54 protein-coding genes, 2 tRNA genes, 1 other RNA gene and 5 pseudogenes (2 of these 62 only partly in view) are annotated in these 56,140 nt (G+C 70.6%); 36 read left to right on the top strand and 26 right to left on the bottom strand.

Annotation, left to right across the window (positions count from 1 at the left end):
• The 5 genes from R4Z63_RS15140 to R4Z63_RS15120 all read left to right on the top strand — a co-directional run.
• Positions 1-169, top strand: the end of a protein-coding gene (locus R4Z63_RS15140; protein WP_037920160.1) for a response regulator transcription factor. Its footprint begins 599 nt before the window's first position; only the last 169 of its 768 coding nucleotides appear in the window; its start codon lies beyond the left edge, outside the window; the stop codon is at positions 167-169.
• On the top strand, positions 169-1,722 hold the full coding sequence (locus tag R4Z63_RS15135) for a sensor histidine kinase (protein ID WP_384445755.1): 1,554 nt from the start codon (positions 169-171) through the stop codon (positions 1,720-1,722). Before R4Z63_RS15140 ends, R4Z63_RS15135 begins: the two co-directional genes overlap by 1 nt.
• 25 nt (positions 1,723-1,747) lie before the next feature.
• Positions 1,748-3,028, top strand: coding sequence for a bifunctional glycosyltransferase family 2/GtrA family protein (locus R4Z63_RS15130; protein ID WP_384445753.1), 1,281 nt, complete (start codon positions 1,748-1,750; stop codon positions 3,026-3,028).
• Positions 3,025-5,223 (top strand): ArnT family glycosyltransferase, encoded by a 2,199-nt coding sequence (locus R4Z63_RS15125; RefSeq protein WP_384445751.1) that lies wholly within the window; start codon positions 3,025-3,027, stop codon positions 5,221-5,223. The genes R4Z63_RS15130 and R4Z63_RS15125 overlap by 4 nt, the downstream gene beginning before the upstream one ends.
• Before the next feature lie 201 nt (positions 5,224-5,424).
• Positions 5,425-6,060 (top strand): TetR/AcrR family transcriptional regulator, encoded by a 636-nt coding sequence (locus tag R4Z63_RS15120; protein ID WP_384445749.1) that lies wholly within the window; start codon positions 5,425-5,427, stop codon positions 6,058-6,060.
• 190 nt (positions 6,061-6,250) lie between these two features.
• Here the strand turns inward: R4Z63_RS15120 and R4Z63_RS15115 are convergent.
• Both R4Z63_RS15115 and R4Z63_RS15110 read right to left on the bottom strand, forming a co-directional pair.
• Positions 6,251-7,804 (bottom strand): annotated as a pseudogene (locus tag R4Z63_RS15115) (MDR family MFS transporter); the annotation flags it as partial.
• 61 nt (positions 7,805-7,865) lie between these two features.
• Positions 7,866-8,306 carry a MarR family winged helix-turn-helix transcriptional regulator gene (locus R4Z63_RS15110; RefSeq protein ID WP_052030341.1) on the bottom strand — a complete coding sequence of 147 codons (441 nt, stop codon included), beginning with the start codon at positions 8,304-8,306 and terminating at the stop codon, positions 7,866-7,868.
• Between the two features lie 117 nt (positions 8,307-8,423).
• Between R4Z63_RS15110 and R4Z63_RS15105 the strand changes: the two genes are divergently transcribed.
• Positions 8,424-8,663: a hypothetical protein gene (locus R4Z63_RS15105; RefSeq protein ID WP_384445745.1), complete on the top strand. Its 240-nt coding sequence runs from the start codon at positions 8,424-8,426 to the stop codon at positions 8,661-8,663.
• Positions 8,664-8,792: 129 nt separating this feature from the next.
• Here R4Z63_RS15105 and R4Z63_RS15100 read toward each other — a convergent pair whose 3' ends face one another.
• The 10 genes from R4Z63_RS15100 to R4Z63_RS15055 all read right to left on the bottom strand — a co-directional run bounded on the left by R4Z63_RS15100 (position 8,793) and on the right by R4Z63_RS15055 (position 15,650).
• Complete coding sequence (locus tag R4Z63_RS15100; RefSeq protein ID WP_384445743.1) at positions 8,793-9,599, bottom strand: hypothetical protein; 807 nt, start codon at positions 9,597-9,599, stop codon at positions 8,793-8,795.
• A gap of 119 nt (positions 9,600-9,718) precedes the next feature.
• Positions 9,719-10,561: an RNA polymerase sigma factor SigF gene (locus R4Z63_RS15095; RefSeq protein WP_037920144.1), complete on the bottom strand. Its 843-nt coding sequence runs from the start codon at positions 10,559-10,561 to the stop codon at positions 9,719-9,721.
• A gap of 230 nt (positions 10,562-10,791) precedes the next feature.
• The gene (locus tag R4Z63_RS15090; RefSeq protein ID WP_384445741.1) at positions 10,792-11,685 is read right to left on the bottom strand and encodes an RNA polymerase sigma factor SigF; all 894 of its coding nucleotides are present in this window, start codon (positions 11,683-11,685) and stop codon (positions 10,792-10,794) included.
• Positions 11,686-11,888: 203 nt separating this feature from the next.
• Positions 11,889-12,050: a hypothetical protein gene (locus R4Z63_RS15085; protein WP_172671302.1), complete on the bottom strand. Its 162-nt coding sequence runs from the start codon at positions 12,048-12,050 to the stop codon at positions 11,889-11,891.
• 370 nt (positions 12,051-12,420) lie between these two features.
• Complete coding sequence (locus tag R4Z63_RS15080; protein ID WP_037920143.1) at positions 12,421-12,750, bottom strand: hypothetical protein; 330 nt, start codon at positions 12,748-12,750, stop codon at positions 12,421-12,423.
• 168 nt (positions 12,751-12,918) lie between these two features.
• Positions 12,919-13,003 (bottom strand) — tRNA-Ser (locus tag R4Z63_RS15075).
• Between the two features lie 113 nt (positions 13,004-13,116).
• Positions 13,117-13,545, bottom strand: a complete 429-nt coding sequence (tadA, locus tag R4Z63_RS15070; protein WP_052030466.1) for a tRNA adenosine(34) deaminase TadA — start codon at positions 13,543-13,545, stop codon at positions 13,117-13,119.
• A gap of 59 nt (positions 13,546-13,604) precedes the next feature.
• On the bottom strand, positions 13,605-14,153 hold the full coding sequence (locus R4Z63_RS15065; protein WP_037920141.1) for a tRNA adenosine deaminase-associated protein: 549 nt from the start codon (positions 14,151-14,153) through the stop codon (positions 13,605-13,607).
• Positions 14,154-14,447: 294 nt separating this feature from the next.
• The gene (locus tag R4Z63_RS15060) at positions 14,448-14,627 is read right to left on the bottom strand and encodes a hypothetical protein (protein ID WP_030647083.1); all 180 of its coding nucleotides are present in this window, start codon (positions 14,625-14,627) and stop codon (positions 14,448-14,450) included.
• Positions 14,628-14,711: 84 nt separating this feature from the next.
• Positions 14,712-15,650, bottom strand: coding sequence for a universal stress protein (locus tag R4Z63_RS15055; RefSeq protein WP_384445738.1), 939 nt, complete (start codon positions 15,648-15,650; stop codon positions 14,712-14,714).
• A 163-nt stretch (positions 15,651-15,813) separates the two neighbouring features.
• Here R4Z63_RS15055 and upp point away from each other — a divergent pair, with 163 nt between their 5' ends.
• Positions 15,814-16,449 carry a uracil phosphoribosyltransferase gene (upp, locus tag R4Z63_RS15050; protein ID WP_030647077.1) on the top strand — a complete coding sequence of 212 codons (636 nt, stop codon included), beginning with the start codon at positions 15,814-15,816 and terminating at the stop codon, positions 16,447-16,449.
• A 55-nt stretch (positions 16,450-16,504) separates the two neighbouring features.
• Here the strand turns inward: upp and R4Z63_RS15045 are convergent, their stop codons facing one another.
• Positions 16,505-17,182: a LytR C-terminal domain-containing protein gene (locus R4Z63_RS15045; RefSeq protein ID WP_078556246.1), complete on the bottom strand. Its 678-nt coding sequence runs from the start codon at positions 17,180-17,182 to the stop codon at positions 16,505-16,507.
• A 92-nt stretch (positions 17,183-17,274) separates the two neighbouring features.
• On the bottom strand, positions 17,275-17,571 hold the full coding sequence (locus R4Z63_RS15040) for a type II toxin-antitoxin system VapB family antitoxin (protein ID WP_008740979.1): 297 nt from the start codon (positions 17,569-17,571) through the stop codon (positions 17,275-17,277).
• An 88-nt stretch (positions 17,572-17,659) separates the two neighbouring features.
• On the opposite strand from R4Z63_RS15040, the gene R4Z63_RS15035 reads away from it, so the two are divergent.
• Positions 17,660-19,273, top strand: coding sequence for a helicase HerA-like domain-containing protein (locus R4Z63_RS15035; protein WP_384445737.1), 1,614 nt, complete (start codon positions 17,660-17,662; stop codon positions 19,271-19,273).
• 20 nt (positions 19,274-19,293) lie between these two features.
• Positions 19,294-20,226: a glucose-6-phosphate dehydrogenase assembly protein OpcA gene (gene opcA, locus R4Z63_RS15030; RefSeq protein ID WP_037920134.1), complete on the top strand. Its 933-nt coding sequence runs from the start codon at positions 19,294-19,296 to the stop codon at positions 20,224-20,226.
• Here the strand turns inward: opcA and R4Z63_RS15025 are convergent.
• A complete protein-coding gene (locus tag R4Z63_RS15025) occupies positions 20,175-20,648 on the bottom strand; it encodes a cupin domain-containing protein (protein ID WP_037920132.1) in 474 nt (157 codons plus the stop codon). The two genes, opcA and R4Z63_RS15025, sit on opposite strands and share 52 nt — an antisense overlap.
• Before the next feature lie 139 nt (positions 20,649-20,787).
• Positions 20,788-21,399: an HhH-GPD-type base excision DNA repair protein gene (locus R4Z63_RS15020; RefSeq protein ID WP_384445734.1), complete on the bottom strand. Its 612-nt coding sequence runs from the start codon at positions 21,397-21,399 to the stop codon at positions 20,788-20,790.
• Between the two features lie 103 nt (positions 21,400-21,502).
• Here R4Z63_RS15020 and R4Z63_RS15015 point away from each other — a divergent pair, with 103 nt between their 5' ends.
• On the top strand, positions 21,503-22,315 hold the full coding sequence (locus tag R4Z63_RS15015; RefSeq protein WP_384445732.1) for a VOC family protein: 813 nt from the start codon (positions 21,503-21,505) through the stop codon (positions 22,313-22,315).
• A 94-nt stretch (positions 22,316-22,409) separates the two neighbouring features.
• Here the strand turns inward: R4Z63_RS15015 and R4Z63_RS15010 are convergent, their stop codons facing one another.
• The 6 genes and pseudogenes from R4Z63_RS15010 to R4Z63_RS14985 form a co-directional block, all read right to left on the bottom strand.
• Positions 22,410-23,663, bottom strand: a complete 1,254-nt coding sequence (locus R4Z63_RS15010) for a hypothetical protein (RefSeq protein WP_384445730.1) — start codon at positions 23,661-23,663, stop codon at positions 22,410-22,412.
• On the bottom strand, positions 23,660-24,739 hold the full coding sequence (locus R4Z63_RS15005; RefSeq protein WP_384445728.1) for a hypothetical protein: 1,080 nt from the start codon (positions 24,737-24,739) through the stop codon (positions 23,660-23,662). The genes R4Z63_RS15010 and R4Z63_RS15005 overlap by 4 nt, the downstream gene beginning before the upstream one ends.
• A gap of 166 nt (positions 24,740-24,905) precedes the next feature.
• The gene (locus R4Z63_RS15000; protein WP_384445726.1) at positions 24,906-25,766 is read right to left on the bottom strand and encodes a poly-gamma-glutamate hydrolase family protein; all 861 of its coding nucleotides are present in this window, start codon (positions 25,764-25,766) and stop codon (positions 24,906-24,908) included.
• 265 nt (positions 25,767-26,031) lie between these two features.
• Positions 26,032-26,775 (bottom strand): annotated as a pseudogene (locus R4Z63_RS14995) (phosphorothioated DNA-binding restriction endonuclease); the annotation flags it as partial.
• 285 nt (positions 26,776-27,060) lie between these two features.
• Positions 27,061-27,483, bottom strand: a complete 423-nt coding sequence (locus R4Z63_RS14990) for a PIN domain nuclease (protein WP_384445724.1) — start codon at positions 27,481-27,483, stop codon at positions 27,061-27,063.
• On the bottom strand, positions 27,480-27,695 hold the full coding sequence (locus tag R4Z63_RS14985; protein WP_037920122.1) for a type II toxin-antitoxin system VapB family antitoxin: 216 nt from the start codon (positions 27,693-27,695) through the stop codon (positions 27,480-27,482). The genes R4Z63_RS14990 and R4Z63_RS14985 overlap by 4 nt, the downstream gene beginning before the upstream one ends.
• A gap of 726 nt (positions 27,696-28,421) precedes the next feature.
• On the opposite strand from R4Z63_RS14985, the gene R4Z63_RS14980 reads away from it, so the two are divergent.
• Together R4Z63_RS14980 and R4Z63_RS14975 are read left to right on the top strand one after the other, a co-directional pair.
• Entirely contained in the window at positions 28,422-28,697 is a 276-nt protein-coding gene (locus R4Z63_RS14980) for a hypothetical protein (RefSeq protein WP_384445722.1), read from the top strand.
• Positions 28,694-29,122: a type II toxin-antitoxin system VapC family toxin gene (locus R4Z63_RS14975; RefSeq protein WP_384445720.1), complete on the top strand. Its 429-nt coding sequence runs from the start codon at positions 28,694-28,696 to the stop codon at positions 29,120-29,122. The genes R4Z63_RS14980 and R4Z63_RS14975 overlap by 4 nt, the downstream gene beginning before the upstream one ends.
• A gap of 1 nt (position 29,123) precedes the next feature.
• On the opposite strand, the pseudogene R4Z63_RS14970 reads toward R4Z63_RS14975, so the two are convergent.
• A pseudogene (locus R4Z63_RS14970) lies at positions 29,124-29,342 on the bottom strand (phosphorothioated DNA-binding restriction endonuclease); the annotation flags it as partial.
• A pseudogene (locus tag R4Z63_RS14965) lies at positions 29,342-29,482 on the bottom strand (phosphorothioated DNA-binding restriction endonuclease family protein); the annotation flags it as partial. The pseudogenes R4Z63_RS14965 and R4Z63_RS14970, both read right to left, overlap by 1 nt.
• Before the next feature lie 549 nt (positions 29,483-30,031).
• On the opposite strand from R4Z63_RS14965, the gene R4Z63_RS14960 reads away from it, so the two are divergent.
• The 5 genes from R4Z63_RS14960 (at position 30,032) to R4Z63_RS14940 (ending at position 35,883) form a co-directional block, all read left to right on the top strand.
• Positions 30,032-30,997, top strand: coding sequence for an ABC-three component system protein (locus tag R4Z63_RS14960; RefSeq protein WP_384445718.1), 966 nt, complete (start codon positions 30,032-30,034; stop codon positions 30,995-30,997).
• Positions 30,997-31,248 carry an ABC-three component system middle component 6 gene (locus R4Z63_RS14955; RefSeq protein ID WP_384445716.1) on the top strand — a complete coding sequence of 84 codons (252 nt, stop codon included), beginning with the start codon at positions 30,997-30,999 and terminating at the stop codon, positions 31,246-31,248. Before R4Z63_RS14960 ends, R4Z63_RS14955 begins: the two co-directional genes overlap by 1 nt.
• The gene (locus R4Z63_RS14950) at positions 31,238-32,983 is read left to right on the top strand and encodes an ABC-three component system protein (RefSeq protein ID WP_384445714.1); all 1,746 of its coding nucleotides are present in this window, start codon (positions 31,238-31,240) and stop codon (positions 32,981-32,983) included. Before R4Z63_RS14955 ends, R4Z63_RS14950 begins: the two co-directional genes overlap by 11 nt.
• A 543-nt stretch (positions 32,984-33,526) precedes the next feature.
• The gene (locus tag R4Z63_RS14945) at positions 33,527-34,930 is read left to right on the top strand and encodes a helix-turn-helix domain-containing protein (RefSeq protein ID WP_384445712.1); all 1,404 of its coding nucleotides are present in this window, start codon (positions 33,527-33,529) and stop codon (positions 34,928-34,930) included.
• Between the two features lie 11 nt (positions 34,931-34,941).
• Complete coding sequence (locus tag R4Z63_RS14940) at positions 34,942-35,883, top strand: NAD-dependent epimerase/dehydratase family protein (protein ID WP_384445710.1); 942 nt, start codon at positions 34,942-34,944, stop codon at positions 35,881-35,883.
• Here the strand turns inward: R4Z63_RS14940 and R4Z63_RS14935 are convergent.
• Complete coding sequence (locus R4Z63_RS14935; RefSeq protein ID WP_384445708.1) at positions 35,880-36,308, bottom strand: winged helix-turn-helix domain-containing protein; 429 nt, start codon at positions 36,306-36,308, stop codon at positions 35,880-35,882. The two genes, R4Z63_RS14940 and R4Z63_RS14935, sit on opposite strands and share 4 nt — an antisense overlap.
• Before the next feature lie 673 nt (positions 36,309-36,981).
• On the opposite strand from R4Z63_RS14935, the gene R4Z63_RS14930 reads away from it, so the two are divergent.
• From R4Z63_RS14930 to R4Z63_RS14870, 13 genes are all read left to right on the top strand, one after another.
• Positions 36,982-37,275 (top strand): hypothetical protein, encoded by a 294-nt coding sequence (locus tag R4Z63_RS14930; RefSeq protein WP_384445706.1) that lies wholly within the window; start codon positions 36,982-36,984, stop codon positions 37,273-37,275.
• Positions 37,272-38,306, top strand: a complete 1,035-nt coding sequence (locus tag R4Z63_RS14925) for a DUF2637 domain-containing protein (protein ID WP_384445704.1) — start codon at positions 37,272-37,274, stop codon at positions 38,304-38,306. The genes R4Z63_RS14930 and R4Z63_RS14925 overlap by 4 nt, the downstream gene beginning before the upstream one ends.
• On the top strand, positions 38,303-38,953 hold the full coding sequence (locus tag R4Z63_RS14920) for a GGDEF domain-containing protein (RefSeq protein WP_384445702.1): 651 nt from the start codon (positions 38,303-38,305) through the stop codon (positions 38,951-38,953). Before R4Z63_RS14925 ends, R4Z63_RS14920 begins: the two co-directional genes overlap by 4 nt.
• Positions 38,953-39,339, top strand: a complete 387-nt coding sequence (locus R4Z63_RS14915; RefSeq protein ID WP_384445700.1) for an RRQRL motif-containing zinc-binding protein — start codon at positions 38,953-38,955, stop codon at positions 39,337-39,339. The genes R4Z63_RS14920 and R4Z63_RS14915 overlap by 1 nt, the downstream gene beginning before the upstream one ends.
• A gap of 158 nt (positions 39,340-39,497) precedes the next feature.
• Complete coding sequence (locus R4Z63_RS14910) at positions 39,498-41,771, top strand: cell division protein FtsK (protein WP_384445698.1); 2,274 nt, start codon at positions 39,498-39,500, stop codon at positions 41,769-41,771.
• 141 nt (positions 41,772-41,912) lie between these two features.
• Positions 41,913-42,164, top strand: a complete 252-nt coding sequence (locus R4Z63_RS14905; RefSeq protein WP_384445696.1) for a hypothetical protein — start codon at positions 41,913-41,915, stop codon at positions 42,162-42,164.
• A 27-nt stretch (positions 42,165-42,191) separates the two neighbouring features.
• The gene (locus R4Z63_RS14900; RefSeq protein ID WP_384445694.1) at positions 42,192-42,383 is read left to right on the top strand and encodes a hypothetical protein; all 192 of its coding nucleotides are present in this window, start codon (positions 42,192-42,194) and stop codon (positions 42,381-42,383) included.
• A gap of 17 nt (positions 42,384-42,400) precedes the next feature.
• Positions 42,401-43,009: a hypothetical protein gene (locus R4Z63_RS14895; RefSeq protein WP_384445692.1), complete on the top strand. Its 609-nt coding sequence runs from the start codon at positions 42,401-42,403 to the stop codon at positions 43,007-43,009.
• Between the two features lie 3 nt (positions 43,010-43,012).
• Complete coding sequence (locus R4Z63_RS14890; RefSeq protein ID WP_384445690.1) at positions 43,013-43,522, top strand: hypothetical protein; 510 nt, start codon at positions 43,013-43,015, stop codon at positions 43,520-43,522.
• 85 nt (positions 43,523-43,607) lie between these two features.
• Complete coding sequence (locus tag R4Z63_RS14885; protein WP_384445688.1) at positions 43,608-44,462, top strand: bifunctional DNA primase/polymerase; 855 nt, start codon at positions 43,608-43,610, stop codon at positions 44,460-44,462.
• A 2-nt stretch (positions 44,463-44,464) separates the two neighbouring features.
• On the top strand, positions 44,465-45,940 hold the full coding sequence (locus tag R4Z63_RS14880; RefSeq protein WP_384445686.1) for an AICE element replication initiation protein: 1,476 nt from the start codon (positions 44,465-44,467) through the stop codon (positions 45,938-45,940).
• Positions 45,941-46,381: 441 nt separating this feature from the next.
• Complete coding sequence (locus R4Z63_RS14875) at positions 46,382-46,603, top strand: helix-turn-helix domain-containing protein (protein WP_356779450.1); 222 nt, start codon at positions 46,382-46,384, stop codon at positions 46,601-46,603.
• Between the two features lie 9 nt (positions 46,604-46,612).
• Entirely contained in the window at positions 46,613-47,890 is a 1,278-nt protein-coding gene (locus tag R4Z63_RS14870) for a tyrosine-type recombinase/integrase (protein ID WP_384445684.1), read from the top strand.
• A gap of 62 nt (positions 47,891-47,952) precedes the next feature.
• Here R4Z63_RS14870 and R4Z63_RS14865 read toward each other — a convergent pair.
• Positions 47,953-48,040, bottom strand: a tRNA-Ser gene (locus R4Z63_RS14865).
• Between the two features lie 131 nt (positions 48,041-48,171).
• Here R4Z63_RS14865 and ffs point away from each other — a divergent pair.
• From ffs to R4Z63_RS14835, 6 genes and pseudogenes are all read left to right on the top strand, one after another.
• Positions 48,172-48,270: signal recognition particle sRNA small type (gene ffs, locus R4Z63_RS14860), an RNA gene on the top strand.
• 63 nt (positions 48,271-48,333) lie between these two features.
• Positions 48,334-50,545: pseudogene (locus R4Z63_RS14855) on the top strand (DNA polymerase III subunit gamma and tau).
• A gap of 60 nt (positions 50,546-50,605) precedes the next feature.
• Positions 50,606-51,859: a phosphoribosylamine--glycine ligase gene (purD, locus tag R4Z63_RS14850; RefSeq protein WP_384445680.1), complete on the top strand. Its 1,254-nt coding sequence runs from the start codon at positions 50,606-50,608 to the stop codon at positions 51,857-51,859.
• Positions 51,860-52,145: 286 nt separating this feature from the next.
• Positions 52,146-53,978, top strand: a complete 1,833-nt coding sequence (locus tag R4Z63_RS14845) for a M48 family metalloprotease (protein WP_384445678.1) — start codon at positions 52,146-52,148, stop codon at positions 53,976-53,978.
• Between the two features lie 238 nt (positions 53,979-54,216).
• Positions 54,217-55,704, top strand: coding sequence for a N,N-dimethylformamidase beta subunit family domain-containing protein (locus tag R4Z63_RS14840; protein WP_037920118.1), 1,488 nt, complete (start codon positions 54,217-54,219; stop codon positions 55,702-55,704).
• A gap of 97 nt (positions 55,705-55,801) precedes the next feature.
• Positions 55,802-56,140, top strand: partial view of a phosphoribosylaminoimidazolesuccinocarboxamide synthase gene (locus R4Z63_RS14835; protein WP_384445675.1) — the 5' portion only. It continues 567 nt past the right edge of the window; 339 of the gene's 906 nt are visible here — the first part of the coding sequence; its start codon is at positions 55,802-55,804; the stop codon falls past the right edge of the window.

The following is a 56,140-nucleotide window of genomic DNA, read 5'->3' as shown; positions in this document are numbered from 1 at the left end:
CAAGGCGCAGATCCTGGACCGGGTCTGGTCCTACGACTTCGGCGGCCAGGCCAACGTGGTCGAGCTCTACATCTCCTACCTGCGCCGCAAGCTGGAGAGCGGCCTCGGCCTGCCTCCGATGATCCACACCCGGCGCGGCGCCGGCTACCTGATCAAGCCGGCCGAGTAGTGGCACCGCGCAGGATCCGGCGACCGGGCGGGCGCCGGCCCTGGTCACTGCGGACCCGGCTCGTCGTCGCGGCGGTGGCCCTGATCGCCGTCGTGGGAGCGGCCATCGGAACCGTCACCACCCTCGCTCTCCGCTCGTACCTGGTCACCCAGCTCGACGAGCAGCTGGAGACGTCCATGCGGATGGCCGCCCGGGCACCCGGCGGCAAGGCGGCCCGGGAGAACGGCGCGGGCATCGTCATGGCCCCCGGCAGCCCGCTGGACGCCGTGGGGGTTCGCCTGGATCACCATGGCGCGGTCCTCGGGAGCGCCCGCAACACTCGCGGCGAGGGCTGGTCTCCCGACCAGGTGCCGCCGTCCCTCACCGAGGCCCAGAGCACCACCCTCGCCGCGGCCGCCCAGAAGACCGTGCAGGGGTCGCCCGAGCGGGCGGTGGGCGCCGAGTTGCCGGGCCTGGGCGCCTACCGGGTGCTGGCCTCCCCCGACCGGACCGTCGTCCTGGCCTTCCCGCTCAGCGAGGTCAACGCCACTGTCGGAGCTCTGGTCGGGGTCGAGGTCTGCGTCACCCTGGCTGGACTGATCGCCGCTTCGCTCGCCGGGCAGGCCCTGGTGGGCGTCGCCCTGCGCCCGCTGCGCCGGGTCGCGGCCACCGCCACCCGGGTCTCCGAACTGCCCCTGCACAAGGGCGAGCCCGCACTCCACGAACGGGTCCCGGACGCCGAGGCCGACCCCCGCACCGAGGTGGGCCAGGTAGGTGCCGCCATCAACCGGATGCTCGGGCACGTCGCGTCCGCCCTCACGGCCCGTCAGCAGAGTGAGACGCAGGTGCGGCAGTTCGTCGCCGATGCCAGCCACGAGCTGCGCACGCCGCTGGCCTCCATCCGCGGCTACGCCGAACTCACCCGGCGGGGCCGCGAGGAGCCCGGGCCCGACACACGGCACGCCCTGGGCCGGATCGAGTCCGAGGCCACCCGGATGACCGGCTTGGTCGAGGACCTGCTCCTGCTGGCCCGGCTTGACGCCGGGCGTCCGCTGTCCACCGCCGACGCCGAAACCGACCTCGCTCCGCTCGTCATCGACGCCGTCAGCGATGCCCGGGCCGCCGGGCCCGATCACCACTGGCGGCTGAACCTGCCCGAGGAGCCCGCGTCCGTACGCGCCGACGCGGCCCGCATCCAGCAGGTGCTGGTCAATCTGCTCGCCAACGCCCGTACGCACACGCCGCCCGGCACCACCGTCACCGCCCATGTTTCACGTGAAACATCCGCCGTCCGACTGCGCATCGAGGACGACGGGCCCGGCATCGCACCCGAGCTGCTCCCCCGCGTCTTCGAACGCTTCGCCCGTGGTGACGCCTCCCGCTCCCGTGCCGCCGGTTCCACGGGCCTCGGACTGGCCATCGTCCAGGCCGTCGTCACGGCCCACGGCGGCAGCGTCGACGTGCAGAGCGAACCGGGTCGGACCTGCTTCGACGTCGTCCTACCGCTCGACGGGTCCACCGGGGCGGCGGCTGCGGACTCACAGACGGGGCACAGGCTCAGCACACTGAGGTGACAGGAGGCCGCGGGAGTGTCGGAACATGCCAACCGACACCTCTCCCGGGGCCCTTCCGGCACGGGCGCCCCTCGCGCCTGTGCCCGGCGAGCCCGTCCTTGACGTGGTGATCCCAGTCTTCAACGAGGAGAAGGACCTCGGCCCGTGCGTGCGCCGACTGCACGAGCACCTCACCCGGACCTTCCCCTACCCCTTCCGGATCACGGTCGCCGACAACGCGAGCACCGACCGCACCCCCGAGGTCGCGGCCGGGCTCGCCGCGGCGCTGGACGGCGTACGCAGCACCCGTCTGGAGGAGAAGGGCCGGGGCAGGGCCCTGCGTACGGTCTGGTCCGGTTCCGAAGCCCCCGTCCTCGCCTACATGGACGTGGACCTCTCCACCGACCTGAACGCACTGCTGCCGCTGGTGGCCCCCCTGATCTCCGGTCACTCCGACCTCGCCATCGGCACCCGGCTGGCCCGCTCCTCGCGGGTCGTCCGCGGAGCCAAGCGGGAGTTCGTCTCCCGTGCCTACAACCTCCTGCTGCGGTCCTCCCTCGCCGCCCGGTTCAGCGACGCCCAGTGCGGCTTCAAGGCCATCCGGCGCGAGGTCGCCGAGCGACTGCTGCCGCTCGTGGAGGACACCGGCTGGTTCTTCGACACCGAGCTGCTCGTGCTCGCCGAGCGGGCCGGCCTGCGGATCCACGAAGTGCCCGTGGACTGGGTGGACGACCCCGACTCCACCGTGCACATCGTCAAGACCGCCACCGATGACCTCAAGGGCGTCTGGCGCGTCGGCCGGGCGCTGGCCGTCGGAGCGCTCCCACTCGACCGGCTCGCCCGCCCCTTCGGCGACGATCCGCGCGACCGTACCGCGGTGCCCGGGGTGGACGGCGGGCTGGCCCGCCAGCTCATCGGCTTCTGCACCGTCGGAGTCCTCTCCACCCTGCTCTACCTGGTGCTGTACTCCGCCTTCCGGGGCGGGGCCGGCCCCCAGCTGGCCAACGGCGCGGCCCTGCTGCTCTCCGCCGTGGCCAACACGGCGGCCAACCGCCGGCTGACCTTCGGGGTCCGCGGCCGGGCGCGTGCCGTACGCCACCAGGCCCAGGGCCTGGTGGTCTTCGGTATCGGGCTGGCCCTCACCAGCGGTTCCCTCGCCGCCCTCACCGCGGCCACGCCCCATCCCGCGCACGGCACCGAGCTCGCCGTCCTGATCACCGCCAACCTCGCAGCCACCGTGCTGCGCTTCCTGCTCCTGCGCGCATGGGTCTTCCCCGAGCGGCGCGGCACCGATTCCCGCCCGTCTATATCCAAGGAGAGCCGATGACCACGGCAGCAATCCCGATCTTCCCGGCCGCCGTGGCCGGCGCCTCTGTCGCCCGGCCCCGCTGGGAACGGCCCGCCCTCGCCGGCCTGCTGATCGCCACCGCAGTCTTGCTCCTGTGGGACCTGGGCGCCTCCGGCTACGCGAACTCCTTCTACTCGGCAGCGGTGCAGGCCGGCAGCGAGAGCTGGAAGGCCTTCTTCTTCGGCTCCTCCGACGCGGGCAACTCCATCACCGTCGACAAGCCTCCGGCCGCGCTGTGGCCGATGATGCTGTCGGTCCGCCTCTTCGGGCTGGGCTCCTGGCAGATCCTCGCCCCGCAGGCCCTGATGGGCGTGGCGACCACCGGCGTGCTGTACGCCGCCGTACGCCGCCAGTTCGGACCGGGAGCCGCGCTGTTGAGCGGTGCAGCCTTCGCGCTGACACCCGTCGCCGCGCTGATGTTCCGCTTCAACAATCCCGACGCGTTGCTGACCCTGCTGCTCACCGTCACCGTGTACTGCCTGTTGCGGGCCCTCGAAGGGGCGCACACCCGCTGGCTGGTCTGGGCCGGGGTCGCGGTCGGCTTCGCCTTTCTCACCAAGACCCTGCAGGCCTTCGTCATCCTGCCGCCGCTCGCCGTGCTGTACGCGGTCTGCGCGCCCACCGGGCTGCGCCGCAGGCTCGGCCAGCTGCTGCTTGCGGGCGGCGCGATGGTGGTGGCGGGCGGCTGGTGGGTCGCCGTCGTCGAACTGTGGCCCGCCTCCTCCCGTCCCTACATCGGCGGATCGCAGAACAACTCCTTCCTTGAGCTGACGCTCGGCTACAACGGCCTCGGACGGATCAACGGCAACGAGACCGGCAGTGTCGGCGGCGGTGGAGCGGGGGGACCCGGTGGCGCCGGCGGCGGTGGACGCTGGGGAGAGAGCGGCATCGACCGGCTCTTCTCGGGCAACATCGGCGGGCAGATCTCCTGGCTGCTGCCGGCTGCCCTGGTGCTGCTGGTCGCCGGGCTGGTGATCACCTGGCGGGCCCGCCGCACCACCGACTCGGTGGACGGGATGGCCCGCGCGGCCTTCCTGGCCTGGGGCGGCTCGCTGCTGATCACCGCGCTGGTCTTCAGCTACATGCAGGGCATCTTCCACGAGTACTACACCGTCGCACTGGCGCCCTTCGTGGCCGCGCTGATCGGTATGGGCGTCGCCGTGCTGTGGGAGGAACGCGGCAGCACGCCGGCCGCCATCACCCTCTCCGGCACGCTCGCACTGACGGCGATCTGGTCATACGTCCTGCTCGGCCGTGCCACCGACTACCTGCCCTGGCTGCGCTGGGCGGTGCTGGTGGGCGGGCTCGTCGCCGCGGTCGCGCTGCCCTTCGCGGGGCGGGCCGGCCGGCGGATGCTCCAGCTCACCGCGGGAGTCGGGGTGGCGGCGGCCCTGGCCGGGCCGTTCGCGTACTGCATGACCACCGTGAGCACCGGCCACACCGGCTCCATCGTGACCGCCGGACCGGCGGTGGCGGGAAGCCGGGGCGGCCCCGGCGGGATGCCCGGCGGTCCGGGCGCCCCCGGCGGGATGGGGCAGGGCGGTCCGGGCGGCCAGGACGGCGGCCAGCGCGGCGGCGGTACCTGGCCGGGCGGCGGGCAGCAGCCCGGTGGCACGCTGCCGCAGGGCGCGGTACCGCCGGGGCCGGGGCAGGGGCAGGGGCAGGGACAGGGGCAGGACGGTACGCCCGGAGCGGGCGGCCGCGGAGCAGGGCGGCCGGGAGGCGGCCCCGGCGGGACGCAGGGCGGCCGAGGCCCGGGCGGCGCAGGTGGCCTGCTCAACGGCGCCCAGGTCAGTGCCGAGGCCAAGGCGGCCCTCACGGCCGACGCCGAGGACTACACCTGGGCGGCGGCGGCCATCGGTTCGCAGAACGCGGCCAGTTACCAGCTGGCTTCGGGCGTGCCCGTCATGCCGGTCGGAGGCTTCAACGGCAGCGACCCCTCGCCGACCCTGGAGCAGTTCAAGGAGTACGTGCGGGACGGCAGGATCCACTGGTTCATCGGCCAGAGCAGTGGCGCCGCGGGCGCCGGCGAGGACGGCGGACGCCGAGGCGGCGGTCCGGGAGGCCCCGGCGGTGGCACCAGCACGGAGATCGAGAACTGGGTCAAGGCCACGTTCAAGGAGTCCACGGTCGGAGGTGCCACCTTCTACGACCTGACCGCACCGGTGTCCTGACCAAGCGTCATCCGCGGCTGTGTACACGGCCTCCGCCTGTCATCCGGCCCTGGCCGGCGGGGGCCTCTGAGGGTCGGGGGAGATCCCGTGGCATCGGACACCGCTCCCCGTTCCGGCCCGATCGGCGGACCACCCCCTAGCATCAAGAGGGCGGACCGGGCATTCCGGGGCCGGTCCAGCCGTCCCGAGGAGGGTGCCTGCATGGTGACCGCGGCCGATCCGGGAGAGACCCGATCCAGTGTGTGGCTGGTGGCCAGGTCCGGCCCGCCCGGGAGACGCCGCGCCGAAGCACCCTCCGGGCTCGACCGGGACCGGATCACCCATGCCGCCGTGCGGCTGCTCGACGCCGACGGACTCGCCCGGTTCTCGATGCGGCGGCTGGCCTCCGGTCTCGGCGTCACCGCGATGTCCCTGTACTGGTACGTGGACACCAAGCACGACCTGCTCGAACTGGCCCTGGACCGGGTCCTGGGCGAGCTGGCCCTGCCGACGGGGCAGCCGGGGGGCGGCGGGGCAGGCTGGCCGGACGGGCTGAAGGACCTGGCCCTGGGCTACCGGCGGGTGCTGGCGGACCACCCGTGGGTGGCTCCGCTCAGTGCCGCCTACCCGAACATCGGCCCGCACGCGCGGGCCTTCGACGCCGCCCTCCAGCGGCTGATGGACGCCACCGGGCTGATGGGGGCCGCCCGGACCGGCGCCCACCTGGCCGTCCGGCAGTTCCTGCACGGCTGCGGGGGCGCGGTCCGGCGGACGCCCGAGGGCGACTTCTGCCTGGCGCTCGACGTCCTGATCGCGGGCATCCAGGTCCAGGCCACCGCGGCCGGCGTACCGGCCTGAGCACGAGCCCGGCCTGAGCCCGGCCGGAAGCCCGGCCCGGGGCTCGGCGCGAGCCCCGGCCCGAACTGTGCCCGGCCGCGCCCGGGCACAGCCCGCGCACGACCGAGCGCCGCCCGGGAGACGGGGCGGCGCTCGGTGGGAGCAGAGGGGATCAGGCCTTGACGGTGGCGTCCACGACCTCGCCGGCCCTGGCCGCACCGGCGGACGAGGCACCGTCCGAAGCCGCCGCCGGGGTGTGCGCCGCGGGCTTCGACTTCAGGGCGACCTCCTTGATGAACACCACCAGCACCAGTCCGAGAAGCGCGAACGGGGCGGCGTAGAGGAAGACGTCGCCGACGCCGTGCCCGTACGCGGACTCGATGACCTCGCGGATCGGCGCGGGCAGCTTGTCGAGGTCGGGGATCCCGCCGCCGGCGGTGCCGCTCTGGCCCAGGGCCGCGGCCTTCGGGCCGAGGGCGGTGAGCCCCTCCTGGACGTAGTGGGTGACCCGGTGGGCCATGACCGCGCCGAGTGCCGAGACGCCCATGGCGCCGCCGAGGGAGCGGAAGAAGGTGACCACCGAGCTGGCCGCGCCCAGGTCCTCGGGGGCCACCTGGTTCTGGGTGGCGAGGACCAGGTTCTGCATCATCATGCCGAGACCGAGGCCGGTCACCGCCATGTAGACCGCGATGTGCCAGTACGGGGTGTCGTACCGCAGGGTGCCGAGCAGCCCCAGCCCGGCCGTCAGCAGCACACCGCCCGAGACGAGCCAGGCCTTCCACTTGCCGGTCTTGGTGATCACCTGACCGGAAACGGTGGAGGAGACGAAGAGCCCGCCGATCATCGGAATCGTCAGGATTCCGGACATCGTGGGGGACTCGCCCCGGGCCAGCTGGAAGAACTGGCTGAAGAACACGGTCCCCGAGAACATCGCGATGCCCACGAAGAGGGAGGCCATCGAGGCGAGGGTGATGGTCTTGTTCCGGAAGAGCCGCAGCGGGATGATCGGGTCGCTCGCACGGGACTCGACGAGGACGAAGAGCAGTCCGAGGACCACCGAGCCGCCCGTCATCGCCCAGGTCTGCCAGGAGATCCACTCGTAGGAGTCGCCGGCCTGGGTGACCCAGATCAGCAGCAGGGACACGGCGCCGCTGATCAGGAAGGCGCCCAGCCAGTCGACCTTGACATCCCGCCGCACGACCGGCAGCCGCAGGGTCTTCTGGAGGACGATCAGCGCGATGATCGCGAAGGGCACGCCGACGTAGAAGCACCAGCGCCAGCCCAGCCACTCCGTGTCGGTGATGACACCGCCCAGCAGCGGGCCGCCGACGGTGGCGACCGCGAAGACCGCGCCGAGGTAACCGCTGTACCGGCCGCGCTCGCGCGGGGAGATCATCGCGGCCATCACGATCTGGGCGAGGGCCGAGAGGCCGCCGACGCCGATGCCCTGGACCACGCGGCAGGCGATCAGCGTGCCGGTGTTCTGGGACATGCCCGCGACCACGGACCCGAGGACGTAGATCGCCAGGGATATCTGGACCAGCAGCTTCTTGCTGAAGAGGTCGGACAGCTTGCCCCACAGCGGGGTGGCCGCCGTCATGGACAGCAGGGCGGCGGTGACCACCCAGGTGTAGGAGGACTGGGTCCCGCCGAGGTCGCTGATGATCTGGGGCAGGGCGTTGGAAACGATCGTGGAGGACAGGATCGCCACGAACATGCCGAGCATGAGCCCGGACAGCGCCTTCATGATCTGCGAATGGGTCATGTCCACGGATGCGGACACGGGGCCGGTGGTCGTCTCCGACTGGGCCATGTCTTTCCTTCCTCTAGAAGCTCGATCGGAGTCGGGCCAGCAGGGTGTTGAGTACGTCGATGTCCTGGGCGGACCAGTCGTGGAGGGCTCTTTCCAGGGCGGCCGTGTACCGGGCGCCGATCTCGGCGAGCAGCGCCCGTCCGGCCGGGGTGAGCCGCAGGATGCGGCAGCGTCCGTCGCCCGGGTCCGGCTCGCGCTCGATCCAGCCGCGGGCGGTGATGTGGGTGACGTGCCGGCTGGTGACCGAGATGTCGACGGCCATGAGGTCGGACAGCCGGCTCAGCCGCATCTCTCCGTGCCGGTCGAGCACGGTGAGCACGGCAGCGGCGCCCGGCGGGCAGTCCGGGGGCAGATTGCGGGCGAGTTCCCGCTTGACCGCGCCGATCCCGGTCAGCCGGCGGGCCAGTTCCTCGTGCGGAGTGGTCCGCGTCGTCTGCGTTGTCTGCGTCGGCATCGAGCACCCTCCCATCTTGTTGCTTGAGGCAACCATAGAAGCCAATGGTTGCTACAGGCAAATTAATCTGGAGGCGGGGCGGTAAAGGAATCGGAAAACCGGCTAGGGTCCTGCTCCATGGCTGACAACCACAACTCACAGGCACCCGAGGGCAACTACGACCCGGCGGGCAGCACCCAGATGTTCCGGGCCTTCGTCGAGGAGGCTGCGCCGGCTCGGCAGGCGGGCCCCGGGGCGCGCCAGCAGCGTCGCGCCGAGCAGGGGGCGGCCAAGTCGTCCGGCCAGGCCGTGAAGATCGGGCTGGCTCTCGCGCTCGTGCTCGTGATCGGCGCGGTCGCCTGGGTCGTCATGCGCTGAGGTCGCCCCCCGGGCCGAGGCCCTGGCCCGCGCTGGGATCGCGGGTCGTGGTGAGGTCGCGGGCCGCGCCGAGGGGGGCCGAAGCGGCAGCGGGCGCCGAAGGTGCCGGGCTCCGGGTGCCAGGGCGGCTCAGCTCCAGGTCGCGGTGACCTTCCGGGTGTCCACGTGCATGCCCAGCGGCACCCGCCAGGCCTCCAGGCACACCGTGTAGGTCTGCGTCTTCGATGCCCCGCCCGCGATGGGCGCGGGTAGTGCCTGGGTCGTGGTGATCGTGGCCCAGTCGATGCCGAGGGCGCCGATGACGTGCGTCGCGAAGCTGACCGTGCCCGAACGGGCGGCGGTGGTGCCGGTGTTGGTGAAGGTCACGGTGACCCGCTCGCACCGGCGGTCGGCCGTGGCGGACCGGGTCGGCGCGGACAGCGCCAGCCGGGCCGGGGTGGCGGGCGGCGCCGGAGGCGTCGTACCGGGCGGGCTCGGAGGCCCGGTGGGGCCCGTCGGGGCGGTGGGGTCGGCGGGGTTCGCCGGTGTGGCCGGGCCGCCGGGTGTGGCGGGCCCTCCTGGTGTGGCCGGCCCCCCGGCTGTACCAGGGGTGCGGCCTGCTCCGGCGGTGGTATCGGGAGCGCCGACGGAGCCGCTGGGCGCGGTGGCCGTCGCCCCACCCGTCATGCGGCTGCCTGCGGTACCCGATCCGGCGGGGCCGGCCTGCGTACGGCGCGGCGAGGCGGATCCGCCCGCCGCGGGCGGATCGCCGAGCTGGTGGAAATCCACGCCGTCCTGCGGGGCGACGTTCTCCCCCGCGCCCCGTTCGGGGCCCGGGGCGGCGGCGCCCACGGCGGAGAAGCCCTCGCGCGCCGGGCCGCCGCAGCCGGTGAGGCCGCCGACGGCCGTGCAGCACAGGGTGAGCAGTGCGGTGGCCGCCCGCGATCCCTTTCGCATCGCGCCAGTGTTCCTGACGGATCGTCAATTGTGAAGCGGTCGGCACCTGATCGCCTCGTGGGCGTCCCGACGGAGGCAACGGGGTCCGCGGGCCCGCGGACCCCGTTGCCTCCGCGGGCTCAGTCCCCGATGAGGCCCACGCGCAGCTGCGCGAGCGTGCGCGTCAGCAGCCGGGAGACGTGCATCTGGGAGATGCCGACCTCCTCGCCGATCTGCGACTGCGTCATGTTCGCGAAGAAGCGCAGCATGATGATCTGCCGTTCCCGGGGCGGGAGTTTGGCGAGCAGCGGCTTCAGGGACTCGCGATACTCGACCCCCTCCAGCGCGGTGTCCTCGTAGCCGAGGCGGTCCGCGAGCGAGCCTTCGCCACCTTCGTCCTCCGGGGAGGGCGAGTCGAGCGAGGAGGCCGTGTAGGCGTTTCCGACGGCGAGGCCGTCGACGACGTCCTCCTCGCTGACCCCGAGCACGGCGGCGAGTTCCGGCACGGTGGGCGAGCGGTCCAGCTTCTGTGCGAGCTCGTCGCTGGCCTTGGTCAGTGCCAGGCGCAGTTCCTGGAGCCGGCGCGGGACGCGCACGGACCAGGAGGTGTCCCTAAAGAATCGTTTGATCTCGCCCACGACGGTCGGCATGGCGAACGTCGGGAATTCCACGCCGCGTTCGCAGTCGAACCGGTCGATGGCCTTGATCAGCCCGATGGTGCCGACCTGGACGATGTCCTCCATCGGCTCGTTGCGGCTGCGGAAGCGGGCGGCGGCGTACCGCACGAGGGGCAGGTTCAGCTCGATCAGGGTGTCGCGTACGTACGCCCGTTCCGGGCTGTCCGCGTCCAGGGTGGCGAGTCGCTGGAAGAGCGAGCGGGAGAGGGTGCGGGTGTCGATGGCTTCCGAGCGTTCGGACACTGCCGGCGGAGCCACGGGCTTTACGAGCGTGAGCACCTTGGAGCTGCCCTGGTCTACGGACATGCCACCCCCTTGAGGTCGCGGACGGTCGCGTGCGGCGCGCCCGTCGGAGGAACGCAGCTTCCACCTGAATACCGGAGGCGGGGCCGCGGCAAACGCGGTTCACGCAGAATGTCACATGTCGGCAACACGCTGTAGCGCCATGTCGACATATAGCTCCGACGACAGAAGGGGGCAGAACGTGATCAGCCCGTTCTGTCGGGAAACAGGTGATTGCTGTACACCCGTTCTGATTACGCTTCGATCCTGTTTGCGGATCGCAGTCGGGCGAAGCTCCGGGCGAGCAGCCGTGAGACGTGCATCTGGGAGACGCCGAGCTCCGCACTGATCTGTGACTGCGTCAGATTGTTGTAGTACCGCAGGAGCAGGATCCGCTGCTCGCGTTCGGGCAGTTGTACGAGGAGGTGGCGGACGAGGTCGCGGTGCTCGACCCCGGCCAGCTCCGGGTCCTCGTAGCCGAGCCGGTCCAGCAGCCCGGGCATGCCGTCGCCCTCCTGGGCGGCCTCCAGCGAGGTCGCGTGGTAGCTGCGCCCGGCCTCGATGCAGGACAGCACCTCGTCCTCGGTGATGCGCAGCCGTTCGGCGATCTCGGCCGTGGTCGGGGTTCGGCCGTGGAGGGTGGTGAGGTCCTCGGTGGCGGCGTTGACCTGCACCCACAGCTCGTGGAGGCGGCGCGGCACGTGGACGGTGCGGACGTTGTCGCGGAAGTAGCGTTTGATCTCGCCCACGACCGTCGGCATCGCGAAGGTCGGGAACTGCACTCCGCGGTCCGGGTCGAAGCGGTCGATGGCGTTGATCAGCCCGATGGTCCCGACCTGGACCACGTCCTCCATCGGCTCGTTGCGGCTGCGGAAGCGGGCGGCCGCGTACCGGACCAGCGGGAGGTTCGCCTCGATCAGGGCCCCGCGGACCCGGGCGTGCTCGCTGCTGCCCGGCTGGAGGTCCTTCAGCTGGCCGAACAGGACCTGGGTGAGGGCCCGGGTGTCCGCGCCCCGGCTCGCGGGTCTCGGGGTCGCAGGGAGCTCCTCGGGCGGCTGCGCCTGACGGGTCCCGGTGCGGGGTTCCTGCTGGGGTGGTACCTGGGGGTCCTGCTGGGGCGGCACTTGAGGCGCAGTACTGGCCGGCACGGTCACGCCACCCCTTCAGTCAATTCATCCGTCAAAAGCGGTCATAGCATCACAAGAGATGTGCACTGTGTGCAAGCACCGTATATCGCCGTGTTGAGGGCAAGTTGGGCATATCGGGGCATTATGCCTGGTGGTGGGTACGTGAAAGCCCCCCACCCGTCGAGTGGGGGGCCGGAAGTCCGGGAACCGCTTCGGCGTACGGGTCAGCGCACCAGTTCGGTTATGAACTCGCCGATGCCCGAGGCGGCATCCGATATCCCCTGGAAGCCTATTCCGACGATCTCGGCGGCTCGCTTCGGTTGGGTGATGATCACGAAGAGGGCGAACACGGTGAGGGCACCCGTGATGAGCTTCCTGGTGTCCACGTGCGGGCGGCCTCCCCAACCGGTCCTTGCGAGTCGGGTGAGTCTAACCGGTCAGGTTTGGGCACTCACCTGTCCTTTAAGGACCAATGACCCGGTTTTCCGGGTCTTTCGCCGGTCGGTCGGCGGTCGTGGCGGCCGCAGGATTGAGGTGAGCCCACCGGTTCTGGCAGGAAACCGGAGGGTGAGGGACAGGGCCCCACTGCGGGGTCCGGGCCGCGGGCTTCCCCCCCCTGACTGCGGCCCGGGCCGGCGGGCCCGTCCTCGTCGGGGGAAGCGGCTTGTCCCCATGACGCCACTTCCCCCGTCCGAACGCGTCGAAGGCCCCGACCCCGGTCGGGGCCTTCTTCGTGTCCGCCCGCGCGGCCGCGGGCTACTGGATGGCGCCGGCCAGGTCGGTGAGGGGCTGCACCGGGGCGATCACCGGTGCCAGTTGGTTGGGCAGGTCCGCCAGCGCGTTGAGCCCGTTCGCGCCGTCGCCGACCTTTCCGACCACCTCCTGCACGGAGGCGGGCTGGGCCCCCGCGGGCATCCCGGGCGAGGGGATCGGCACGTCCGGAAGGGAGAGGGGGGAGATCGGGGCCGTGTCCGCGGACGCGGCGGGTGCGGCGAGGCCCGCGGCGGCCCCCGCGAGGGCGAAGGCGGCGAGGATGCGCTGGGTCTTGGTCATGCCGTGACAACGGCCGAGGGGGCGGGCGGTCACGCCGCTGTCCTCCGGAGGGCCGATCGGGGGCGCCCCCGCCTGTGTCCCTCCCCGTACGTATTCCGGTCGGCCCGGTGCGTGCGCCCCCCGAGCGGCCCGGAAATACACCGACGCCCTGGAAGTACGCCGAGAGCCCCGACCCTTGCGGGGCGGGGCTCTCGGTCGAAGCGGTAGTGGAGGGATTTGAACCCCCGATGGGTTGCCCCATACTCGCTTTCGAGGCGAGCTCCTTCGGCCACTCGGACACACTACCGAGATGGATCCTAGCCTAAGGAACCCCATCCGCCGAAATCGGTGGGCCCGGCGGTGTCCCGGGGGCGTTTCGGAGGCCGTCAGGAGGCTGTCAGGGGCCGGTGGGGCGAGGCTTCACAGGTCGCGGAAGAAGTCCGTCAGCTGCCGCGCGCACTCGTCGCCCAGCACACCGCGCACCACCTCCGGCCGGTGGTTGAGCCTGCGGTCGCGGACGAGGTCCCACAGCGAGCCGGCGGCTCCGGCCTTCTCGTCGTCCGCGCCGTAGACGACCCTGGCGACGCGTGCCTGAACGAGCGCGCCCGCGCACATCACGCACGGCTCCAGGGTGACCACGAGGGTGCACCCGGGAAGCCGCCATTCCCCGAGCCGGGCGGCGGCCCGGCGCAGCGCCAGGACCTCGGCGTGCGCCGTGGGGTCGCCGCTCGCCTCGCGTTCGTTGTGTCCGGTGGCGAGGATCTCCCCGCCCGGGCCCAGCACGACGGCGCCGACCGGCACGTCGCCGGCCGGCACCGCCCGGGCGGCCTCCTGGAGCGCCAGGCGCATGGAGGTCCGCCACGGGTCCCGTACGGGATCGACGGGATCGGTGGTGTCGGTGCCGAGCACTAGCGGACGGCCTCCAGGACCTCGGTGGCGCCGAGGGACTCGGCGATCTCGGAGAGGGCGTCCCCGTCCAGTGTCATCAGCTGCTTGTTGGTCACCCCGAGGTCGTCCAGCAGCCGGGGGTCGCCGAGCGGACCGGCCGGTGCCGGCTCGGAACCGGCCCCTCGCTCCCCGTCCTCGCCGGTGTCCTCGTCCGTGAACCCGGCGATGGATTCCTCCTCGCCGTCCTCGGTGCCGTCCAGGTCCAGTTCGTCGAGTTCGTCGTCCTCCTCGTCGCTGCCCAGCAGCTCTTTGGTCAGCATCGAGCCGTAGGAGCTGCGGGCGGCCGCGGCGGCGTTCGACACGAAGTACCGCGGGTCCTCCTCGCCGTCCACGCGGACGACGCCGAACCAGGCGTCCTCCTCCTCGATGAGGGCGACCACCGTGTCGTCGTCGACAGCGGCGGAACGGGCGAGATCGATCAGATCACTGAGGGACTCGACGTCGTCGAGTTCCATGTCGCTCGCTTCCCACCCGTCTTCGGTGCGCGCGAGCAGTGCGGCGAAATACACCGTGACTCTCCCACTGGTCTTAGGCGTGCCGGTTGGAGGTCCCCCCGGCCGGAGGTTGGAGCGGAACGGCCGTGCTGCTCGCCGCCCTGCCCCGCCCAATCGGCATCGTGGCAGAAACGGCGGCGTTGCGAGAGGTCTTCCGCGCTTGCGTCGTGCCGCGCCGTTCCGCGCCGCGCCCCGCCGGGCCGTGTGCGGGGCCCCTGTGCCGGGGCGTGCCGGGGTGGCGCAGGCGGCGCCGGTCGCCGGGCGGGTCGCCCGTGTCGGGCCCGGCCCACCCGGGTGATCCGGCCGGGATCACCAGCGGAAAGTGCGCATACGCATCTGCTGGCGCATACGGGCCGCACGGGCGCGGCGGGGCTGTACGCGATCGCGCAGGGCGCGGGCCTCCATCAGGTCGCGCAGGAACTGCGCGCGGCGCGCTCGGCGCTGCGCCGCGGTCTCCGGAGTGTCGTCGCTCGGCTGCGTGTCGGGCATCGGCCACCACCCTGGGCTGGTCGGTCGTTTCCCCCTGCACCCACCTTCCCCCGGACCGGGGGTTTGATGCCACCCCTGTGCAGGTCAGGCCTCGTCCCTGAGCGTCGGGACGATCGCGACCGGGCCGTGCGCATGGTGGAGTACGGCATGGGCCACCGAGCCGATCTGCAGGGACATGGCGGTGCGCCTGGGGTGGTGGCGGCCGACCACCACCAGGGCCGCCGACCGGGAGGCGTCGACGAGCCGGCCCGCCGGGTCCCCGGGGACGGCGGCCTGCTCGACGGGGACGTCCGGGAAGCGCGCGCGCAGCGGCTCCAACCGCTGCGCCTGCGAGCGGAGCATCTCCCGTTCGGCCGGTACGCCGTCCCCACCGTCGGCGAGTCCCTCCGGCGGGACCACCTCGAAGGGCCGGTCGATCACCAGGGCCGGCGCGGGCGGGACGGCGTAGGCGGAGACCACCTGGACGGTGGTCCCCCGCACGGCCGCCTCCGCGAAGGCGAAGGACAGTACGTCGTCGGGGGTCTCGGCGGCGTGCAGCCCGAGCACCACGCGTCCGGCGGACGCCTCGGAGGCGGCCCCGGCATCGCGCTCGGCGTGCGGGACCACCACCACGGGGCACGGGGCGGTCGAGGCCACCGCCCTGCTGCTCGACCCGAGCAGCAGGCTGGCGAACCCGCCGCGGCCCCGCGAGCCCATCACGAGCATCAGGGCGCCCGCACCGATCACCCGCAGCGCCTCGGGGACGGAGCCCTCCAGGGACTCGTACCGGACCCCGTCCGGCAGCGCGGCGCCCTCGCCGAGCACGCTCCTGACCCAGTCGTGCACCGGGTCGGGGTACTCCTGCGGTTCGGAGGCGTCGTGCAGGGACGCCCGGCGGCCCGCGTACAACTGGGCATGATCGGGCAGTACGTGGGCGACGAGAAGCCCGGTAGCGTGCCGCAGGGCGGCGCCCCGCGCCCACTGGAGGGCCTTGAGGCTGTGCTCGGACCCGTCGACGGCTGCGATCACCAGTGCGTTGCTCACCCGTCCAGCGTGCTGGGCGTCCGGGCGGGTCGCATCCGCAGGCCGCTGCGGGCGTGGCCGCCGCTTCCGACGCGAAGGGGCCGCGTCAGCGCGTAGCCTTTTGGGTGCAGGTCGCGTCGTGCGGCCGTTTTTGCTGGTCGCAGGCTGAGTTTTGGAGGATGTTGTGCGTTTGCAGGTCGTCGATCACCCCTTGGTGGCGCACAAACTCACCACCCTGCGCGACAAGCGCACCGATTCCGCCACCTTTCGGCGGCTGGCCGATGAGCTGGTGACCCTGCTCGCCTACGAGGCCACCCGTGACGTGCGCACCGAGCAGGCCGACATCGAGACGCCGGTCGCCCCGACCACGGGCGTGAAGCTCTCGGCCCCCCGGCCGCTGATCGTCCCGATCCTGCGGGCGGGCCTGGGCATGCTGGACGGCATGGTGCGGCTGCTGCCGACCGCCGAGGTGGGCTTCATGGGCATGGTCCGCAACGAGGAGACGCTGGAGGCCTCCACGTACGCGACCCGCATGCCGGAGGACCTCTCCGGTCGCCAGGTCTACGTCGTGGACCCGATGCTCGCCACCGGCGGCACGCTCGTCGCGGCGATCCAGGAACTGATCAAGCGTGGCGCCGACGACGTCACGGCCGTGGTGCTGCTGGCCGCGCCCGAGGGCGTCGAGGTCATGGAGCGCGACCTGGCGGGCACGCCGGTGACGGTCGTGACGGCCGCGGTGGACGAGCGGCTCAACGAGCACGGCTACATCGTGCCGGGCCTGGGCGACGCCGGTGACCGGATGTACGGCTCGGCGGAGTAGCCGCCCGGGCGGTCCGGCCGCCCCATCGGGGTCGCCGGACCGTGTGCCCGGCGGCTCAGCAGTTCTTGGCGGGCGCGGGCGCGGGGTTGGCCAGGAGGGCCAGCGCCTTGTCCGCGTCCTCCTTCGTGCTGAGCTGTTGGAAGGCGTCGCCCAGGATCAGGTCGACGTCCGCGGTCTCACGGGTGTCGGTCTGCTGGGTGGTGCCGGGGAGCTGGGTGCCGAGCACGGCGAAGACGGCCTTGTCGGTCGTCGGGGAGCCCAGCAGTATCCCGGTCCCGGGGACCTTCTTGTCGAAGTCGGCCGGGGCGTTGCCGACGGTGCCGACGAGGAAGCCGCGTTTGGCCAGTTCGTCACCGACGGCCTTGGCCAGACCCGCCCGCTGGGTCGCGTTGAAGACGTTGACCGTGATCGTGCCGGGCTGGGGGAGTACCACCGCCGGACCTGCGGGTGCGGACGCCGTGGCGGCGGCCGCCGGGGCGCCGCCCTTGGCCGCTGCCTCGGGCGATTTCGTCGGGCAGTCCTTGGCACCGGCAGCCGTGTTCCGCTTGGGCCCGTCGCCGCGGAACACGCCGATGAGCTGCAGTGCCCCGTAGCCGACCAGGGCAAGCGCGAGGGCTGAGCCGAGCACGGCGAGGACGATCCGGCGTCGGCTCCGCTTACGGCTCATGCGGGGGTAGGCGGTCCCCGTGACGCGGTACTTTCCGCCCATGCCGGGGGGAGTGAGCATGCTCATGGGCGCAGCGTAGTGCGACCTGGTGGTGATGCCTACTAAATGATCTGCTGATAGGTCAATGGCGACCCGAAAGGCGCAATCCGCGCGAAGCGTCAGTCCATCTCCAGGACGCGGGCGTGCAGCACCTGACGCTGCTGCAGAGCCGCGCGCACGGCGCGGTGCAGCCCGTCCTCCAGATAGAGGTCGCCCTGCCACTTCACGACATGGGCGAACAGGTCGCCGTAGAAGGTGGAGTCCTCGGCGAGCAGCGTTTCGAGGTCCAGCTGGCCCTTGGTCGTCACGAGCTGGTCGAGCCGGACCGGGCGCGGCGCGACGTCCGCCCACTGCCGGGTGGTTTCCCTGCCGTGGTCGGGGTACGGCCGCCCGCTTCCGATGCGCTTGAAGATCACACGGAAAGCCTACCGGGCCCGTGCCTGCGGGCGCAGCCTCGCAAGGGCGGTGCAAAAGTGACGAAGAGTGCTATTTCGGGAGTGATCCATGGGTGAGAGCATCGACGCCACCACCGCCGCGGACCCGACGGACCCGGCCGGACAGATCGCCGCCGGGTACGCCTTCACCGGACCCGCGCTCGATCTGGGCGCCCTCCTCTGGGACGGCGCGTGCCTGCCCGACCACCGGATCCGCATTCCCCTGTCGATGCTCAACCGGCACGGGCTGGTCGCCGGCGCCACCGGCACCGGCAAGACCAAGACGCTCCAGCTCGTCGCCGAGCAGCTGTCGGCGCACGGGGTCCCCGTCTTCCTCGCCGACGTCAAGGGCGACGTCTCGGGGATCACCGCACCCGGTACGCGCGGCGAGCGGATCGACGAGCGGGCCCGGGACGTGGCCCAGAGCTGGGAGCCCACCGGCTACCCGGGCGAGTTCTACTCGCTGGGCGGGATCGGCCCCGGCATCCCGGTCAGGTCGACCGTCACCGCCTTCGGCCCGGTGCTGTTGGCGAAGGTGCTCCGGCTCAACCAGACCCAGGAGCAATCCCTCGGCCTGATCTTCCACTACGCCGACACCAAGGGCTTGGAGCTGATCGACCTCAAGGACCTGCGCGCGGTCGTCGCCTTCCTCGTGTCCGACCGGGGAAAGGCGGAGCTCAAGGGCATCGGCGGACTGTCCACGGCGACTGCCGGGGTGATCCTGCGGGCGCTGACCGCCTTCGAGGCGCAGGGGGCCGCGGAGTTCTTCGGCGAGCCCGCGTTCGACACGGGCGAGTTCCTGCGCACGGCCGCCGACGGCCGCGGGGTGGTCTCCGTACTGGAACTCCCCGCGGTCCAGGACCGGCCGCAGCTCTTCTCCACCTTCCTGATGTGGCTGCTCGCCGACCTGTACGCCGACCTGCCGGAGGTCGGCGACCTGGACAAGCCCAAGCTCGTCTTCTTCTTCGACGAGGCCCATCTGCTCTTCGGCGGGGCCTCGAAGGCATTCCTGGAGTCGGTCACCCAGACCGTCCGGCTGATCCGCTCCAAGGGCGTCGGCGTCTTCTTCGTGACGCAGACCCCCAAGGACGTGCCGGCCGACGTGCTCGCCCAGCTCGGCAACCGCGTGCAGCACGCCCTGCGCGCCTTCACCCCCGACGACGCCAAGGCGCTGAAGGCGGCCGCGAAGACCTTCCCGTACTCCGCCTACGACCTGGAGAAGCTGCTCACCGGGCTGGGCACCGGCGAGGCCGTGGTCACCGTGCTCGGCGAGAACGGCGCCCCCACCCCGGTCGCGGCGACCCGGCTGCGCGCCCCGCAGTCCCTGATGGCACCGATCGCGGCGGCCGACCTGGAGCAGGCCGCGAAGGCCTCGCCGCTCTGGTCGCGCTACGCCCAGCCGGTCGACCGCGAGTCGGCGTACGAGAGGATCAGCGCCGAACAGGCCGCCGCGGAGGCCCGGGCGGAGGCGGCCGCCGCGGCCGCCGCGGCCGAGAAGGAGTCCGAGGCGGCGCGGAAGGAGGCCGCGAGGGCGGCCGGCCGGGGCGCTCCGAAGGCGGACCGCTCCCCGGCCGAGCAGGTCCTGGGCAGCGGGCTGTTCCGGTCGCTCGCCCGGTCGATCGGAACCCAGCTGGGTCGGGAGATCTCGCGCTCCGTCTTCGGTACGGCGCGCAGGCGTCGATGACGCGGTGACAGACTCGGGGCATGCGGACCGAACTCACCGACACCACGTCCAGCAAGGTCAATCGGGCCCTGCTCGCAGCACGACGGGCGATAGGCAGCCCCACCATGGGGCTGGTGCTGACGCTCGTCGTCGTCACTGACGAGGAGAACGCCTACGACGCCGTACGTGCGGCCTCCGAGGCCTCGCACGAGCACCCGTGCCGCATCATCGCGGTCATCAAGCGGGTCTCGCGCGGCCCGCACAAGCTCCGCGCGAGTCGGGTGGACGCCGAACTCCGGGTCGGGTCGGACGCCGGGGCCGGGGAGCTCGTGGTGCTGCGCCTGCACGGGGCGCTGACCGAGCAGGCCGGATCGGTCGTGCTGCCGCTGCTGGTGCCGGACGCGCCGGTGGTGGCCTGGTGGCCGGCCGATGCCCCCGCCGACCTGGCGCGCGACCCGTTGGGCGCGCTCGCGCAGCGCCGGATCACGGACGCGGCCGCCGCCTTCGACCCGGTGGGCGTGCTCGACGAGCGGGCCGCCGGCTACCAGCCGGGCGACACCGACCTGGCCTGGACCCGGCTCACGCCGTGGCGGGCGCTGCTGGCCGCGGCCCTGGACCAGACTCCGCTGCCGGTGACCGGGGCGGCGGTGGAGAGCGAACCCGACAACGCGAGCGCCGAGCTGCTGGCGCGCTGGTTGGAGGACCGGCTCGGCGTGCCGGTGGACCGGATCGCCACGGACGGCCCCGTCATCACCGGGGTGGTGCTGCACACCACGGGCGGGGACATCCGGGTGGACCGGCCCGCTGGTGCGCTCGCCACCCTGATCCTGCCGGGGAGCCCCGACCGCAGGGTGGCCCTGAAGATCCGCAGCGGCGCCGAACTGATCGCGGAGGAACTGCGCCGCCTCGACGCGGACGTGGTCTACGGCTCCGCGCTGCGGCGGCGGCCGCTCCAGGCGGGGCTCTCGGCATAGTGGTTGTCGTAGGCCGCCGAGCTGTCCTTGATGTCCTGCACGGTGGCCTCGCCCGCGTGGACCCGGCCGAGGAGCCGGTAGTAGTCGAAGCGGCCCATGCCGGGGGTGAAGCCGACGAAGACGCTCGCCGTGTGGCCGGGGGCGGGGGCGAAGGCGTGCTTCACCCCCGGCGGAATCGCGATGAAGTCGCCGGCGCCCAGGGTCTGGACCTCGTCGCCGACGAGGACGTCGAGGCGCCCCGCGGTGACGTGGAAGAACTCGGTGGCCCTGGTGTGGAAGTGCACCGGGGCGCCCGCCGCGCCCTCCTCGAAGGCGGCGGTGTTGCAGGTGAGCTCGGCGGTGTCGGTCAGCAGCGTGATGAGGCTGCCGGGGGCGTCCTGGACGGCCTCGGCGGTGGCGGCGCGGGTCGCGATCTGTGTCATGCCTCCACGCTACGGACCCGACCGACCGGCAGCAGGGGCCAATCGGGACCCCCTGCGGCCGGTCAATCCGGGCCGGTCCCCCGCCCCGGGCCCGGCCGACCCTGACCGGGGCCGGAGCGGTCACGGCGGCCGGGACGGGTCAGGAGCCGCCCTCGGTCTTGGCGGTCTTCGCGGCCTTGGCGGCGGCCTTCATCTCCTGTTTGTGCGCCCGCACCTTGGCCAGGGACTCGGGCCCGGTGATGTCGGCTGCCGAACGGTAGACGTTCGCCCGGCCGTAGCCACCCGCCGCCTCCCGCCATCCCGTCGGCCGCACCCCGAACCGCTTGCCCAGCAAGGCGAGGAAGATCTGCGCCTTCTGCTCCCCGAAGCCCGGCAGCGCCTTGAGCCTCCCCAGCAGCTCCTGCCCCGTCGCCGCGTCGGCCCAAACGGCCTCGGCGTCTCCGCCGTAGTGCTCCACCAGGTACGCGCACAGCTGCTGGATCCGCGTGGCCATCGACCCCGGGTACCGGTGCACGGCGGGCTTCTCCGAGAGCAGGGCGGCGAAGGCCTCCGGGTCGTAGGCGGCGATCGCGTGCGCGTCCAGGTCGTCGGAGCCGAGCCGCTGGGCGATCGTCCAGGGCCCGGAGAACGCCCACTCCATCGGCACCTGCTGGTCCAGCAGCATTCCGACGAGTGCGGCGAGCGGGCTCCGGCCGAGCAGCGCGTCGGCGTCGGGCTGCTGTGCCAGCCGGATGGTGATGTCCTTGTCCATGGCTCCAGCGTCCCGCGCGGGCGCGCTCCCCGCGCGGTCGGCACACCACGCGCCTAGCGTGAGTACGACGACAGCAAGGAACGAGTCGAGGAGTCGATCGATCATGCTTGAGTTCCCCGAAGGCGCGCCGTGCTGGGTGGACGCGATGTTCAGGGACGTGGAGGGTGCCAAGACCTTCTACGCCGACGTGCTCGGCTGGACCTTCGGCGAGTCCAGCAGCGAGTACGGCAACTACACGCAGGCCTACTCGGACGGCAAGGCCGTCGCGGCCGTCGTACCGCCGATGCCCGGGGTGGACGCCCCCTCGCAGTGGTGCCTGTATTTCGCCTCCCCCGACGCGGCGGCCACGGCCGGGAAGGTGACGGAGAACGGCGGCGAGGTCCTGATGGGGCCGATGCAGGTCGGCCCCTTCGGCACGATGCTGATCGCGAAGGAGCCGAGCGGCGCCGTCTTCGGCGTCTGGCAGCCCGGCGACCACCGGGGCTTCGAGAAGGCGGGCGAGGCGGGTTCCTACGCCTGGGCGGAGGTCTTCACCAGGGAGCCGGACAAGCCGGACGCCTTCCTGACGAAGGTCTTCCCGTACAGCGCCCAGCAGATGGACCCCGGCGACGACCCGGAGACGGCCGACATGGACTTCAAGGTCTTCAACGTCGGCGACCCGGGACGGCCGGTGCTGGGCCGGATGAAGATGGGCGACGACTTCCCCCCGGAGGTGCCGCCGTACATCCAGGTCTACTTCGGGGTCCCGGACTGCGACGAGGCGGTGTCGAAGACGCAGAAGCACGGCGGGAAGCTGCACTTCGGGCCGATGGACAGCCCCTTCGGCCGGTTCGCGGCGGTCTCCGACCCGCAGGGCGCCGCCTTCGCGGTGATCGACATGTCGACGACGGTCGGGGAGATGCCGACCTTCGGCTGATCCCGGGCACCGGCCCCGCCGGACGGAACACGGGGCAGCCCTGCCGGACGGACCCCGGGGGCAGCCCTGCCGATCGGCTGCCCCCGCACACCCGTCAGGGCTGCGGCAGCGTCACCTTCTCGGGGCCGCAGCCGATGCGTTCGGACTCCGCCTCGACGTAGGCGGGCATCAGGGTGCGCAGGGGGGCGAAGCCGGCCTTACCCATCGTGTCCTTCTGCTCCATCATGAAGATCACGTATCCGCTCTGGCAGCGGGCCCGGTACACGGCCCGGGTCACGTTGAGCGATCCGTGCCCGTTGGAGCCCTTGAAGGACGTCCCTCCCTTGAGGACGTCCTGGGAGAAGACGTCCGCCAGCGCCGGGTCCGTGACGGTGGTCAGCCGCAGCACGGCCCTGGGGTAGTCGGGGGCCGACTCGCAGATCCGGGCGGGGGTGCCCGCTCCGCTGATCCGGGTGCGTGCCAGGCTCTCGCGGTACTCCGCCGGGAGGGTGAGTCCTTTGATGCCGCAGAAGGCGTCCGGCCCGGTGTCCTGCCAGGTGACGACCTCCTTCGGCAGGTCGGGCGACCGGTAGGCCCCGGAGCAGCCGAAATCGCGGATGACTCCGTTGGCCGCGTCCACCACGGCGTGGGCCAGCGCGGCGCGGTCCTCCCGCTCGTCTTCGGGCGAGATCTCCAGGCCGGCCGAGCCCATGCCGACATCGACCACGACCGGCCCCTCGAACGCGGACGGCCTGCCGGTGCACGACTGGGGGATCGCCAGCCAGGCGCGGGAGGAGGAAGTCATTCCGGGCAGGCCCTCGCCCAGGGACACCATGCCGGCCGCGAGGAACTCCTCGGGCCACTGCCGAGCGTCGCTTCCGGTCAGTCCGTCCAGCTTGTGCACCCGTACGGTCAGCTGCCTTTTGACCTGATCGCCCTTGTAACTGGTGATGCGGCACTGGCCGTGGACCAGGCCGCGGCCGCGCGAGTCGGGTTGCAGTTTCTGCTCCTCGACCTCGGTCCGGCGGTCACCGAAGAGTGCGGACATCGTCGAGTCGCTCAGCGAGTCCCAGCACGGTGCGGGGCCGAGCAGCGGGAGGGTACCGGTCTGCCAGGCCACCGTGCCGGCACCGAGCAGGGCACCGGCGAGGACGCCGGCCGCCGTCGCGCGTACCGTACGGCTCCGCAGCAGCCGGCGCACCGCCGAGGGCGGGGCGGGCTCCGGGGCGGGGATCCGGTCCGGGCCTCCGACGAAGGCCGCCACCGCCGACGGTGCCGCTGTCGGCGTCGCCGCTGTCGGCGTCGCCGTTCCCTCGTCGCCGGCCGCGGTGTTCTCGTCCGATCCGAGTCCGTTCACGTTCGCGCTCACGCGTTCTCTCCTGCCGTGCATCCGATGCGCCCGCTGACGGACTTGACGAAGTTCGCGAACACCTGCTCGCCGCCGGGGACGGCCCGGCCGGCCAGCCCGGGGCCGATGTTCCCGTAGAACACCGTCGGCCGTCCGTCACAGGTGGCTCGTACGAGGCCGTGGCCGGCGCCCTCCGGAAGCCCGTCGAAGAGGGTCGCCATCCGCGGCTCGGACGCCATCACGAACTGGGCGGCCGGCTCTTCGGGTACGCCGCGCACGCGCGACACCACCGAGCACGTGTGGAGGTGTGCGGCGACCACACCGATCCGCTGGCGGTAGGTGGACTCCTTCCCGAATTCGAAGGTCACCCCGGGAATCCGGCACAGAGGAGTCGAGGCCCCGTCCTCCTCCTCGGCGGTGACCGCCATGGGCGACGTCGAGCGCAGCGGTTTGTCGGGCTTGCACCCCGCCTTCGCCATGGTGGTGTCGGCCGCGTCCAGCAGCATCCGTGCCACATCCATGCGGCTGCCGATGGCGAAGGGCATGGCCTTCTTGCCGAGATGGCCGTCGCCCCAGCCCTCGCTGCGCAGCGTGACCACGGACGGCCTGCCGGACACGTCGCAGGCTTCGGGAAGCACGAGCATGGCCCGGTCGCCGGCGACCAGCCCGCTCAGACCGTCGGGCAGCGGCGAGGCGGAACCGTCGAAGAAGTGGGCCATCCACGCCCGGCGTTCCTCGGCCGCGGCAGGGAGGGGCCCGTATGCCAGGGTGACGCGCTCGTCGAAGTTCAGCGGGTCGTCCGAGTCGTCGTCGGCGACGGACGAGGAGATGGTGACCGTGCAGGTGGCGTTCGGTGCGGTGGCCGAGGGCGGAGCCGACTCCTCGGCCCGCCGCTCGGATTCGGACTTCCCCAGCGCCTTCTCGCCGAGGAAGTCCGGACCGCTGTCCTCCTGCCATGCTCCCCAGCAGTAGCTCGCCCGGAAGGGCCAACTGCCGGTTGCACTGGCACCGTAGAGGCAGGCACCCGCGACGAGCACCGCCGCGCCTGCCGCGATGCCGGCGGCCCTTCGCCGTCCGATACCGATACCGATACCCATGTCATTCCCCCGTGTGAACCGCGTGGATCAGAACAAACGCACTGATGGTAATTTCCGGCGCGGCAGAGCAGTTGAGGGCCCCCGGCCGGCAGCGGTTCGGCGGCGGAGCGCAGGGTGTGGGCTGCCGACCTGCCCGCGGGCCGGCCGGCTCCGTGGGCGAAGAGGCTCAGTGGTCGAAGAGGCTCTTGCGGGCCAACTGCTCCGCCTCCATGGCCGCGATGGCGTCACGGCAGGCGTTGGCGAACTTCCAGAAGTCCGCGTTGGCGGTGGCCGCACGGTTGCTCGCACCGGAGAAGGTGCCGAAGAGGCTCCGGCGGAGCTCCGTGGTCATCTCCAGCTGGCCGCCGCCCTCGCCCGTCAGGGTGCGGTTGCAGATGTTCGCCGGGAGGTCGCCGTTGAGGTCCTCCGGGTCGTTGCCGAGCACCTGGAAGCCGGCGTCGCCCAGCTTCGCGGACAGCAGTTGGCGGAAGCGGGTGTTGAGCCCGCCGACCACGACCGCCTCGGGCCGGCTGGTGGGAGCGCCGGCTTGCGCTGCGGTGCAGCCGTGCAGGCTGAGGACGTTGGCGCTGGCGGCGGCCATGGAACGGGCGACCGGGTCGTCGCAGTGCGAGGCGGTGACGTGCAGCTCACCGTTGTTGGAGGGGCGCATGCCTTCGAGCATCCAGTAGTCGTACACCGGGGCGCCCGCCGTCACGGGGGCGAGCGTGTCGGGCCGGTAGCCCGCTATGCCCAGGCAGAGTTCGGACGTGCCCATCTCGATTCCGCCGCCGTGGATGGCCAGCACGGTGGTCAGATGGGGGCGGGGCGTGGTGGCCTTGTCGTGGTCGGAGACCTCGTGCCGCTTGAAGCGGCGGGCGAAGTCCTCGCCCTCGACCGTCTTCGCGTACAGGTCCGAGTTCGAGTTGTACGTGTCGCCTCCGGCGGCGGCGGCCGGAGTCGCGGTGAGTCCGGTCAGCAGCGGGCCGCCCGCGGCTGCCGCCACGAGGGAGGTGAGGACGGTCCTGCGACTGGTGTGGGACTGGGACATCGTTGTTCCTTCGGTCTGTGCGGGCCGGTCCGCGGACGGGCACCACGCCGGATCGTTGGCACGGAACCGGGAAGGACCGCATGCCACACGATGGCGTGACCGAAGAGTCGGATCCCCCCATCCGATGGCCCGAACCTTAGCGGCTGTCGGACGGGACGGGCATGCGGGTTATCCGTCCACCAGCCCTCACCTCGCTGGTCGGAGGTGCCTGCGTCCCCTCAGGCGGGCGGCCCGGACCGGGAGTTCGCCGGCAGTGTCCTCGTCATCGTCCGATGAAGCGCTGCGAGACGAGGATGCGGTGGCCGTCACCGACACCGAGGACGCCCTTGTCGAAGAGCTTGTGGTGCAGCGCGCACAGGCACAGGCCGTTGTCGACCTCGTCGGGGCCGTCGAACGCCCACCAGCGCACGTGCGCGGCCTCCAGCCCGACCGGAACCGTCCCGATCCGCCCGTCGTAGCCGCAGAAGGCGCACTGGTACTCGTAGGCCGTCAGCACCAGCTCCCGCATGCGCCGGTCCCTTTGCCGCCGTGCCGGAGACAGCACTCCGGTCTCCGCCGGCTCCGGCTCCAGGCCGATCGCTTCGCACAGTTCGCCGTGCAGGGAGGGCGGGAAGTGCAGGTCGAGCAGTACGCGCGCCATCCGGCCCAGCAGCGACGGCTCCCGCCGCAGGGCCGCCCGCAGTTCCGGCGCCAGCCGCCCGACCGCCCCGGCCGCCCGCAGCTCCCGCACCGCTGGTCCGGGGCTGCCGGGTCCGCGGTCGGTGCGGACCTCCCACACGCCGTCGCCGGCCAGGTGGTGGAAGGGGTAGGCGGGCGTCGTCCTGTGGGGCGGACCGTACTCGGCCAGCAGCCGCTTCAGGTCCTCCTCCACCGCGCTGTAGAGCAGTCCGCCGTCGGCATCCTGCTGGAACCTGCCGAGGGCATAGAGGAGGAGCAGCGGTTTGTGGGGAGCGCGCGCCCCGCCTCTGGTCCACTGCCTCAGCGTCGCGGTCCGCTCCAGCCAGTCCATGACCGGCGATCGTAGTGGCGCCGCGGCGAGAAGCCCGAAGCGAGCGGGATCGGAGAAGAGCCCGTCACGAGGCCGCGGCGGTGGGGTGGTTGCCGATCGCGGCGTGCACCCGTTGGCCCCGACGCTCGCCGCTCCCCAAGGAGCCTGGTGTGCTGCGAGAAATGTCGTGAATATGGCAAGTAAATGAGGCCGAAACTGAGAGCAGGACATGCAGAAGACCCCAGCCGCTAGAGCGGTCCGCCCTGGACGAAGGCGAATGCAACCAGAACTGCAACCACTGCCCGACTACTTGCGGCTCTCCGGGCCGTACCACTGGAGGGGTTGGCCGGTGACCGCGGCGATGCACTCGAAGTCGTGGTCACGGTGCAGGAGGGTGAGGCCCTGCAACTCGGCGGTTGCGGCGACGACGAGATCGACTGCACCAGCGCTGCGGTGCTTGCCCTGTTTCGTGAGGGCCTCCTGTACCTGCCAGGCCCGGTCATAGGCCCGGTCGTCGACCGGGACCCAGCCGAAGATCAGCCGGACGTCCTCGATGCCCCGCGCTCTGTCGGCGGCCGATCGGGCGTTGTAGAAGAACTCCAGCTCCGTGATGGGGCATGTGGCGATCAGGCCGGCTGCTGCTGCCTGGTCCCAGCCGTACTGCTCCGCGTCGCCCCGCAGGAAGCGGGCGAGGGCGCTGGTGTCCATCAGGTAGAGAGCAGCGTTCACCGTCGGTAGTTCCTCTTTTCCTCGAACAGCGTCAGGTCGAACGCGCCTTCGTCGGCCGCGGCGCGCAGGCGGGTCAAGGCCAGCGCGCGCCGCCTGTTCTCCAGTACCTCGCGCAGGGCCGTGTTGACCGTCTCCTTCTTGGTGCTGGTCCCCAGAGCCTTGGCCACGTCCGCGACCAGCTCGTCATCGAGGTCGATCACCGTACGACTCATGGTACACCTCCTTGATATCAAGTATGGAGAAAACTATACCTCTCCTAGGTCATCGCTGCGCTGTGTTCTCTTCCTCGTGGCTGCCGGGTGTCCACGGCAGGCTCGGGTGGAGGTTCCGGAGGGGTGAACGGGCCGCACTCTGTCAGGGTGGGGGTGGTGTCGGAATCTGCTCGGTGCGGGAGGGGGCATCCGGATGCTCGTTGGCCGGGCATGAGGTCGCGGCCAGCTGACACCCTCGTGTTCGCGACTCCGTGGGATGCGGCGCCCCTCGTGCCGCGAGCCCTTGTTCGGGCTCGTATCGGCATCGTGTGCGTGAAGCGCTCTCGACTCGGTGCGAGGCGATCGACATGCACCTTATGTCGGATATAAACGCAACCAGAACTGCAACCAGAGCATGCCGAAGATCCGGACCGCATTCGGCGGTCCGGGGTCTTCGTTTCGCCTGTTCAGGCGACTGCGGAGGATACGAGATCCGAACTCGTGAGGGGGTGCCCCCAACACGCTTTCCAAATGTTCGTACGGGGGTCCGTCGGGGGCCGGGGGCGTCCTGACCTTCGGCGGAGCGTCCCGGGCGGCCCTGTCTGGGCGGGCCCGGACAGGCGTGAATGAGACCAGAACTGAGACCAGGCAGCATGGGTTCGACGGGATCCAGCTTGCGGGGCGGCCGGCCCGCCTAGGCTTGTCCCCAGGTATGGGCCCGCGGACCGCTTCGTGGAGGAGCCGATCATGAGTACTGCCCCGAACCTCCCGCTGCCGCCCCGTCGGCCTGAAGATCCGCATCCGCTCCGGACGATTCGAGAGATCCGGGAGTCCTTGCCCGAGCGGCAGCTCGGGCACTTCGACGCCGAGCTCGCCGACACCGACATCGACGCGCTACCGGAGATGCTTCATCGGTGGGCCACTCTCGGCAGTGACGGATTTCTCGATCGGCTTGAGTCGGCCCCGTTCGAGGGCCTGGAGTTCGGGCAGCGTTCCTACGACGATGCGGCGAGTGGCGAGTGATCTACCTGCTCGACACCAACGTGGTCTCCGAGATCACCACCCGGCCGAAGCCGGCTCCGGCTGTTGTGGCCTGGGCCCGTTCGGTCCCGTCTACCGGCCTCTACCTGAGCGTCATCACGATCGCGGAGATCGAGGCGGGCGTCGCGGAAACACCAGACCTGGTACGGCGTGCCGCTTTCGAGCGGGTGCTCGACAGCATCCGCGTTGACTACAGCGACCGGATCGCGGCCATCGGAGAACAGGAAGCCCTCGCGTACCTTGCCCTTCATCGGAAGTTGAAGAGCGCCGGAACCAGCATCGATCCGCCGGATGCGCTGATCGCCGCCACCGCTCTGGCGAACGGGTGGACCCTGGTGAGCCGGAACGTCAAGCACCTGGCCCGGACTGGCGCGCTCTTGCTCAACCCGTGGGAGTACGAGGGCTGACCTACGGGCGGGTGCGCGAGTCCTCGCGAGATCGACTTCGCGGACGATCTGCGCCGGGACGTGGGGTGCCGTGGAAGACCTGGCTGGTGTGCCAGGAGCGGTGGTGCGCCGCCACGGGTGGCATGCCTGGTTGTGGGCCGATGAGGGGGCGGCCCGCGAGGGCTATGACGTGCTCGCGGGCTGCGGGGCTGCGGCCGACGAAGTGCTGCGAGACGAGGACACCGCGCTGTAGAACAGCCCACCGTCTGCATCCTGCTGGAACCGGCCGAGGGCGTACAGGAGGAGCACTGGTTTGTGGGGAGCGCGCGCCCCGCCTCTGGTCCACTGCCTCAGCGTCGCGGTCCGCTCCAGCCAGTCCATGACCGGCGATCGTAGTGACCGCCGACCCGGACGTGCGCGCACATGTGCGTGAACCCTTGGCGACACGGGTGTGGATGGTTCGTGCCTGAATGTCTGAAGTGAATGAGACCAAAACTGAGACCATGCAATGCCGAAGAGCCGGACCGCGATCAGCGGTCCGGCTCTTCGTTTCGCCTGTTCAGGCGACTGCGGAGGATACGAGATTCGAACTCGTGAGGGGTTGCCCCCAACACGCTTTCCAACTGTCCGCCTGACCGTACGAGGGCGTTCGCAAGGGTTCAAAGGGCAGGTCAGGCAGGGTCCGTGGACGGCGGTGAACAGTGGCGACCGGCGGTGTACCGGACAAAGACCGAGACAACGAGGGCTGCTTCTGGGGCTCGACCTGTTGCGGTCTCCTCCTCTGGACAACAGGCTGCAATCCGTAGGCAGACACCTACTAACAGCTCAGGCGAGCACGTGACGCCCGCGTCCGGAAGGTTCAGCGAACGGAGGTTAAAGCCGGGGCGTGCGGCGGTAGCCTGGATCGACCCAGCCCGCGATGTGGCGACCATGACAACGACGGAGGCGACGGTGCTACTTACGCCGAACTGGCGCGACTGGTATCACTTCCGCCACCAGGAGGCATGCTTTCAATCTGGAAATGCCTTCGAGACGTACGTCTCTACAGTGCTCGCTCGCTTCCATGACGACTTCTTGAACCCCGCTCCATCGGGATCGCTCGGAGATGGAGGCTGTGATGGGCTGGCTGAGTCTGGGACGATCTTCTACGCCTGTTATGGGCAGAGGCCGATGCGCAATGCGGAGCGCGAACTAGCTAACAAGATTGACTCTGACTTCAAGCGCGGAATAGAGCAGTGGAACACCTTCCACACGTGGAAGTTTGTCACCAATGCGCCGATGGGTCCCGAGGCGCTGAGGTGTATTACCCGGTTGCAGCAGGCACATGGGCCGAACACCGAAAAGCCACTGACAATCCGAGCAGTCAACTCGGAAAAGCTTTGGACTGACGTGGTCGGTACGCTGGACGTTGAAGTACTCAACTCCCTCTTCCCGGGTGCTCCTGGGGTTGAGAACGTGGAACTCGCAGACCTCTTGCCGCTCTTGGAAACCCTCGGGACTGCTGATTCCGCCACAGAGACTGGTGGAAGCGTCTTGCCGGTTCCACCAACCAAGATGGAATTCAACAAGCTGCCAGGGGCGAGTCGCCTGGAGTTCAACGCGGGGCGGCTTTTGGCTCCTCGCATCGATCGCTGGTACGCAGAGTCTTCGGATCCCGGTCTCTACGATGCGCAAGGGGAGAGGTTCCGTACGCTCTATAGAGAAGCGAGCGCCGTTACGGCAGATCCTGCGGAGATTCTAGAGCGGCTCTATGTGTCCGTCGCAGGCCCCAATTTTCGGATGGATGGAAAGCGCGCCAACGCAGCTTTCGCTGTCGTCTCATATTTCTTCGATTCATGCCATATTTTCGAAATGCCCACTGCCGGGGATCACATATCTGAAGGAGGAGCTTCCTGATGCTTTTGCCCACTAAGGGAGTTTCCTCTGAGCGCGCCTTGATGACAATCGGTTCGGAGATCCTTGAAGATCTTCGCGCCCCCATGTCGGTGTCTGCCTTGTGGGAGCGATATAACGCGCGTCAGGCCACCGAAAGTCGAGTCCAGCGAATTACATTCGACTGGTTCTCGCTCGCCCTTGCCGCCCTTTACGCCATGAAGGTAGTGGATGTGTCGGATGATGGTTACATCAGGACTGCCCGTGTTCATTAGTAGGCTTTCTTCATCCGATGCCCGATTCAAGACCTTGGCTTTCCGTAATGGCTTGAATATTCTCGTTGCGGATCGAACCGAGGCATCTGAGCAGGGCGACAGTCGCAACAGCATCGGAAAGACAAGCTTCGTTAAGATTCTGCGGTACGTCTTGGGTGGCGATTTGCCGTCTGATTTTAAAGCGCCAGAGCTATCCGATCACAAATTTGAGGCCACCCTCTCTCTTCCCTCTAGGCGCGGCGGACAGCATGAGACTGTGACCGTTACACGCTCGGTTTCGCCGACCACACGAATCTTGGTGTCGGGCTGGTCGGCGACTGATGGATCTCGGGATCTCCACGTCGACGAATGGCGACGCCTGTTGGCTCGTCATGTATTCAGCATTCCTGCCGATGTGAATCGCCCGACCGCTGGTCAGCTGTGGGGTCAACTCATCCGAACCTACTTTGGAAACCCCACTAAAGGTCACCAGGCAGAGCCTGATTGGGAGTCAGGTGTAAGGATCGGATTCATGCTTGGGCTGTCTCCCGAAATTTTGGGAAAGGCCGGTGACCTGGATCGACTAACCAAACAGGGCAAAGCGATCCGCAGAGCGGTTAAGGAAGGCGCGATCGCGCACTTGTCGCTTGATGAACCAGCACTTCGTGCCCAGCTTGCGACAGCGCGCCGACAGAGGGATCGGATGCAAGCCAGCATTCGTTCATTCAAGGTTGATGAGCAGTATGCCACTCATCAAGACGAAGCTGATCGGCTGAGCGCTTCTATTCAGAGACTCAATGACGAAGCGTTGGCGCTCCAGCGCAGAGCACGCGAGATCGACGACACCTTGCGTGAGGAGGTAGGGGCCTCTGAAAGTAGCGACCTCGCGGCAAAACTTGCTCGGGTCTATTCCGAGATCGGTCTCGTGTTGCCAGACACTGTAAGTAGGCGGTACGACGAGGTAGCGGCCTTCCATGAGTCTGTCGTGCGAAATCGCCGCTCATTTTTGGAACAAGAACTTCAAGCCGTTCAAGGGCGTCTAAATAGCATCGATGCTGAGCGCAGATCCCTCGATCATTCGCGATCTCAGGTAATGCAGATCCTTGAAGAGACAGTGGCGCTCGATACATTCATGAGCGTGCAGCGGGATCTGGCCAAGCAGGAAGCGTCAATCGCCGATTTGGAGAGGCGGCTGGAGGACGCCAGCTCAATCAGCACGATTAATGACACCGTCAAGCTGCGAACGGCAGAGCTGATTACTTCCGTTCGAATCGAAATGAACGAGCGGGAAGAGAAGCTTGATGAATCTATTCTGCTATTCAGTGAGCTTGGTGCCGAGATCTACACGGATCGCGAGGCCTCGCTTCTAGTTTCACTCACGCCCAAGGGTATTCTTGGTGTCGAGCCTAGGATCTCCGGCGACGCCAGCGTGGGTGTTCGGAGCGTTGAAACCTTCATGCTTGACATTGTCTGCGAGATCGCCGCCATTAACGCTAAGAGGGCGCCGCGGATACTCGTTCACGACAGCCACCTATTCGATGCAATCGATGGGCGGCAGGTTGCCTCATGCCTCAACATTGGGGCGCGGCTCGCTGAACAACATGGTTTTCAATACATTGTGACGCTCAATTCTGACTTCCTTGCGTCCGTGGAGGCCCAGAGCGACGGTGCCTTTGATGCAGAGCCGTACATCTTGGACACGCGGCTAACCGACGAGGACGATGAGGGCGGACTCTTCGGCTTCCGATTCGACTAGTTCCGCAGGCAAGAGGAGTTACCTGCGTTACCAGGAGCTGTCGCTGCTCTGCTTTTCGACTATGCGCCGGCGAGGCCAGCGAGGACTTCACTCTGCAGTACTGAGCCCGGCCGCCTATATCTCGGCCGGGCTTGCTGCTACCCGGCATGCACAACCGTCTCGGCTCACACGAAGGGACCGCGTTCAGGTCATGGAACCGCCTGCATGGCAGTGCAAGTCCTTAGCCCCCTCAACCGAGCCAAGCTCGGAGCAACCACCGCGATGCGATGAGCGTTCTACGGGAGCTCATGTGCCGAACCGTCCCACCCAAGGAGTTGGAAGCCCATGACTGCTGCGCCGCCGGCCCCATCCCTGTGCAACCGGTGCGGCACGAAGTTAAGCCGAAGCAACACCGAAACCGTTTGCAGCCCCTGCCGCAGGGCCATCGGCCCTGGAGCTTCTGGTGGTCACTCGCAAGCTGCACCGCCTGAGCCCTCCTCGCCGCACTGGCTTGTCGGGGACAAGGAGCGGGCTGCTCCTCCCGACGGCTCGAACCTGGCCGATGTGCTCAAGGCGTACCGGGCCCTCCACAAGCTCAAGCAGCAGGATCTTGCCGACCTGCTCGGTTACGACCAGTCGTACGTGTCCTTGCTGGAGCGCGGCAAGCGGACCATCCGGGACATGGCTGAGCTTCGCAGGCTCGCTACCGTGCTCGCCCTGCCTGAAGAAGAACTGGGCTTGCTCCCGCCTCCTGAACCGGTGGTCACGGTCGCCTCCGTTCCTGACACGGGGGAGCTGAGCCCACTTGCCGCTGTCGACGACCAACGTCGCTGGCGCATGACGCGTCGCGAGCTCAACCGGCACCGGGCTGAACTTACGCAGGCCGCCGCGTGTCTCTACCCGGACGTATCCCGCGCCGGAAACAGCCCGGTGCTCACCCGTGAGTCTTGGATGTGGCCCGAGCCAGTCGACTTTGCAGACGTCGAACTGTCCTGGCTCACCCAGACGCTTCCGCCTGAGGTGAGCGGGCGAGAGAAGGAGTCGGAGGGCGTCCGGCCGCTCGCGGCGAACGGCTCCAAGTTCGACCGCTACACCCAGGCCATCAGGATGATCGACCGACCGTCCCTGTTCGTGAACCGTCCGAGCTTCCGCCTGCTCGATGTCGCCCAAGCGGACGGACGGCCGAAGCTGTCGTTCGGATACACGACGTACTTCGACATGGCCGACGTCTGCGAGGGAGTGGCGCACGAGCTGGCGAGCGCCTGGCTGAAGACCGGCAGCGACCCCGCGTGGATCAGCGATCCAAGTTGGGCGGAGCTTCCGTTCCGAGCCCTGGTCGGAGACCCCTTCGACCTGGCTCACCGGCCGCTGCTGCCGTCGATTGACACCCTGACTATCCGGTTGGGCCCCGAAGGCGCATCGTTCCCACTCCACCACCGGTCCGCGAGCAATGTCGCATTGGCCGGCGGGAACTACCACGTCATGCCAGCGGGGGTGTTCCAGCCGTCTTCGGTCATGCCTTGGGACCAGTCGAACGACTTCGACCTCTGGCGCAACGTGCTTCGCGAGTACGCGGAGGAGTTCCTCGGCGACCCCGAAGCCGACGGAAGTAGCGGCGAGCCGATCGACTACGACGGGACGGAGCCGTTCCGCTCGCTCAACCAGGCTCGCCGAGAGGGCAAGGTGCGTCCGTTCTGCTTCGGGATCGGCCTGGACCCGCTCACGCTGGCCGGCGAGATTCTGAGCGTGGTAGTGATCGACGCCGACGTATACGACTCCGTGTTCTCCGGCATGGTGTCGCGGAACTCTGAGGGTGCGGTCGTGGCTGGCCGGGCGGGAGGCAGCGGTACCGGAATCGAATTCACCGAGCCCAACATCCGGCGCCTGCTGGACAATGAACCTCTGGCATCCGCCGCCGCCGCGTGCCTCGACCTGGCGTGGCAGCATCGCGGGCTCATCCTGGGCTGAGAGGCAGATCAGTGCGCGTACTTGTGACCGGCGCCTACGGGTTCGTCGGCAACGCGGTTGTACGACGGCTCGCCGAAGCGGGACACGAGGTCGTGGCCCTCACGCATCGGCCGGCTGACGCTCCCCGCCCGGAGCTTCCGGTCACGCGAGTTGTCTACGGCGACATCCGGGACAAGACGGCACTTGCGGAAGCTCTTGAGGGCGTTGAGGGTGTGTGCCACCTCGCGGCTCTCACCCGGGTCCGTGAGTCCTTCGACCGCCCTGAGGAGTACCAGCACGTGAACGCTGGCGGCACCGTGGCACTGCTGGACGCGCTCGCCGCTGCCTCACCGAACCTGACGCCGAGGGTCATCCTTGGCTCCACAGCGGCGGTCTACGGTGCCCCCGAACAGCAGCCCATCAGCGAGGACACGGCACCCGCGCCGAGCAATCCCTACGGCGTTTCGAAGCTGGCCGCAGACGATGCGCTCCGAGCCCGAGCTGAGGCGGGCGAGGTCGAGGCCGTCAGTCTGCGCTGCTTCAACATCTCGGGGGCCGTGTCCGGGGTGGGGGACGCGGATGAAAGCCGGATCATCCCGAAGGCCGTGGCGGTGGCGGCCGGCCGCTACCCGCGCCTTGAGATGAACGGCGAGGGCGACGCGGTCCGGGACTTCGTCCATGTCGACGACTTGGCTCGTGCTTATGTGCTGGCCCTTGAGAGCAGCACGTCCGGCCCGTACCGGCTGTACAACGTCGGTGCCACTGCGGCGAGCATGCGCGAGATCGTGGACACCGTGGAACGGGTAACGGGAAAGGCGGTGCCTGTAGTGCACCGCCCGCCTCAGCCCGAGCCTCCGCGGCTGGTCGCTGACATCTCCCGGATCACGACCGACCTGGGATGGAAGCCTGAACGGTCCAGCCTTGAGGCAATGATCTCCGACGCCTGGTCGGCAGTCTCAAGCAGCGATCGCTAAGGCTGGGCCAAGCGGCTCTTGACGCTCGCGGGCAGGTGCTCATAGGCCTCCCGCCAGTGCTCAAGGGCCGCTTCGGCGTCCGCCGAACCGGTGCCACCCCTGCCCATCGACTGGCGTAGCGCTGCCTCGATCTCCAGGCCTGCGATCAGAACCGGCAGGGCCCAGTCCGCCGCACCGCGCGAGTGATCCGCGAGCCGGGGCGGAAACTGAGCGAAGACCCCTTTGCCCTGGTGCCCCACGACGTATCCCTCTGCTCGCAGCAGAGACAGAGCGTTCTTCACCACGGTGCTTGAAGCGCCGGAACTTGCGATCAACTCCTGTGCCGATGGCAACGCGGTACCCGTCGCGAGCTTGCCGCTGCGGATCCGTTCACGCAGGTCATCGGCTAGCTGAAGGTACGCCGGCTGTCCTCGAAACTCGGTCATCGGGATGGTCCTCCAGTCGGGGTTGTTGCACCTAGTACACCAGTCTCCCCGCATCCATTCCCTTCAGGTAAGCCGAGCCACTTGCCAACATGGTGCACTAGGTGCACCATGTTTGTCGTGAGGCCAACGCTCCGGTGACAGGCTCCATATGACAAGCCGTCATTCGATTTCGAAGTCGGACGCGAAGAGGCTTGTCACCAAGCAGGGCGCCCCCGGAACCGGTGGTTCAACTGCTGATCAACGACTCAAGAGGGGCCTTCTTTGGGCTGCTCTGAGCTGCACGAATGCACCGCCGACAACTCCACAGCGTGATCCACCGCAGTAGGACGGCCGTGACCGCACCGGCCGAGGCGAGTGGAGACCAGCCGACCGAGACCGGGCCCGCGTCACAACCGGGCCCCACACCCCGCAGGGGGACACGCAATCGGCTCTAAAGAACCGCATGGCCCACCTTGATGCCGCCCTGCCCCTTGGGAGATCGGACCTCCCCAAGACAAGCGGTGCCATGCGTATCGGAGGTCCGAAGCACAGTCCCGATGGTCGTCAGGCCGGGTTCGACTCCCGGCCGGGACACCGGCCCGCCGGCACTCGCCGCGCGAGCTGCCGAGGCTGTCGCCTCTCTCCAAAGACCGCGACACCCCGGCTTCCCTTCGACACTCAGGAGCGATCAATCGTGCGTGCGTACATCGGCACTCATCAGGCCGTCAGCACCAACGACTTCGTGGAACTGGCGCTCGGCACGCCGGTTGAGCTGTGGCTCGGCGTGGAGAGCGAGACTGAGGAGGAGCGCGCGGCCCGCCTGGACGCGGCCCGCGACATCCTCGCCGACAACCCGAACCTGCCGGACGACGTGAGCCGCATCGCCGCGGAGGCGATCGAGGCGTACGCGCCGGAGCTGTTCAACGTGGTCCCGCTGGCCCGGCCGGCGACCCGCCGTACGCGTTCTCGGAAGGGAGCGGCGGCATGAGGGCCGTGACCGAGGCGGACCGCCCCGGGGTCCCGCCGCTGACCCGTCCGGAGATGGGCCTCGCCGGCGTCGGCGCGCTCGCCGCGGCCGGTGTCGGCGCCCTCGGGCTGATCTCCTCGTTCGACGCGGTCTCCGCTGCCGCGCTGCGGTGGGGGTTCGGTGCACCGTGGATGCTGCCGGTCGGCATCGACGTGGCGATCCCGGTGTTCACCGTGGCCAACCTGCTGCTGATCCGGATGGACATGGCCCTCGCGTGGGTCAGGTTCGTTCCCTGGGTCCTGACGCTGGTGACCTGTGGCCTGAATGTGGCCGCCGGGCAGGGGGTGTGGGCGAAGGTCGCGCACGGCACGATGCCGCTGCTGTGGGTGGTGTTCTCCGAGATCGGCGCCCACATCTACGCGGTGCGGATCGGGGCCGCGACCGGCCGCCGGATGGACAAGATCCGCGCGTCCCGGTGGCTGCTCGCCTTCCCCTCCACATTCTCGCTGTGGCGGCGGATGACGCTGTGGGAGATCACCTCCTACGCCGACGCGCTCGCCCGTGAGAAGGAGCGGCAGCTCGCCCGCGCGGACCTGCGCGAGACCTACGGGCGCCGGTGGCGGTCGAAGACCCCGCGCCGCGAGCGCGTCCTCCTGCGGCTCGGCGAACTCGCCCCCGAGGCGCCCGAGCCCGCCGAGGGGCCCGAGCCGCAGCCGGAGGAGAGCCCAGTGCCGCCCCAGCCACCGGAGGAGCCGAAGGAACGAGCGCCCCGCAAGCGCCGCCCGGCACGGCCGAAGGGCAAGGGCTCGAAGGCTCCGCGCACGACGGCCGAGCTGCTGGCCGAGGCCCGGCAGCTGACCGCCGACTGGGCGGACAGCGCGATCAACGCCGAGGCCATCCGTACCGCGCTCCACTGCTCGGCCGCGAACTCCCGCGTACTGCGGGACCACCTGCTCGCCGAGCGCACCGACGGTCGGCCGCTGCACCCCGTCGAGACCGAGACCGAGGACCCCACCGAATCCGCCGAGACGGCCGAGGAGGTCGCCGCATGAACACGCTCTTAACCGTCCTCGTCGCGACCGGCCCGCTCGCGGCCGGATGGTCCGGCCACGTGCTGTGGCTGGGCAAGCGGCTGCACACCGCCCGCCGTGACCCGCTCACCGGGCTGTGGACCCGCGAGGGCTTCACCCGCCGTGCCACCGCGCTTTTGCGCGACGACCGGGCGGTGGTGATCCTCGCGGACGTCGACCACTTCAAGCAGATCAACGACCGCCACGGCCACGCCGCTGGCGACGCGCTGCTGAAGGCGACCGCCGACCGGCTCGCCCATTACGTCGGCCGCCACGGTGTTGCCGGGCGCCTCGGTGGCGATGAGTTCGCCGCAGTCGTCATCGACACCGACGGCACGGTCGCGGACCTCCTCGCCGTCCTCCACGGCGTGCTGGCCCGCCCCGCCGACCAGGCCAACCCGCACGTGGCCACCACGGTCTCCCTCGGCTGGGCCCGCGCCGCCGACCACCTGGGCGAAAACCTCTCCGCGCTCCTCAGCCGCGCCGATGAGGCCATGTACGCGGCCAAACAGGCGCGGGCCGGGGTCCGGCGGGCGGGACTGGGGCGGCTGTTCGCCACCGTGGCCGGCCGCCGCTCCGGACGCCGAGGCGCCCGCACCGACGCTCCCGCAATCGTGGCGGCAGCGTGATGTCCCCGACGTTCGGGAAGTGCTTCGACCCCACCGGGGCGACGTTCGGGATACCGACCTACCCGTGGCGCTACGCCCCCGACGGCTACGCCACCCGCCGCCAGCTCCGGGCCCGAGGGCTCCGGCCCGGCGGTCAGCCGGTCGCCGCTCAGGTCATGCGCCGCAGCCGCGGACGGAAGTCCGGTGTGCTGGTCGGCTACCTCTACCGCATCGAGCTCGCCAAGCCGGTCCGGCCCATGACCTCACGGAAGTGGGGCGCGCTCGCACTGGCGATGCTCGCCCGGCGGACCTGCCCGCTGTGCCGTACCGACGTCGGATACGTGATCCCGACCTCGCTCGGCACCTGCGTCCCCTGCGCCTACCTCAACGACCAGCGCACCTCTTGATCACCAAAGAGGTGCAAACCCTACCCGTCAGCAAGGGGGGTACTTTCCTACCCCTCTCTCCTCCGAAACGGGCTGACGATTCTCCGCACGGGCCCGGCCGCTCACCTTCCACAGCGCCGGCCGGGCCCGCCGTTCCCTCTTGAGAGAAGGAAGCTTCAGTGAAGCACCCCGACGAAGAGAACGAGTTCTTCAACCGACTCGAAGCCGACATGTCCGCCGACTGGTCGGCCGACGAAGGGGCCGACGTGGTCGACCTCGACAAGGCCCGTACCGCCCGATCGGAGTCGGCCGACTCCGCCAACCGACCCGGCGCCGACCCGTCGGCCGACTCCCGCCCCGACGGGTCGGGCACCCTCGCGGCCGACCCGTCGGCCGACGCGGACGACGACGGAGCGGCGACCGTGATGGTCGACGGCCCGGTCCCGACCGGGCCCGGTCTGATGGAGCGGGTCCGGGGCGGCAAGCGCCGCGAGGTCATCCCCATGTGGGCCCGGTCCAAGCCGGAGTTCCTGGACGCGCTCGGCTGGCTCGGCGGATACGCGTGGCACACCACCGCGTTCCACACGGTCCGCCTGCCCTGGTACGGCCTCCGGCTGGCGTTCCAGGCACCGGCCGGAGCGGCGAAGTTCATCGGCGGCGCGATGCGCTGGGTCGCCGACGCCGAAGGCGAGCCGCTGCGGCAGGTCGCCGCCCGCCGCGAGGACGTCGAGCAGTACCTCAAGCTCTCCCGGCAGCGTGACAACCGGGTCAAGCTCCGCGGCATCCTCGCCGTCCTCGGCCTCATCCTCGGCCCCGTCGTCGCCATCCTGCTGTACGTTCTCGCCCCGACCTGGCTCACCGTCGTCGCGCTCGCCGTGCTCACGGCCGGTCTGGGCTTCCTCGGCGCCCCGGCGGACAAGCCGGTCATCTCCCGCGCGGTAGTCGCCACTGAGGTCGAGCGGTTGACGTCTGGGATCGTGGAGCGGGCCCTCGGTGCCCTCGGCATCGCCGAGATCAACAAGGCCCTGGCCAAGGGCGGAGAGGGCATCAAGTTCCCCGCTCCGATCACCCGCGACGGGCCGGGCTGGCGCGCGGACGTCGACCTTCCGTACGGCGTGACCGTGCCGGACATCCTCGATCGCCGCGAGAAGCTGGCCTCCGGCCTGCGCCGCCCGCTCGGCTGCGTGTGGCCCGAGCCGGTAGCCGACGAACACGCCGGCCGGATGATGCTGTGGGTCGGTGACAAGGCCCTGAACAAGACGCCGAAGGTGCCGTGGCCGCTGGCCAAGAGCGGTACTGCGTCGCTGTTCAAGCCGGTGCCGTTCGGCACCGACCAGCGCGGGCGGAACGTCGACATCAGCCTGATGTACGACAACGTCCTGATCGGCGCCATGCCGGGCATGGGTAAGACGTTCTCCCTGCGCACGCCGCTGCTGGCCGCGGCCCTCGACCCGCTCGCGGAGCTGCTGGTGTGGGAGTTGAAGGGCACCGGCGACCTGGACCCGCTGAAGAAGGTCGCCGCCGACTACGGCTCCGGCCCGGACGACGAGACCTGCGCCGCGGCGCTGGACTCGATCCGCTACGTCCACAAGGACCTGGAGCGCAGGGCGAAGGTGATCGCCTCGCTCCCGAAGGACAAGTGCCCGGAGAACAAGGTGATCCCGTCCCTGGCCGCGAACCGATCGCTGGGGCTGCACCCGCTGGTCCTCGCGATCGACGAGTGCCAGGAGCTGTTCTCCCACGAGAAGTACGGCAAGGAAGCCGGCGCCCTGTGCACGGCCATCATCAAGCGCGGTCGGGCCCTCGGCGTCATGCTGCTGCTCGCGACCCAGCGTCCCGACAAGGACTCGCTCCCGCCGGCCATCAGCGCGAACGTCGGTACGCGGTTCTGCCTGCGGGTCATGGGCCAGATCGAGAACGACATGATCCTGGGCACCTCCACGTACAAGAACGGCATCCGCGCCACGTCATTCACGAAATCCGACAAGGGCATCGGCTACCTGGTCGGCGCCTCCGACGACCCGCAGATCGTCAAGGGCTACTACATGGACAACCCCGAGGCCGATGCCATCTGCGAGCGAGCCAGGAAGGCCCGGATCGACGCGGGCACCCTGACCGGCCTTGCGGCCGGGATCGCACCCGAGCGGCGGACGGCAGCGGACACGCTGCTGGAGGACATCCTCGCCGTCACCCCGGCCGATGAGGCCAAGCCCTGGAACGACGTCACCGTCGACCGGCTCGCCGAACTGCGTCCCGAGCTGTACGGGGCGTGGGCGGAGATGGAGCCCGCGGACAAGGCCCGGCAGCTCACCACGGCGCTCAAGCCGTACGGCGTGACCACCGGGCAGGTGGCCCGCCGGATCAACGGCAAGACCGTCAACCGGACCGGCTTCGAGCGCTCCCGCATCCCCACCGCGATTGCGGAGCGTGAGCGAAAGCGGGACGCGAGCTGACCGCCAGGGCCCTCTAGTGCTAGGGGGTCAACCCTCTAGCGCTAGAGGTCCCGCTAGCGGCCCCTATGGCACTTGATCAGGCCGCTAGCCGATAGCGGCCCACCTGCAAGAACCCTCGAAACCGCCCCGGGAGGGCCCTCGATGACCCCTGCCCTGCTCGCTATCGCATTCCTGCTGGTCGTCACTCTCGGTTACGCATCCCTGTGTGCGGCCTCGCCGTTCGGCAACTGCCGCAAGTGCAACGGACTCGGCTTCGCCCTGACCACCGACCGCAAAGGCAAGCCCAAGCGCGGCAAGACCTGCCGCCGCTGCAAGGGCCACGGCATCCGCATACGCGTCGGCCGCTGGCTCTACAACCGCGCCGCCCGCACCTACCGCGCCGGCACCCGCTGACCCAGCAACGACAGGAGCCCACCCGTGATGTTCGAGATCTCCGCCGTCCTGCTCTTCGGCGCCGCGTCCACGTTCGCCGTCAGGACCAGGTCCTCCAACGTCGGTGCCGCCATCGTCCTCTTCCTGTTCGGCTTCTTCGCCGCCGGAACCGGCGCCTACGAGCCGATCACCAACCTCGTCAAGGCCTCCGCCACGGCCCTCTCCGACCTCGCCAACTAGACCAAGGAGCAGCCGCGATGAACGAACCGACCATCGCCCGGCACTGGCTCGCCGAGGCCCTGCCGAAGGCCGCGCCCGCCGTCGCCACCACCACCGTGCTGATCCTCGGCCGCATCTGGAACGCCAACGGAGCCGAACACTCCACCGGCAACGCCGCCCTCATGGTCGTGCTCGCCGCCGGAGCCGCCACCGCCGGCGCGTTCGCCTCCGCCGGACGCAACGGAGACGGAGTCCTCTCCGGAACCGCCTTCGCCGCATCCGGCGGGCTCGCCCTCGCCGGAGTCGTCGGATACGCCGACGGCCTTTCCCTCCCGCTCCTGCTGTGGGCGATCGCCACCGCCATCACGTACGGGCTCGCCGCCCGCTACTGGCGCACCGACCGCCGCGCCACCGTCGCCCACGAACGGCACACCAGCGAGCGCCGCGAGGAGCACGCCCACATCGAACGCGTGGAAGCCCTGCGTGCCGGAGCCCAGATCGAGGTCGCCCGCTCCGGCGCCCTCTACGCCGAGCAGCTCGCCACCGCCCTCATCACCCGCGCGAGCCTGCCCGGCTTCGACCCCCAGGCCCTCACCCGCGCCGGCCTCCCCGAACTCCCCGCCACCGACACGACCAAGGAGCACTGACCCATGTTCGAGATCCGCGTCATCTGCGACCCCGACGACACCGGCCGAGTGACCGCCGCCCTCGGCGGAGCCTTCACCACCGGCACCGTGCGCGAGCACCCCACCCGTGACGGCCGCCGCGCCCGTCTCTACGTCACCGCCGACCACCGGCCGCCGTCCGCGGCGTGGCCCACGCCCGCCCAGGCGTACGCCAAGGCGCCGAGCATCATCAGCGAGATCGGGTGGACCGCCAACGCCGCCACCGGCCGCCCCACGTTCGCCCTCCTCGGCCGGGAGTTCTGGCTCCGCAAGGCCGCCGTCTTCGACCGCATCGCGCTGGACGACAGCACCGCCAGCATCCACACGGACGCCGACGAGATCGCCCTCGTGGCTGCTCTCAAGCTCTTGGAGGTCGACCGCGACGGCGAGGGCGACTACCACGGCGCCCCGTACTGGCCCGAGCACCCCACGGCCCTCGCGGACCCCCGCGGCTACGTCCGCCAGGAATACGCCCACTGGATCACCCGGCAGTAGCTACGCCCGAGGCGGTCGCCTCTCTCCAAAGACCGCGACCGCCTCGGCTCTCCGTCCCTTCGACAGAAACAGGAGCAAGACCAGAATGACTCATCCGAACCAGTTACGGCGAGACGCCCTCAGCACCGCGCTCACTCTCGCCGCTGGGGGCCTGCCGATGCTTCCGTTGAGTGCCAACAAGCGCCCGTTCGGCAACTGCCTCGACTGCCGGGACAACCGCTGCGGCGGTCGGCCGAACATGAGGGCCCCCGGACCGTGCCTGTGCCCGCGTCCGTGCCACGCCTGGGCCGCTGCCACTACCGACCCCAACGTGCTGTCCTCCGGCCCCTGGGCGGCCGCCTGGGCCCGCGCGGGGGCCGTCGCCTACCATCCTGGCGCCGCCGGAGTGACCGTGGTGGACCTGGACGACGCCGACGCGATCGCGTGGGCGCGCGCCACCCTGCCCCCTACCCGCACCGTGGCCACGACGCGGGGCGAGCACTGGATCTACCAAGGGGCGATGCAGTCGGCCAACGGCGTGCGGGCGGGCGTGGACATCAAGTCGTCAATGTCCTACGCCCGATGGCTCGGCCCCGGCACCGGCCCCATGGCACCCCTGCCCCCGGCGGTCCGAGCCCTGATCGAGAAAAAGACGCCCCGGCCCCGGACGTCCACTGTCACGGTGCCCGCGCCGGCCGGTGGCGGGCCGTGCCCCCATCGCTCGCCCGCCTACCTGGAGCGCGGGATCGCCATGGCGGAGCAGCGCATCACCGACGCACACAGCACGATCCACACCACCGTCTACCGCACCTTCCTGGCGGTCCTCGCCGCGCACGGCCGGTGCGGCTGCCTTACCGACATGCATGTCGCACGGCTGTTCACCGCCGCGCAGGCCAAGGGGGAGTCCCCGCGGCACTGCACAGACGCGTGGGCCAACGCCCGCACCGCATTGGGGATGTGACCGTGGCCGAGGACGAGAAGAACCCGGCCCGCGAGGTCATCACCACCTACGCGCAGGAGCACTTCCGGTACTTCCGCACCGTTGACGGCACCGTTTACGCCCAGCGCAACGGGCATCCCGTCGCTCGCCCCATCCGCTCCCAGGGCACCACCGGCAGCCACCGCCAGGAACTCATGGTCGGCCTGTTCCGTGACGGCCTGGGCGTCTTCAACGGCACCGCCTTGAAGGAGGCACTCGACTTGATCGAAGCACTCGCGCTCACCGAGGACGTCCAGCCCGTCCACATCCGCGTCGCCCCCGGATTTGACGGCGCGACGTGGCTGGACTTGGGCCGCGACGACGGCAAGTCCGTTCGCATCCACCCCACGGGCTGGGACATCCTCACCCCCGACCCGCGCGAGGTGTGCTGGCGCCGCACCCAGCTCACCGGCGAACTGCCGCTGCCCGTGAAGGACACCAACGGCAAGGGCATCGACCTGCTGATGCGGCTGGTCAACTTCGCCAGCGCGCACAGCGAGAGCCTGGCCCTGGCGTGGCTGGTCGGCTGCCTGGGCCCCGACGTCCCCGTTCCCGCTCCGTTCCTCACCGGCCCGCAGGGCGCGGGCAAGTCCACCGCCGGGAAGATGCTCGTGCGGATCATCGAGGGCATGAGCGGGGACCTGCGACGGCCGCCGAAGGACGAGGAGAACCTGATCACCGCCGTGGCTGCTGGATGGGTCACCGGCTTGGACAATCTCTCCCACCTGGCGCCGGACCTGTCCGACCTCATGTGCTGCATCGTCACCGGAGCCGAGAACATCAAGCGCGCGCTGTTCACCGACGGCGACGTGGTCCGCTCCCGCTACCGTCGGCCGATGCTGCTGACCGGCATCGACGTCGGCGTCATCCGCCCCGACCTTGCCGAACGGCTCCTTCCGCTCCGCCTGGAGCGCCCGCGGGTGCGGCGGACCGAGGCGGAACTGTGGACCGAGTTCGCCCGGGACCTGCCCGTCATCCTCGGCTCCGTGCTCGACCTCGCCGTCACCGTCCGCGCCACTCAGGCCGACATCCCCACCGACCTGCGCATGGCCGACTTCGCCCACCTGTGCGCCCAGCTCGACGCCGCCACCGGCTTCGGCGCCCTGGACGCCTACCGGGCCAGCCTGGACGACCTGAACGACGACGTCATCGAGGGCGACCTGCTCGCGCAGACCGTCCTCAAGCACGCCGCCAGCCTCGAACCTGGCACCGACATCCGCATGACGTCGGCCGAGTGGCTGCACTGCCTCACGCAGCTCTACACCGGCGAGGGAGAGTTCCGCCCGCTGCCCAAGGGCTGGCCCACCACCGGCAAGGTTCTCTCCGACCGTCTCAAGCGGCTGCAGCCCGTCCTGACCGCCCGCGGCGTGCTCGTCGACTGGGGCCGCACCCGCACCGCCCGCTACATCGAAATGACCCGCCCCAAGCCGCCGGCCGACGAGCAGCAGCCAGCGTTCTAACCCAGCGCACCGCGACCGCGCAGCCACAGGCAAGAGGAGCACCCCGCCCCGGGGGGCGTGCTCCTCTTGCTCTTCGGCGGCCGCGCCGCCGCTCAAAAGGCGTGCCGCTCAGCGGCTCCTTCTTCACGCCTGAAGGCACGCACAACCACAGACACCACCCCTCCCTTTTTCCTAAGTAGGAAGACGCTGCGTCACCTGCGTCACGAACGGTCCCGAAACCACTCGTGACCTGCGGCGACAGCTGTGACGCAGAGCCCCAAATCCTGCGTCACCTCGCGTCACCCGCGTCACCAGTGACGCGGCCCAGCGTCACCGGTGACACAACCCCGCGACCCCTGCGTCACCGAGAAACCGCAGGTCAGGTTCCTAAATGACGCAAATGACGTCGTGACGCAGAAATCTCAACCTCGGACACACCAGCCACCTCCCAAGGAGCACCGCATGGACGCGGCCCCTTCCGAAGTGACCTACGACCCCACCCTCGTCCTGCTGAAGCCCGAGGAGGCAGCCCGCCGCCTCCAGATCGGCCGGACCCTCTGCTACCGCTACATCGGCACCGGAGAGCTTGAATCCGTACCCCTCGGCCGACTCCGCCGGATCCCCGCTGACGCCGTCATCGAATTCGCCGCCAAGCTCCGCCGTGCCCATCGGCCGGCCGCCTGAGAGGTCACTGTGGAACAGAAGAAGCGCACCCGCCGAGCGAACGGCGAAACGGCGATCTACTTCGGCAAGGACGGGCGTTGGCACGCCCGAGTGCCGATGGGCTTCAAGGACAACGGGGAGCCCTACCGCCGGCACATCACCCGCCCCTCGGAAGATGCCCTGAAGGATGAGGTCAAGCGGCTGGAGAAGCAGCGCGACCAGGGCACCGCCCAGCAGCCCGGAAAGCTGTGGACCGTCGAGAAGTGGCTCTGGCACTGGGTCGAGAACATCGCCAAGGACGTCGTCAGCGAGAACACCTACGACGGCTACGAAGTGGCGGTGCGCGTGCACCTCGTTCCCGGCATCGGGAAGCACCGCATCGACCGCCTGGAGCCCGAACACCTGGAAAGCCTGTACCGCCGGATGCAGAAGAACGGCAGCAAGCCCGCCACGGCTCACCAGGCTCACCGCACTGCTCGCACCGCGCTCGGCGAAGCCGTCCGACGTGGCCACGCGGCGAAGAATGCCGCCGCCCTGGCCAAGCCCCCCAGAATGGAGGGCGACGAAGACGAGATCGAGCCCTATTCCGTCGAAGAGGTCCAGAGCCTGCTGATCGCGGTGAACAAGCGTCGCAACAGCGCTCGCTGGATGCTCGCCCTTGCTCTCGGATTACGGCAGGGCGAGACCCTCGGCCTGCGGTGGTCCGACGTGGACCTGGACAACGAGTACCTGAAGCTGCGCCGGAACCGTCTCCGGCCGAAGTACGTGCACGGATGCTCTGAAGCGTCGCCGTGCGGCCGAAAGGCTGGCTACTGCCCGAAGCGCGAGCAGGTGCGGCGGGAGACCAAGAACACCAAGTCGCGGGCCGGCCGCCGTGCCGTGCCGCTGCCCGGACCCCTGGTCGTGATGCTCCGTGCCCACAGGGAGGCACAAGCGCGTGAGCGGGCAGCCGCGGGCAACTTGTGGACCCCCTCGGAGTACGTCTTCACCAAGCCTCTCGGCGGCCCGCTCAGCCCGAACACGGACTACCACGACTGGAAGAAGTTGCTGGGCGACGCGGGCGTGCGTGACGCGCGTCTGCACGACGCCCGGCATACGGCTGCCACCGTGCTCATGCTGCTCGGAGTCCCGGATCGCGTCATCGACCAGATCATGGGGTGGGAGCCGGGCACGTCCTCCCGGATGCGGGCGCGGTACCTCCATGTGCCGGACGCCATGCTGAAGGACGTGGCGCGGAAGATCGCCGAAGCCATCTGGGGGCCCTCGGCGAAGCCCGCTGTGGACAAAGACCAGGACAACGAGGGCTGAGGAACGTCGAAGGGCCCCACCGCGAACGGTGGGGCCCTTCGACAACGTGCCCGGTGAGGCACTGGCGGAGGATACGAGATTCGAACTCGTGAGGGGTTGCCCCCAACACGCTTTCCAAGCGTGCGCCCTAGGCCTCTAGGCGAATCCTCCGCCGCAAACAATACAAGACGTGGAGGGGTGCTCGCGAACGTGATCGTTCGGAGGGGATCCGGCGGGGTCGGCTCGGGGGGTGGGGGCGCGGGCGGGGTCGATACCGGGGGCGTGGATCCGCTAGGGTGGGGCCCAGCCCCTCACGTGGCGCTATCTCACCCAACTCCCCCAGGGCCGGAAGGCAGCAAGGGTAAGTGGGCTCTGGCGGGTGCGTGGGGGGCGCTTTGCGTTCCGGAGGCCTGCGCGGCGCCGGCGGGCCGCCGCTGTCGGTGGGCCCGGATAACCTCGTAGACGTGTCGTCCCTTGCGCTGTACCGCCGCTACCGCCCGGAATCGTTCGCCGAGGTCATCGGTCAGGAGCATGTCACCGCGCCCCTGATGCAGGCCCTGCGGAACAACCGGGTCAATCACGCGTACCTGTTCAGCGGGCCGCGCGGGTGTGGAAAGACCACCAGCGCGCGCATCCTCGCCCGGTGCCTGAACTGTGAGCAGGGCCCCACCCCTACCCCCTGCGGGGAGTGCCAGTCCTGCCGCGACCTCGCCAGGAACGGCCCGGGGTCCATCGACGTCATCGAGATCGACGCCGCCTCGCACGGTGGCGTGGACGACGCCCGCGACCTGCGTGAGAAGGCCTTCTTCGGGCCCGCGTCCAGTCGCTACAAGATCTACATCATCGACGAGGCCCACATGGTGACCTCGGCGGGCTTCAACGCCCTGCTGAAGGTGGTCGAGGAGCCGCCGGAGCACCTCAAGTTCATCTTCGCCACCACCGAGCCGGAGAAGGTGATCGGGACCATCCGGTCCAGGACCCACCACTACCCGTTCCGTCTCGTGCCGCCCGGCACCCTCCGGGAGTACCTGGGTGAGGTCTGCGGCCGTGAGGGCGCTCGGGTCGAGGACGGCGTGCTGCCGCTCGTCGTGCGCGCCGGCGCCGGGTCCGTGCGTGACTCGATGTCCGTCATGGACCAGCTCCTCGCCGGCGCGGGCGAGGAGGGTGTGACATACGCCATGGCCACCTCGCTTCTCGGCTACACCGAGGGCTCGCTCCTCGACTCCGTCGTCGACGCCTTCGCGTCCGGGGACGGCGCGGCCGCGTTCGAGGTCGTCGACCGGGTCGTCGAGGGCGGGAACGACCCGCGCCGCTTCGTCGCCGACCTGTTGGAGCGGTTGCGTGACCTGGTCATCCTCGCCGCCGTGCCCGACGCCGGGGAGAAGGGGCTGATCGACGCCCCCGCCGATGTCGTGGAGCGGATGCAGGCCCAGGCGTCCGTGTTCGGTGCCGCCGAGCTCTCGCGCGCCGCGGACCTGGTCAACGCGGGCCTCACCGAGATGCGAGGCGCGACCTCGCCGCGGCTGCAGTTGGAGCTGATCTGCGCCCGGGTGCTGCTTCCCGCCGCCTTCGACGACGAGCGGTCCTTCCAAGCCCGCCTGGACCGCCTGGAGCGCGGCGGGGCCGCCGCCTTCGCCGCCGGGCCGCCCGCCATGGGCTACGTACCCGGGCCCGAGGCGCATGCCATGGCCCCGGCCGGTCCGGGCGGGGGTCCCGCGGCCGCCCGGGCCGCCGCCCGGACCCCGGCCGCGGCTCCGGCTCAGGCCGCTGCTCCGGCTCCGGCTCCGGCCCAGGCACCCGCCCCCGTTCCGGCTCCCGCCCCGGTGCACCAGGAGGCCGCGCCGCCCACCCCGTCCGCCGCTCCCGCGCAGCCCGCCCCCGGGGCGTGGCCCGGAGCCGCGCAGCCCGGGAGCGGAGCCCCGGCTGCCCGGCCCGCCGCCGCGGCTCCCGCCCCCGGCGCCTGGCCGAGCGCGGCCGCGGCCGGCCAGGGCGCGCCCGCACCTGGTCACGTTCCGGCCGCCCCGGCGCCCGCACCCGCCGCCGCGGCGCCCGCCGCGCCCGTCCCCTCCCCCGGCATGGCCGCCGGTGCCGGACAGGTCCAGGCGATGTGGCCCGCCGTCCTGGACGCCGTAAAGAACCGCCGTCGCTTCACCTGGATCCTGCTCAGCCAGAACGCCCAGGTCACCGGCTTCGACGGGACCACACTTCAGCTGGGATTCCCCCAATGCCGGAGCCCGCGACAACTTCGCCAGCAGCGGCAGCGAGGACGTGCTCAAGGCGGTCCTGGCCGAGCAGTTCCAGGTCAACTGGAAGATCGACGCCGTCGTGGGCGGCGGCCCGGCCCCGGTGTCCGCCCCCGGCCAGTCGTACGGCGGGCCGCCCGCGCCCGCCCCGGCGTACAGCCCGCCCCCGCCCCCGCCGCAGCAGGTCCCCGCTCCTCAGGCCCCGGCCGCGCAGCCTCAGCAGCCGTCCCAGCAGCCTCACCAGCCGCAGCAGCCTCAGCAGTCCGCCGCCCCGTCGCCGCCCCCGGCCGCGCAGCCGCCCGCGCCGGTCGCTCCCGAGGACGACTTCGCCGAGGACGACGACCCCGACCTCGTCGAGAGCGCGCTGACCGGACACGACCTGATCGTGCGGGAGCTCGGAGCCACGGTTGTGGAGGAATACACAAACGAATAGGACGTCTCGGTTGGGTGGCCGCACGAAGGCGTCGCCGCCGTCCGGGCTAGGCTGAGCGGCGTGAAGGTCCTCGTCATCGGCGGCGGCGCCCGCGAACACGCCCTGTGCCGCTCTCTGTCCCTCGACCCCGACGTCTCCGCGCTGTACTGCGCTCCCGGCAACGCCGGCATCGCCGAGGTGGCCGAGCTCCGCCCGGTCGACGCCCTCGACGGCGAAGCCGTCGCCGCTCTCGCGACCGAACTCGGCGCCGACCTGGTCGTCGTGGGCCCGGAGGCCCCGTTGGTCGCCGGGGTCGCCGACGCCGTGCGCGCCGTCGGCATCCCCGTCTTCGGCCCGTCCGCCGAGGCGGCGCAGCTCGAAGGCTCCAAGGCCTTCGCCAAGGACGTGATGGCGGCGGCCGGGGTCCCGACCGCACGCAGCTACGTCTGCACCACCCCGGAGGAGGTGGACGCGGCCCTCGACGCCTTCGGCGCCCCCTACGTGGTCAAGGACGACGGTCTGGCGGCCGGCAAGGGTGTGGTGGTCACCGAGGACCGGCACGCGGCCCGCGCGCACGCCCTCGCCTGCGACCGGGTGGTCATCGAGGAGTACCTCGACGGCCCCGAGGTCTCCCTCTTCGCCATCACCGACGGCGTTACCGTCGTCCCGCTCCAGCCCGCCCAGGACTTCAAGCGCGCCCTGGACGGCGACCAGGGCCCCAACACCGGCGGCATGGGTGCCTACTCGCCGCTGCCCTGGGCCGACCCGAAGCTGGTCGACGAGGTCATGGAGCTCGTGCTCCAGCCGACCGTCGACGAACTGCGCCGCCGCGGCACCCCCTTCTCGGGACTGCTCTACGCCGGCCTCGCGATCACCGGCCGCGGCACCCGGGTCATCGAGTTCAACGCCCGTTTCGGCGACCCCGAGACCCAGGTGGTGCTGGCCCGGCTGCGCACCCCGCTCGCGAGCGTGCTCCTGAACGCCGCCAGCGGCACGCTGGCCGACGAGCCGCCGCTCGTGTGGCGCGAGGACGCCGCCGTCACGGTCGTCATCGCCTCCCACAACTACCCCGGCACCCCCCGCACCGGGGACCCGATCGAGGGCCTGGCCGAGGTGGCGGCCGAGGACGCGCCCGACGCTTACGTGCTGCACGCCGGAACCCGCAGCGAGGGCGACGCCGTCGTCAGCGCGGGGGGTCGCGTGCTCTCGGTGACGGCGACCGGTTCCGATCTGGCGCAGGCGCGCGAGAAGGCGTATAAGGCGGTCGCGCGCATCCGCCTGGACGGCTCGCAGCACCGTACCGACATCGCCGCCAAGGCGGCCGGGCTCGGCTGACCAGCGGCTCCGCAGACCCGCGGGCCCGGTGCGCATCTCACGCGCCCGGGCCCGCGGGCGTGTTCGCGTGCGACTGCATCCGGCCTCGTTCGAACGCACCCACCTTTACCCAAAGCCATTCCATCGGGTGATCGTCACCTCGTCTGCCTGACGGCCGGGCGCGCCCCAACTAGGGTGCGGCGCAGGCATTCCGGCACTTGGCCCACCGACCTTGCGATGTCAGTGGCGGGTGTCACAGTGGGGGAGTGAGCAACGCAGCCGCAGGGCAGAGGGGGTGAGACCGGCCGTGTCCGGAATCGGTTCGATCATGGAAGCGGGCGTTCCGTCCGCGCGGTCCCGCGCTCTGGCCGTGCTGCGCGTGCGCAGCCGGGCCCTGGCCGTGGCGCTGCTGCCCGCCGCCCTCGCGGTGGTGCTGGTGGCCGCCCGGGCGACGGGCCGGCTGGGTGGCGAGCCCTGGGCCGCCGTGACGCTCGTGGTGTGCGTGGTTGCGGCGGTGGTGCTGCTCCTTGCCGGGATCTTCGCCGCGGTGGTGTTGCGGGCGAGCCCGGCGGTGACGCCGACGGTGTCGCTGTCCGAGGCCGCGGCCCCCGATCTCTACCGACTGGTGCGGGACCTGGCCGACCGGATGGACGTACCGCCGCCCTCCGCGATAGCCCTGACGCCGGACTGCGACAGCTGGCTGGAGGACCGCGCCCATCCGGCCCACCGCCGCAGCGGCGCGGCCGGCGGTTCCCGGTCCGCGCCCGGCGCGGCTCCCGTACTGGTGATCGGCTCGCCGTTCCTGTGGTGGATGCGGGTCGCAGAGCTGCGGGCCGTGCTTGCGCCGGTCGTCGCCGGTACAGGTCCTTCCGCGCACCCGGACATAGCCGACGCGCGAGGCTTCGTACGGGGCCTGGACGCCGCCGTGGACGTGGGCAGTCGCCGAGGTCTCGGCTGGATCGCCGGTCCGGCCCGGCTACTGCTGAGGCTGTGCAGGACGGACGCCGCCGAGATGGAGCGCGGGGTGGCTGCCGCCGCCTCGGACCGTGCACAGGGTGTGGACTACGGGCTGCGCATCGTCGCCCAGGAGCAGGTCGGCCTCGCCTACGCGGGCTGGGACCGGCTGCTGACCCGGGTGGCCCTGCCCGCCTGGCGGATGGGCCGCTGGCCCGCGCACCTGGACGCCGGGGTGGTCTCGGCGCTGACCGAGCTGTCCCGGCGGGACCGGCTGGCCGAGGGCTTCACTTCGCGCCTCGGCGAGCGGCCCGCCTGTGACCTGCTGGAGCAGCCCGGCGTGATCGACGAAGCGACCTCGCTGCTGGCCGCGCGGCTCTTCCACGGAGGCCCGGCCGAGGCCGGGCCGGACTGGTCCCCGGTGGACTGGGCGGCCTATCCCGAAGAGGTCGTGGACCGCACGTGGCGGGCGGAGGCGGCCCGCCTGCACGCCGCGCTGGACGCGCTCGCCGCCCCTGCGGGACCGCCCGCGGGACCTGCCGGGGCAGTCGGCGGCTCCGCGTCCGCTGGTGACCCGGGACCGGCCGGTGCCGGGTCCACTGCTCCGGTCGCCCCCGTCACCGCCGTCGCCCCGGTGGCTCCCGCCGCTGCCGGAGCCGCCGGCTCGCCGGCTCCGTCCGGCGCTTCGGGTACAGCGGGATCCGCCACGATCGAGGCCGCCGCCGCGGTGCCCCGCGGTGTGGACGGCTTCGCCGGGCCCACGCTGGAGCGGGTGCTGGGCTGCCTCACGGGCGCCGCCGGTGAGGGAGCGCTCGGCGAGGCCCTGGCCGGGCGGCTCAGCGCCGACCTGGCCCGTGCCGAGCGGGCCGCGGGCGCGGCCGGTGCGGCCGCGAAGGCGCGCGGCGCGGACGCCGTACCGCTCTTCCCGCTCCAGCCGCCGCGCAGCGGCCGGGATCTGCTGGCCGACCACGTGACGGCGATGGTGTGCTGCGCTGCCGTGGACTCGGCTGGGGCCGCCCCCGGAATGGACTGGCTCGACGGACCGGTCCTGCTCGTCGGCGGCGACCGCCGGACGGATCTCGCACCCCGCGTGCTCCGCCTGGTCGAGGACGGCGACCCGGGGCCGCTGCGGGACTGGCTTTCGGCCCTCGGGGTCCGCACGGAGAAGCCCGTCCGGCTGGTCTGAGACACCCCCGAAACCGCCCCGGAGCGGCGACGCATCGCACGGATATACGGATGCCATTGTTCCGTTCTCGTCAATTCGCGACGAACGGTGACGGACTGCGTGCGTTATGTGATGTGCTGGGACCGGTCGCGGCTGGACGATCCCGAAGCGGATCTCCGCGCACTGCCGTACCGGCGCCACGAGCGCCACGCACCGAGGCGACGCATGCCGACCGGGGGAGCGAGGGAGGGGAACGGTCATGGGTACCGACCAGATCCGGCGTTGGGAGTCGGGTGCGCTCGCGCACGCGGTGAACGACCCCTTCGGGCAGGGCCCCCTGCCCTGGTTCCGGGGCAGTGAGCTCTACTTCGACGACACCGGCCAGGTCGTCCCCTGGTACGTGGACCCGGCCGCCGCGGTCGCCGGCACCGGCCAGATCCCCCGGGCCCGCGGCAACGGAGGCCCCCGCACCGCCGACGACGTGCACCGTCAGATCAAGGGTTTCGCCTCCACCGGCGCGGTAGCCCCGGGCGAGGCCATCGACTTCCACATCACCGTCGACCCGCCCCAGCAGTTCTCCGTCGACGTCTACCGGATCGGCCACTACGGCGGCGACGGCGCCTCGAAAATCACCACGAGCCCCCGCCTCTCCGGCATCGTCCAGCCCGCCCCCCTCGCCGCGGACCGTACCGTCTCCTGCCACCACTGGTGGCTCTCCTGGCGCCTGCAGGTCCCGTCCTACTGGAGCGTCGGCGCGTACGTCGCCGTCCTGACCACCGCCGACGGCTACCGCTCCCACATCCCCTTCACGGTCCGCGACGACCACCCCGCCGACCTGCTGCTCCTGCTCCCCGACATCACGTGGCAGGCCTACAACCTCTACCCGGAGGACGGCCGGACGGGCGCCAGCCTCTACCACGCATGGGACGAGGCGGGCCGCCTCCTCGGCGAGCGGGACGCGGCCGTCACCGTCTCCTTCGACCGGCCCTACGCGGGCGCCGGCCTGCCCCTCCACGTCGGCCACGCCTACGACTTCATCCGCTGGGCCGAGCGCTACGGCTACGACATCGCCTACGCCGACACCCGCGACCTGCACGCCGGCCGCATCGACCCGACCCGCTACCGCGGCCTGGTCTTCCCCGGCCACGACGAGTACTGGTCGGCCCCGATGCGCCGCACCGTCGAGCGGGCGCGCCACCACGGAACCTCCCTCGTGTTCCTCTCCGCGAACACCATGTACTGGCAGGTCGAGCTCGGCCCGTCGCCCTCCGGCGTCCCCGACCGGCTGCTCACCTGCCGAAAACGCCGCGGACCGGGCCGCCCCGCCCTCTGGCGCGAGGTCGACCGCCCGGAGCAGCAGCTGCTCGGCATCCAGTACGCGGGCCGGGTCCCGGAACCCGCCCCGATGATCGTGCGCAACGCCACGCACTGGCTGTGGGACTCCACCGGCGCCGGCGAGAACGACGAACTGCCCGGCCTGGTCGCAGGCGAGGCCGACCGGTACTTCCCGCGCACCCAGCTCCCCGAGCACCAGGACCGGATCCTGCTCGCGCACTCCCCGTACCTCGACAGCGAGGGTCAGCGCCGTCACCAGGAGACCTCCCTCTACCGGGCCCCCAGCGGGGCGCTGGTCTTCGCCTCCGGCACGTTCGCCTGGTCCCCGGCCCTCGACCGTCCCGGCCACGTCGACGAGCGCGTGCAGCGGGCCACGGCCAACCTCCTCGACCGGATCTGCAAGCACGACTGACCCGACCGGGCTCGGCCGACACACCCCCTGTCCGGGGGTGGGCGGCCGGGTGCGCGAGAATCGGGGTGCGCTTCATACAGAACCACAGGGAGACCCCGTGTCCGGATTCGTCGAAAAGCCCGAGCCGGTTCAGGTTCCGGGCCTCGTCCACCTCCACACCGGCAAGGTGCGCGACCTCTACCAGGACGAGGACGGCCGCCTCGTCATGGTCGCCAGCGACCGCATCTCCGCCTTCGACTGGGTGCTGCCCACCGAGATCCCGGACAAGGGCCGCGTCCTGACCCAGCTCTCCCTGTGGTGGTTCGACCAGCTCGCGGACCTCGTCCCGAACCACGTCATCTCCACCGAGCTGCCCGCCGGTGCCCCCGCCGACTGGGCCGGCCGCACGCTGGTCTGCAAGAACCTCGACATGGTCCCGGTCGAGTGCGTGGCCCGC

The sequence above is a fragment of the Streptomyces sp. PL-29 genome, from assembly GCF_058344425.1.
This window is presented reverse-complemented; position numbering and strand designations above follow the sequence as displayed.

Bases quoted from the DNA above. Each gene is read 5' to 3' on its own strand.
- R4Z63_RS15130 (WP_384445753.1), top strand. From the start codon at position 1,748: ATGCCAACCGACACCTCTCCCGGGGCCCTTCCGGCACGGGCGCCCCTC.
- R4Z63_RS15125 (WP_384445751.1), top strand. From the start codon at position 3,025: ATGACCACGGCAGCAATCCCGATCTTCCCGGCCGCCGTGGCCGGCGCC.
- R4Z63_RS15120 (WP_384445749.1), top strand. From the start codon at position 5,425: ATGGTGACCGCGGCCGATCCGGGAGAGACCCGATCCAGTGTGTGGCTG.
- R4Z63_RS15110 (WP_052030341.1), bottom strand. From the start codon at position 8,306: ATGCCGACGCAGACAACGCAGACGACGCGGACCACTCCGCACGAGGAA.
- R4Z63_RS15105 (WP_384445745.1), top strand. From the start codon at position 8,424: ATGGCTGACAACCACAACTCACAGGCACCCGAGGGCAACTACGACCCG.
- R4Z63_RS15100 (WP_384445743.1), bottom strand. From the start codon at position 9,599: ATGCGAAAGGGATCGCGGGCGGCCACCGCACTGCTCACCCTGTGCTGC.
- R4Z63_RS15095 (WP_037920144.1), bottom strand. From the start codon at position 10,561: ATGTCCGTAGACCAGGGCAGCTCCAAGGTGCTCACGCTCGTAAAGCCC.
- tadA (WP_052030466.1), bottom strand. From the start codon at position 13,545: ATGCGCCTGGCGCTCCAGGAGGCCGCCCGGGCGGTGCCGGCCGGCGAC.
- R4Z63_RS15060 (WP_030647083.1), bottom strand. From the start codon at position 14,627: ATGCCCGACACGCAGCCGAGCGACGACACTCCGGAGACCGCGGCGCAG.
- R4Z63_RS15045 (WP_078556246.1), bottom strand. From the start codon at position 17,182: ATGAGCATGCTCACTCCCCCCGGCATGGGCGGAAAGTACCGCGTCACG.
- R4Z63_RS15035 (WP_384445737.1), top strand. From the start codon at position 17,660: ATGGGTGAGAGCATCGACGCCACCACCGCCGCGGACCCGACGGACCCG.
- opcA (WP_037920134.1), top strand. From the start codon at position 19,294: ATGCGGACCGAACTCACCGACACCACGTCCAGCAAGGTCAATCGGGCC.
- R4Z63_RS15025 (WP_037920132.1), bottom strand. From the start codon at position 20,648: ATGACACAGATCGCGACCCGCGCCGCCACCGCCGAGGCCGTCCAGGAC.
- R4Z63_RS15020 (WP_384445734.1), bottom strand. From the start codon at position 21,399: ATGGACAAGGACATCACCATCCGGCTGGCACAGCAGCCCGACGCCGAC.
- R4Z63_RS15015 (WP_384445732.1), top strand. From the start codon at position 21,503: ATGCTTGAGTTCCCCGAAGGCGCGCCGTGCTGGGTGGACGCGATGTTC.
- R4Z63_RS15005 (WP_384445728.1), bottom strand. From the start codon at position 24,739: ATGGGTATCGGTATCGGTATCGGACGGCGAAGGGCCGCCGGCATCGCG.
- R4Z63_RS15000 (WP_384445726.1), bottom strand. From the start codon at position 25,766: ATGTCCCAGTCCCACACCAGTCGCAGGACCGTCCTCACCTCCCTCGTG.
- R4Z63_RS14985 (WP_037920122.1), bottom strand. From the start codon at position 27,695: ATGAGTCGTACGGTGATCGACCTCGATGACGAGCTGGTCGCGGACGTG.
- R4Z63_RS14980 (WP_384445722.1), top strand. From the start codon at position 28,422: ATGAGTACTGCCCCGAACCTCCCGCTGCCGCCCCGTCGGCCTGAAGAT.
- R4Z63_RS14960 (WP_384445718.1), top strand. From the start codon at position 30,032: ATGACAACGACGGAGGCGACGGTGCTACTTACGCCGAACTGGCGCGAC.
- R4Z63_RS14955 (WP_384445716.1), top strand. From the start codon at position 30,997: ATGCTTTTGCCCACTAAGGGAGTTTCCTCTGAGCGCGCCTTGATGACA.
- R4Z63_RS14935 (WP_384445708.1), bottom strand. From the start codon at position 36,308: ATGACCGAGTTTCGAGGACAGCCGGCGTACCTTCAGCTAGCCGATGAC.
- R4Z63_RS14925 (WP_384445704.1), top strand. From the start codon at position 37,272: ATGAGGGCCGTGACCGAGGCGGACCGCCCCGGGGTCCCGCCGCTGACC.
- R4Z63_RS14920 (WP_384445702.1), top strand. From the start codon at position 38,303: ATGAACACGCTCTTAACCGTCCTCGTCGCGACCGGCCCGCTCGCGGCC.
- R4Z63_RS14915 (WP_384445700.1), top strand. From the start codon at position 38,953: ATGTCCCCGACGTTCGGGAAGTGCTTCGACCCCACCGGGGCGACGTTC.
- R4Z63_RS14905 (WP_384445696.1), top strand. From the start codon at position 41,913: ATGACCCCTGCCCTGCTCGCTATCGCATTCCTGCTGGTCGTCACTCTC.
- R4Z63_RS14900 (WP_384445694.1), top strand. From the start codon at position 42,192: ATGTTCGAGATCTCCGCCGTCCTGCTCTTCGGCGCCGCGTCCACGTTC.
- R4Z63_RS14895 (WP_384445692.1), top strand. From the start codon at position 42,401: ATGAACGAACCGACCATCGCCCGGCACTGGCTCGCCGAGGCCCTGCCG.
- R4Z63_RS14890 (WP_384445690.1), top strand. From the start codon at position 43,013: ATGTTCGAGATCCGCGTCATCTGCGACCCCGACGACACCGGCCGAGTG.
- R4Z63_RS14885 (WP_384445688.1), top strand. From the start codon at position 43,608: ATGACTCATCCGAACCAGTTACGGCGAGACGCCCTCAGCACCGCGCTC.
- R4Z63_RS14875 (WP_356779450.1), top strand. From the start codon at position 46,382: ATGGACGCGGCCCCTTCCGAAGTGACCTACGACCCCACCCTCGTCCTG.
- R4Z63_RS14840 (WP_037920118.1), top strand. From the start codon at position 54,217: ATGGGTACCGACCAGATCCGGCGTTGGGAGTCGGGTGCGCTCGCGCAC.